This is a genomic window from Enterobacter sp. HG048 (assembly GCF_024702055.1).
GTDB classification, from domain to species: Bacteria; Pseudomonadota; Gammaproteobacteria; order Enterobacterales; family Enterobacteriaceae; genus Enterobacter; species Enterobacter dykesii.
In genome coordinates, this window is sequence record NZ_JANLIZ010000023.1 from 1 (window position 1) to 57671 (window position 57671).

Sequence of the window (57671 nt, forward strand, 5' to 3'; positions counted from 1 at the left end):
GTTCAGACGCTTCATATCCCCCAGCAGCGCCAGGTGCAACGTACTGGTTTCGATGCTCTGCACGTTCTGCTGATGCAGACGGTCAACGTGCGCATGCGAGTAGCGGCGGTTAAGAATGCGGAACCGGGGGTTGGTGGCCCGCGGGGGGGGGGGGGGACCCCTGCTGGGCGCCCTGGGGGGTGGGGGGGGGGGGGAAAAAACCCGCCGATGACCTCTGCGCCCGGCTGGAAAAACAGATTGCCGCGCTGCGCGTCGGGCCGGGCCTGGACCAGTCGCCGGAAAACGAAATGGGGCCGCTCATCTCCTCCGCGCACCGCAGCAAGGTGCTGGGCTACATCGACAGCGGGGAAGCGCAGGGAGCGAAACTTCGCGTGGACGGTCGCGGCTTCAGCGTGAAGGGCCACGAGCAGGGCTACTTCGTCGGCCCGACGCTGTTCGATAACGTCACTCCTGAAATGACCATCTATAAAGAAGAGATTTTTGGCCCCGTGCTTTCTGTGGTGCGCGTAGCAGATTACGCCAGCGCGGTGGATCTGATTAACCGCCATGAATATGGTAATGGCTCGGCGATCTTCACCCGCGACGGCGGCTGCGCGCGCCGATTCTGCGAAGAGGTGCAGGCGGGCATGGTGGGGGTCAACGTGCCGATCCCGGTGCCGATGGCGTTCCACAGCTTCGGCGGCTGGAAGCGTTCCATCTTTGGTGCGCTCAACGTGCACGGCAACGACGGCGTGCGCTTCTACACCCGAATGAAAACCATCACCGCGCGCTGGCCGGAAATGCAGCAGGAGACAGGCGCTGCGTTCTCTATGCCAACGCTGGGCTGACAGGAGGTTTTATGCAAACCGAACGTATGACCATGGCCCAGGCGCTGGTCCGGTTCCTTAATCAACAGTACGTCAGCGTGGATGGCAACGAAACGCCCTTCGTGGAGGGCGTCGCCACCATCTTTGGGCACGGCAACGTGCTGGGTATCGGCCAGGCGCTGGAGCAGGACCCGGGCCATTTGCAGATCATGCAGGGCTGCAACGAGCAGGGGATTGCCCATATGGCGACGGGATTCGCCAAACAGCACCGCCGCCAGCGTATTTTTGCCGTTACCTCCTCGGTCGGGCCGGGCGCCGCCAATATGGTCACGGCCGCGGCCACCGCTACGGCGAACCGCATTCCGCTGCTGCTGCTGCCGGGTGATATCTACGCCAGCCGCCAGCCGGACCCGGTGCTGCAGCAGATCGAGCAGTATCACGACCTCAGCATCAGCACCAACGACTGCTTCCGTCCGGTCTCCCGCTACTGGGACCGCATCAACCGCCCCGAGCAGCTGATGAGCGCGATGTTAAGCGCGATGCGAACGCTTACTGACCCCGCAGATACCGGAGCGGTGACCATCTGCCTGCCGCAGGACGTGCAGGGAGAGGCCTGGGACTACCCGCTGAGCTTCTTCGCGCGTCGCGTGCACCACATCGAACGCCGTCCGCCCGATCCGCAGCGTCTGGCGCAGGCGCGGGCGCTGATCGCCCGCAAGCGTCATCCGCTGGTGGTGTGCGGCGGCGGCGTGCGCTATTCCGGCGCGCATGAGGCGTTTCGCGAATTTGTCGAGACGCTGCGGCTGCCGTTTGCCGAAACCCAGGCCGGAAAGGGGGCGCTGGTAAGTGACCACCCACTTAACCTGGGTGGCCTGGGCGTGACGGGCGGAATGGCCGCCAACCAGCTCGCACCGCAGGCCGATTTAGTGATTGGCATCGGCACGCGCCTGACCGACTTTACCACCGGCTCCAAGGCGCTCTTTTCCCATCCGGACGTCGAATTCCTGCTGCTGAACGTGGCCGAGTTTGACGCCCTGAAGCTGGACGCCACCGCGCTGATTGCCGATGCCCAAACCGGGCTCCAGGCATTGACCCACGCGCTCGGGGATTACCGCAGCGGCTGGGGAGAGGCGATCGCCGATGCGAAATCCGCGTGGCGCGACGAGTGCCGCCGCCTGTGGGATCGCCAGTGGCGTCCGGACGACGCGCCCGAAGTGGCGGGGCACCTGGATGCGCAGCTGGCGGAATACGGCGAGGCGCTCAACACCCACCTGACCCAGACGCGGGTGCTGGGGCTGATCAACCAGCATGTTGAAGATAACGCCATCGTGGTGGGCGCGGCCGGTTCGCTGCCGGGCGATTTACAGCGTCTCTGGCAGGTCAAGACGCCGGACAGCTATCACCTGGAGTACGGCTACTCCTGCATGGGCTACGAGATTGCGGCGGCCCTCGGCGCGAAGCTCGCCAGACCCGAACTGCCGGTGTACGCCATGGTGGGGGATGGCTCCTACATGATGCTGCACTCCGAGCTGCAAACCGCCGTTCAGGAGGGCATTAAGGTCACCGTTCTGCTGTTTGATAACGCCAGCTTCGGCTGCATTAACAACCTGCAGATGGGGCACGGTATGGGCAGCTTTGGCACGGAAAACCGCCACCGCAACCCGAAAACCGGACGGCTTGACGGTCCGCTGGTGAAGGTCGACTTCGCGCAAAACGCGGAGAGCTACGGCTGCCGCGCGTGGCGGGTGAACGATGAGCAAAGCCTGCTGGCGGCGCTTGAGGCGTCGCGGGCGCATCCCGGCCCGACGCTGCTGGACATCAAGGTGCTGCCGAAGACCATGACCCACGATTACGCCTCGTGGTGGCGAACCGGTGATGCGCAGGTGGCGGCGTCGTCTGCCGTGCGTGAGGCCGCTGAGCAAACCCAGGCGCAGGTGAAAAAAGCCCGCCAGTATTGAGTTTTTCCGTTTTAACGAAATTTTCATTTCATTTTTCTTTTTCCCCTCCCCCTAACCCTCTCCCACCGGGAGAGGGGACGGATCGGTGTGGTTTTTTCTCCCTCGCCCCTTTGTAATGGCGGGGGCATCCCTACCGCCATGTTGTGAGATTGATAACAAAATTTATCTCATTCATCTCAAAAGTGTTAACCCGCACTCAAAAACATAATTTTCACTATTTATAAAAATGAAATAAATGTTTTATTTATAGGGTCGTTAGTTCACAGCATTCACCAACACCGGGAGCCGTTATGTTTAACATTGCTTTACTGGGCGCTGGCCGAATTGGCCAGGTACATGCAGCTAACATCGCCAGCCACGGCGCGACCACGCTCTGGTCCGTGGTTGACCCGAATCAGGAATTTGCCACCCGCCTCGCCACGCAGTATCAGGCCCGCCAGCAGAGCCTGGAAGAAGCGATGACCGACCCTAACGTTCACGCCGTGCTGATCGCCTCCGCCACCGATACCCACGCGGACCTGATTGAAATGGCCGCCCGCCACGGCAAGGCCATCTTCTGTGAAAAGCCGGTACATCTCGACCTCGCCCGCGTGCGCGACTGCCTGAAGGTGGTCAAAGAGTACGACGTGCCGCTGTTCATCGGCTTTAACCGCCGCTTTGACCCGCAGTTTCGCCGCGTGAAAACCGACGCGCAGGCCGGGCGCATCGGCAAACCGGAATCGCTGCTCATCATCTCCCGCGACCCGTCTCCCCCGCCTGCGGAGTACGTGCGCGTGTCCGGCGGCATGTTCCGCGATATGACCATTCACGACTTTGACATGGCGCGCTTCATCATGGGCGAAGAGCCGGTGTCGGTGTATGCCCAGGGCAGCAACCTGGTGGATCCGGCGATTGGCGAGGCGGGGGATATCGATACCGCGTTTATCGTTCTGAAATATGCCTCCGGCACGATGGCGACCATCGTCAACAGCCGCCGTTCATCTTACGGCTACGACCAGCGCCTGGAGCTGCACGGCTCCGAAGGGCTGCTGTGCGCGGGCAACATTCTGGAAAACCAGGTGCAGCACTACGGCAAACAGGGCTGCACCAGCGCGCTGCCGGAACATTTCTTCCTGCAGCGCTACAAATCCGCTTACGCCGCGGAATGGGAACACTTTGTCGCGGTCCTGCGCGGGGAAGCGGTGCCTGACTGCAGCGGCGATGATGGTGAACGTGCGCTGTACCTCGCGGATAAAGCGCTGGAGTCACTGCGCAGCCAGCGCGAGATCGTCCTCTAAACACAACAACCCTACACAGAGAGACATAATAATGAAAAAACTGATCGTAGCCGCCCTCATCGCCATGACGTCCGGGGCCGCCCTCGCCGAAAACGAGCAAATTGTCTTCAGTACGCCAAACCTGGCCATGCCGTTTGAAGTTCACATGCAGCGCACGGCGGTGAAAGCCGCAAAAGAGATGGGCGTGAAGCTTCAGGTGCTGGACGGGCAGGGCAGCTCGCCGAAGCAGGTGGCTGACCTGGAAAACGCCATCACCCGCGGGGCGCAGGGCTTTATCGTCTCCCCGAACGACGTCAACGCGGTCTCCAGCGCGGTGGATGAAATTCAGGACGCGAAGCTGCCGGTGGTTACCCTTGACCGATCCGTCGACAGCCAGAAGAAAGTGCCGCACTTTGGCGCCAACAACTACAAGGGCGGCCAGGCGATTGGCGATTTCGTCAAAACCAAATTCCCCAACGGCGCGGAGATCATTCTCCTCACCGGCCAGCCGGGCTCCTCTTCCAATATTGAACGCACCAAAGGGATCCGCGACAGCCTGAAGGCGGGCGGGGATAAGTACAAGATCGTCGCCGACCAGACCGGCAACTGGATGCGTTCTGAAGGGATGCGCATCGTTGAAAGCGTTCTGCCTTCGCTGCCGAAACGCCCGCAGGTGATCCTCTCCGCCAACGACGACATGGCGCTGGGGGCGATTGAAGCCCTGCAGAGCCAGGGCGTGAAGCCGGGCGAAATCCTCGTGACCGGGTTTGATGCGGTGCCGGAAGCGCTGGCCCGCGTGCGCGACGGCTGGCTGGCGGTAACGGCGGATCAGCGTCCGGGCTTTGCGGTGCAGACGGCGATGAGCCAGCTGGTGGCCAACGTGCGCGAGAAGAAAGCCATTACCGGGGCCGACTATCCGCCGACGCTGATCACCAAAGAGAACCTGCAGCAGGCTGAGCGTATCGGTGAGGCCGGTAACTGATATGTCCCGAGCCGCCTCCGGCGGCTCAACATGAGGAGGAGCAGACCGATGTCGCAACCCTTACTGAAAGTGACCGACCTGGCAAAAAGCTTTTCCGGCGTCTGGGCGCTGAGCAGCGCTCAGCTAACCGTCGGCAGCGGCGAAATTCACGCCCTGCTGGGGGAAAACGGGGCGGGAAAATCCACGCTGCTGAAGGCGCTCGCGGGCGCGCAGCCGCAAACGCGCGGGGATATCTGGTTCAACGGCGAAACGCTGCCGGTGGACGACTCCCCGGTGGAACGCCAGAACAAGGGCATTATCACCATCTATCAGGAGTTCAACCTGCTGCCCAACATGACCGTCGCGGAAAATATGTTTCTCGGGCGCGAGCCGCGTAAACGGAACCTGATCGTCGACGAAAGGGCGGTCAACCAGGAGGCGCAGGTCATTCTCGATTACCTGCAACTGAACGTTGCGCCGACCACGCCGGTCGCCCGCCTGAGCGTCGCCCAGCAGCAGATGGTGGAGATCGCCCGGGCGCTGACCCTCAACGCCCGCCTGATCATCATGGACGAACCCTCCGCCGCGCTGAGCGACAGCGAGGTGGAAAGCCTGCACCGCGTGGTGCGGGAGCTTAAAAACCGCGGCGTGAGCATTATTTACGTTACCCACCGCCTGCACGAAGTTTTCCAGCTCTGCGATCGCTTCACCGTTTTCCAGGACGGCCGCTTTACCGGCACCGGCGCGGTGGCGGAGACCAACGTCGAGCAGCTGATCCGCCTGATGGTCGGGCGCGACGTGGCCTTTAACCGTCGCCCCGCCAGCGAAACCCATCATGAGGACAAACCCGTCCGCCTGGCGGTGAAGGGGCTGAGCCGCGAAAAGCCGCCGCTGGATCCACACGGCATCGCCCTGCAAGACATTAGCTTCCACGTCCACGCCGGGGAAGTCTTAGGCATTGCCGGGCTGGTGGGCGCGGGACGTACCGAGGTGGCGCGCTGCCTGTTTGGCGCAGACGCCTTTACCGCCGGGAGCTTTGAGCTGGACGGCGTGCCGTACCAGCCGCGCGACCCGCTCTATGCCCTCGATCAGGGCGTGGCGCTGGTACCGGAAGACCGCAAAAAAGAGGGGGCGGTGCTGGGGCTGTCGATTCGCGACAACCTGTCTCTCTCCTGCCTCTCCTCGCTGCTGCAGTGGCGCTGGTTCGTAAACACCCGCAAGGAGGACGACCTGATTGAGTCCTACCGCAAGGCGCTGCAGATCAAAATGGTCGACAGCGCGCAGGAGGTGCGCAAGCTCTCCGGCGGCAACCAGCAAAAGGTGATCCTCGCGCGCTGCATGGCGCTCAACCCGCGGGTGCTGATCGTCGATGAGCCGACGCGCGGCATCGACGTGGGGACCAAATCGGAAGTGCACCAGGTGCTGTTTGACATGGCGAAAAAGGGCGTGGCGGTGATCGTGATCTCCTCCGATCTGCCTGAAGTGATGGCGGTGTCCGACCGAATCATCACCCTCAGCGAAGGCCGGGTGACCGGCGAGATCCACGGCGACGACGCTAACGAAGAACGGCTGATGACGATGATGGCCATCAACCACAACGCCCTGAACGCGGCATAACGGAGTTTCTCATGACGCAGATGATTTCTAAAACGCAGACCCCGGTCAAACGCGCCGGACGCATCGATCCCATCGCCTTCTTCGAGCGCTTCGGGGTTCTGATTTTCATGATCCTGCTGCTGATCTTCTTCCAGTCGCAGAACAGCAACTTTTTCTCTGAACGCAATATTTTCAACATCCTGACCGAAGTCTCCATCTACGGGATCATGGCCGTGGGGATGACCTTCGTTATTCTGACCGCCGGGATTGACCTCTCCGTGGGCTCCATTCTGGCGGTGTGCGCCATGACCGCGGCGTACGTCATTAAGGGCGACAACTTCACCACCGTCGATCCGAACGCCTGGGGCGGCATGAGCTGGCTGATTGGTCTGGGGATTTGTCTGGCAATGGGCACGGCGATTGGCTTCCTGCACGGTCTGGGCGTGACCCGCCTGCGCCTGCCGCCGTTCATCGTGACCCTCGGCGGGATGACCATCTGGCGCGGCCTGACGCTGGTGATCAACGACGGCGCGCCGATTGCCGGTTTCGACCCTGGCTACCGCTGGTGGGGGCGCGGGGAGCTGCTCGGCATCTCCATTCCGATCTGGATCTTCGCCATCGTCGCCCTCGGCGGCTATCTGGCGCTGCATAAAACCCGCTGGGGCCGCTTCGTCTACGCCATCGGCGGTAACCCGGAGGCGGCGCGCCTGGCGGGGGTGAACGTGAAGCGCGTGCTGGTCAGCGTCTACGTGCTGATCGGCTGTCTGGCGGGGCTGGCGGGCTTCATTCTGAGCGCGCGTCTGGGGAGCGCCGAGGCGGTGGCCGGGATCTCCTTTGAGCTGCGCGTCATCGCCTCGGTGGTGATCGGCGGTACCTCCCTGATGGGTGGCTACGGGCGCATCGGCGGCACCATTATCGGCTCCATCATCATGGGCATTCTGATTAACGGCCTGGTGCTGATGAACGTCTCGGCCTACTACCAGCAGATTATCACCGGATTAATTATCGTTCTGGCGGTGGCGTTTGATACCTATGCCAAAAGCCGTCGCGGCGCACTGTGAGGATCACGATGAAAGAGGTTCGTATTGGATTAATTGGCACCGGTTATATCGGCAAGGCGCACGCTATCGCCTATGCCCAGGCCCCGACGGTGTTCAACCTGCGCGGCAGGCTGGTGCGCGAGATGGTGGCGGAAGTCACGCCGGAGCTGGCGGCAGCGCGCGCGCGGGCGTTTGGCTTCAACCGCTCCACCGGAGACTGGCGGGCGCTGGTGGCCGACCCGGCCATTGACGTGGTGGATATTTGTTCACCCAACCATCTGCATAAGGAGATGGCGCTGGAGGCGATCCGCCACGGCAAGCACGTCTACTCGGAGAAGCCGCTGGCGCTGAACGCCCACGACGCGCGCGAGATGGTCGACGCCGCGAAGCGGGCCGGGGTGAAAACGCTGGTGGGGTTCAACTACATGAAAAACCCGACGGCGCAGCTGGCGAAGGAGATTATTGCGCGCGGCGAGATTGGCGAGGTGATCCACTTCTACGGCACCCACAACGAAGATTATATGGCCGACCCGCTCTCGCCCATTCACTGGCACTGCTTCAAAGAGACCGCCGGGCTGGGGGCGCTGGGCGACCTCGCGGCGCATATCGTCAATATGGCCCAGTACCTGGTCGGGGAGATCGAGCAGGTCTGCGGCGATCTGAAGATTGTGGTTCAGGAACGCCCGGCGAAGGCCGGATCGGCAGAGATGATCTGCGTCGAAAATGAGGATCAGGCCCACGCGATGGTGCGCTTCGCGGGCGGGGCGCAGGGCGTGATTGAAACCTCCCGCGTTGCCTGCGGCCGCAAGATGGGGCTGTCGTACGTCATCACCGGGACGAAAGGCACCATCAGCTTCACCCAGGAGCGCATGGCCGAGCTGAAGCTCTATCTGCATGACGATCCGGTGAACCGTCAGGGGTTCCGCACGCTGCTCGTCGGCCCGGCGCACCCGGACTACGCCGCGTTCTGCATGGGCGCAGGCCACGGGATAGGCTTTAACGATCAAAAAACGGTGGAGGTGCGCGACCTGGTGGACGGGATTGCCGCCGACGCGCCGATGTGGCCGGACTTCGAAGAGGGCTGGAAGGTGTCGCGCGTGCTGGACGCGATCGCGCTCTCGCACCGGGAAGGCCGCTGGCTGAACGTGAACGACATTGTCTGATGAGGTATCAACGTGGAAAAGCAGTTTGATGTGATATGCATGGGCCGCGTGGCGGTAGACCTCTACAGTCAGCAGATTGGTGCCCGTCTGGAGGATGTGTCGAGCTTCGCCAAATACCTCGGCGGGTCGTCCGGCAACGTGGCGTACGGCACCGCGCGCCAGGGTTTACGTTCGTCGATGCTGGCGCGCGTCGGCGATGAACATATGGGCCGCTTCCTGCGGGAAGAGCTCAACCAGGTGGGCTGCGATACCAGCCATCTGATTACCGATAAACAACGCCTTACGGCGCTGGTGCTCCTCGGCATTAAAGACCGGGACACCTTTCCTCTGATTTTTTATCGCGATAACTGCGCGGATATGGCGATTACCGCCAGCGATGTGGACGAACGCTACATTGCCTCCGCACGTTGTCTTGCCATCACCGGGACTCATCTTTCTCATCCGCAAACCCGCGAGGCGGTGCTGACGGCGCTGGGCTATGCCCGCCGTCACGGCGTGCGCACGGTGCTGGACATCGACTATCGTCCGGTGCTGTGGGGGTTGACCGCCTTAGGCGACGGCGAAACGCGTTTTATCGCCGCCGATAAGGTCACCCGCGAGCTGCAGGAGGTGCTGCACCTCTTCGACGTGATTGTCGGCACCGAGGAGGAGTTTCACATTGCGGGCGGCAGCACGGATACCCTGCAGGCGCTGGGGCAGGTGCGCGCCGTCAGTGAAGCAGCGCTGGTCTGCAAACGCGGCGCGCTCGGCTGCTCGGTCTACACCGACGCCATTCCGCCCCGGCTGGACGACGGCCTGACGGTGACCGGCGTGCGCGTGGAGGTGCTGAACGTCCTCGGGGCGGGGGACGCGTTTATGTCCGGCCTGCTGCGCGGCTACCTGAACGACGAAGGCTGGGAGCAGGCGTGCCGCTACGCCAACGCCTGCGGCGCGCTGGTGGTTTCGCGCCACGGCTGCGCCCCGGCGATGCCGAGCAAAATCGAGCTGGATGACTATCTCTCCCGCGCCGCGAACGTGCCGCGCCCGGACCTTGACCCGCGTCTTAACCACCTCCACCGGGTGACCACCCGCCGCCGCGAATGGCCGGAGCTGTGCGTGATGGCCTTCGACCACCGCAGCCAGCTTGAGGACATGGCATTGCAGTGCGGCGCGTCGCTTAAGCGCATTCCCGTGCTGAAGCAGCTGATCCTGCAGGCCAGCCGCGAGGCGGCGAGCCGCGCCGGGCTGGAGGGCAAAGCCGGCCTGCTGTGCGACGGCACCTTTGGTCAGGACGCGCTGAACGCCATCACCGGGGAAGGGTGGTGGATTGGTCGTCCCATTGAGCTGCCGGGCTCTAGGCCGCTGGAGATGGAGCACGGCAACATCGGTACCCAGCTTATCAGCTGGCCGCAGGAGCACGTGGTGAAGTGCCTGGTCTTCTTCCACCCGGAAGATGCCCACGGCCTGCGCCTGGAGCAGGAGCAGAAAATAGCCGAGGTGTACCACGCCTGCTGCCGGTCCGGGCACGAGCTGCTGCTTGAGGTGATCCTGCCCGCGACCATGCCGCGCAGCGACGAGCTCTACCTGCGCGCTATATCCCGCTTCTACAACCTGGGCATTTACCCGGACTGGTGGAAGCTGCCGCCGCTCTCCGCCGACGGCTGGACGGCGCTGAGCGAGATTATCGAACGCCGGGACCCGCACTGCCGAGGGGTGGTGATCCTCGGCCTGGACGCCCCGGCGGAACAGCTGCGCGCGGACTTCAAAGCCGCAGCGGGGCAGACGGTAGTAAAAGGCTTCGCCGTGGGGCGCACGCTGTTTGGCGATGCCTCCCGCGCGTGGCTGAAGCACGATATTGACGATGCGCAGCTGGTGGCGCGCATCCGGGACAACTACCTGCAGCTTATCGCCTGGTGGCGCGAGCGCGGACACGCATAATGGAGACGACAATGAGTGTGCAATTAGGCATTAACCCGCTGACGTGGACGAACGACGATCTGCCTTCCCTCGGCGCGGAGACGTCGCTGGAGACCTGTCTGAGCGAAGGTAAAGAGGCCGGTTTTGCCGGCTTCGAGCTGGGCAATAAATTCCCGCGCGAAGCGCGCCTGCTTGGCCCAATCCTGCAGCGTCACGACCTGCAGCTCGTCTCCGGCTGGTACTCCGGCCGCCTGCTGGAGCGCAGCGTGGAGGAGGAGATCGCCGCCGTGCAGTCCCACCTGACGCTGCTGCGCGAGCTGGGGGCGAAGGTGCTGGTGTTTGCGGAAGTGAGCGGCTGCATTCACGGCGAGCAGCAGACCCCGGTGCATCTGCGCCCGCGCTTCCCGCAGGAACGCTGGAAGGAGTACGGCGAGAAGCTCACCGAATTTGCCCGCTATACGCAGCAGCAGGGCGTGCAGATTGCCTACCATCACCATATGGGCACGGCGATTGAGTCTGCCGAGGACGTGGACAATCTGATGACCCACACCGGGGAGGCGGTCGGACTGCTGCTGGATACCGGCCATCTGACCTTTGCCGGGGCCGATCCGCTGGCGGTGGCGCAGCGCTGGGCGTCGCGCATCAATCACGTTCACTGCAAAGACGTGCGCGCCGACGTGCTGGCGGACGTCAAAAACCGCAAAACCAGCTTCCTCGATGCGGTGCTGAGCGGCGTGTTTACCGTGCCGGGCGACGGCTGCGTCGATTACCCGCCGATTATGCGGCTGCTGAAGGCGCAGGATTATCACGGCTGGCTGGTGGTCGAGGCCGAGCAGGATCCGGCGATTGCCCATCCGCTGACCTACGCCCGTCTGGGGTATAACAACCTGAGCCGCCTGGCGCGCGACGCCGGACTGATTTGAGGAGGAAACATGTCACGTCTGTTATCACGCTGGCAACAGCCGAACGCGGAGGGGCGCACCCAGTGTGTTACACCGGAAAGCGCAGGGTGGGGCTACGTCGGCTTTGAGGCGTATGAGCTGCAGGAGGGGCAGACGCTGACGCTGCCCGCCGTCAGTGAAGAGCGCTGCCTGGTGCTGGTCGCCGGGCGGGCCTCCATCCGCACGCCTTCCGCACAGTTTAACGACATCGGCGAGCGGATGAGTCCCTTCGAGCGCATCAAGCCGTGGGCGGTTTACGTCACCCCGCAGGAGTCGGTGCAGGTGAAGGCGCTGACGACGCTGGAGCTGGCGGTCTGCGCCGCGCCGGGCAAGGGCACCTATCCGACGCGGCTGATTGCCCCGCAGGATATCGACGGTGAAGCGCGCGGCAAAGGTCATAACCAGCGCTACGTACATAACATTTTGCCGGAAGACAGGCCCGCCGACAGCCTGCTGGTGGTGGAGGTGTGGACCAATGAAGGCTGCACCAGCTCATACCCGAGCCACAAGCACGACACGGATAACCCGCCTCAGGAGACCTATCTGGAGGAGACCTACTACCATCGCCTCAACCCGGAGCAGGGATTCTGCATGCAGCGCGTTTACACCGACGACAGAACGCTGGATGAGTGCATGGCGGTCTATAACCGCGATGTGGTCATGGTGCCGAAGGGCTACCATCCGGTGGCGACGATGGCCGGGTATGACAGCTATTACCTCAACGTGATGGCCGGTCCGGTGCGCAAATGGATGTTCACCTGGGAAGAGGACCACGCGTGGATTAATCGGGATTATCCCGCGAACAGGGAGCGCTGAAGCGGTCTTTTTTGCCGGGTGGCGCCGTGCTTACCCGGCATAAAGTCCGCAAAAATACTACTTTGCTTCAACCGCCTGCACAATCGTCCGGGCGATAGCCTCCGGCTGGTTGACCATAGACACGTGGCTTGCCGCCACCTCGGCGGTTTTCGCATGGATCGTCTTCGCCATCGCGCGTTCAAGATCGGGGTTGATCATTCGGTCATTCTTGCTGACCACATACCAGCTAGGTTTGTCATGCCACGCCGCGTGGGCAACCTTTTCACCAAACGCCTCGGCCTTAATTGGCCCCTGCGTGGCCGCAATGGTCTGTTGTTCTACCGGTTTCGCGTCAGGCGCGAAATCCTTCCTGACGGCGTCCGCTGGCAGGTATAAATAGCCGTCCGCCGATTTAGCAATGCCCGCGCTGCCCGGCGGGGCAGGGAAGCTTCCTGCCAGATCCGCCGTCGACTGGCCGGAGTTCGGCGCGAACGCCGCCACGTACACCAGCGATTTTACCCGCGCATCGTTGCCCGCCTCGCTAATCACGGTGCCGCCCCAGGAGTGGCCTACCAGCACCACGTCACCCTCGGCGCGGGCGATGGCCCGCCGCGTGGCCGCAACGTCATCCTTAAGCGACGTGAGCGGAAGCTGGACGGCAATGACTTCTGCGTGCTGCTTCTGCAAAAGGGTAATTACCTTATTCCAGCTGCTGCCGTCGGCAAACGCGCCGTGCACCAGCACGACGCTGGTATTACTCTGCGCAAAGGCGCTGGCGGAAAGCGCCAGCAGGCCTGCCGTGACTACAGACAGTGCTTTCATCTTCAGACTCCTTAAAAATGGTGGACCGCCGCATGGGGCGGGACGGTGAATTCAACGGTTTTGTGGTCGAGCGGCTTATGCGTCGGGTCGGCCAGAATTATCGTCACCTTGTGTTTACCGGCGGGCAGCCCTACCAGGATCACCGGTTCTCCGCTGGCGTCAGCCCAGTGCCATGGCGCGTCATCCACCACCACGTGAATGTGCCCGATGCGCGGGGTGACCTTGAGCGCTTCAGGTCCGAATACCGGCTCGATACGCAGGTTTTCGGCACGGTACTGGATAAACACCGCGCCTTTGCTAAGCGGCCCGGCAAGCGGGGGATCGACGATCAGCCTGGCAGGCGGCTGCGGGTGTTCCAGCGGCGCAACGGCTGCGGGGCCGTTAACGTCCATGGCGCTCAGGTTGTCCAGCGGTGTGGCCTGGGCATGGGCTACAGAGGCCAGGACAAGCAGGGGGATAAGTGCATAGCGATGAATCATGGGTTCTCTCCTCATCGGTTCTGAATGGCGACAGGGAAAGAAAACCATTTTTATGTATCGGAGATATTTGCCGGAGGCGGGGTTTTGTACCCGTTTGTCAGCGTGGCGCTCTGGATACAGTGCGATACAGTTTGCCTGCGTGGACGGCGCACAATCGCTATCGCCAGCCCGGCAATCACCAGCGTCAGGCCCGTTGATATCCACATTGCACCCGCTATCCCCAGCGTTTTATTCAGCCACGCATAGGCGAACGGTGAGGCTGCCGCCATCAGCTGGCCGGGGATAAGCAGCATGCCCGTGCGGCGGGCATAGCTTTCGGTACTAAACAGCTCCAGCGGCAGGGTGGCTTTTACGATGGTGACCAGCCCGTTGATGGCGCCATAGCCCAGCACAAACCCGGCCGCACACCATGCAAACAGGGCGCTGCTCATCCCCAGAAGAAAGCAGAGCGGCATGGCGAGGGCGGTGAAAAGGGTCAGCCTGAACGGCGTTAAGCGAGCGCCCGCCAGCACCTCCACAGAACGAGCGCCCGTCTGGCCGATCCCCCACAGCATCCCGATGGCGACCGGCAGGCCGAAGTGGGCAATAAACTCCGGCAGATGGGTGGACGTGCCGTTAGAGACAAAGGTGATGAGGGCAATGAAGGCGGCATAAAGCCAGCCGTTACGCCGCTCGTTGTCCCGCGGCGGCGCGGCGACCCTTGTCGTCACCGTCAGCCGCTGTCGGGGAAGCGTTCGAATCAGCATCGCGCTCAGCAGGCCGAAGAGAGCGTAGACGCGCAGCGCCTCCTGCCAGCTCATGACCTGAAGCAGAGCATCGCCCAGCGGCCAGAAAACCGCGGAGGCCAGCCCGCCCGCCAGCGTGACGCGTGAGATCGTTCTTCGCGCCTGCTGCCCGTAGAGGTTTACCAGCGCGGCGAACAGCGCATCGTACAGCGACAGGCGCATCCCTGTGCCGCCGATAAGCCAGGCGCAGTACCAGCCAAAAAGCGTCTGGCTGTACGCCATCCCCGCGCAGCTTGCGGCGATCAGCAACGTGCCGCTCATTACCACCTTCTGACCGCCAAAGCGTGCCAGCAGGCGGGCGACAAATGGAGAAATCGCCGCCATCACCAGCATCGCCAGCGTCAGACCGAGGTAAATCTGCGGTGATGACCATCCCCGGTCGGCTGAAATCGCCAGCGCAAAGGTGCCGGGCATATAAAACGAGATCCCCCAGTTGATGAGCTGATGACATCCCGCCGTGAGGGCGAGGCGGCGTGGCAGGGCGGGTGTTTCCATTAGTTTTCATTCCGTTATGCAGTTGTCCTGAGCATAACTCGCGCGCTATTGTGCTGGCAGGGCAGCAACCTTATGCGCGGTATAAGAGAAACTTTGAATGACAACGCTTAATCTGGGCTATCTCGCCACGTTCCGTCTGGTGATCCAGCGCGGCAGCTTTTCAGCGGCAGCGGATGCGCTGGGTATCTCCCAGCCCGCCGTCAGCCTGCAAATACGCCAGCTGGAGCAGTTTCTGCAAACGCGGCTGGTGGAGCGTACCGGGCGGGGGATTAAGGCGACGGCTGCCGGGCAGGCGTTGCTGGCGCACGGAGAGCGTATTCAACTGGCGGTGGATGACGCTATTCGGTCCGTGAGCGCATTCAGCCACGACGTGAGCGGCATCATTACGCTTGGCACGGGGGCAACGGCCTGCATCCATCTTCTGCCGCCGCTGCTGGAGAAGTTGCGGCGCGACTATCCGCTCCTGAGGGTGGGGGTGACGACGGGCAACACGCTCGATATCGTCAGGGCCATCGAAGAGAACCGGCTCGATATGGGACTGGTGACGCTGCCGGTAAGTGGCAGATCGCTGGACGTCATGCCGGTAATGGACGAAGAGTTTGTTTTTATCGCGTCGCAGGAGCAGCTGGAGGCTTTCAGGGACTTTACCCCGGAGGCGCTGCACGCTCAGCCGCTGATTGCCTTTGAATCAGGCAGCGGTACCCGGACGCTGATCGATGGCTGGTTTGCGGCTAATGGATTAGCGATCGCACCGGTGATGCAGCTTGGCAGCATCGAGGCGATCAAACGCATGGTTCGCGCGGGGCTGGGCTACAGTATTGTGCCGCGAATGGCGGTCGAACAGGATGTCGATCGCGAAGGGCTACGCGTGATGTCGCTTACGCCCATGCTGCAGCGGCAGCTGGCGGTGGTCATGCGGCAGGATAAAATCCTCAGCAAAGGGATCGCGGCCATTATTCGGCTCGTGCAACATCCTTCGGCTGTTTAGCGATCGGCGGTGTCGACGGTCAGGCTGGATTGCTGCGACTGGGTTTTGTCCTGATGGTGGTACCAGGCGCCAATTGAAGAGTAAACGAAGCGGCCAAAGAAAAACAGGAAGCTGATGAGCAGTATGATGCGGGTCATTCGGGTATTAAATTGATGTCGTTTTCGCATACGCGTGACCTGACTCACTCTGTTTTTCCTGGATAAGCCCTTTTGGGCGACAAGGATATTAAGGCACAGCGGGAAGACGGGGTCAATTCTGCTGTGTGTAAATAACCGTCAATGTTTACATTAATTAGTGTTATTGAAATTAGTTAAGGCATTTACCACATTGATAATATGAAGAAAATGATTACAAAAAAACGCCGCAAAAAGATATTTGCGTAAAATAGTTTGATTTAAGTCAACGGCTTCCCGGCCCTTATATTTAAAATCCTTCCTCCACACAGTTCGCCCCGCACGCCGCCGGGCGGCGCTTACGTCAGGTTGGATGCCTGTCTTTATTTTCCCTCTGGAGCGGAAGGGGTTTAACCGGGCATCTATGAACATTCTGGCTTTCCTGAAAAAAAATGAAAACCGCTGGTGGGCATTACCGCTTATTTTGCCTGTGGTTTTACTTCCCGTGCTGAGCATTGCGAATACCTTCACACAGCTGGGCGACGGCATTGCGGCACTCTATTATTTACCCCTCTCATTTTTGCTTTCGCTGATGATGTTTTTTGGCCTGGAAGCGCTGCCCGGGATCGTATTGTCGCTGTTTATCCGCTATTACCCGTCGGTCGGGATGTTTGAAACCTTCGCGGGGATCCTCCATTTTGTCGTCCCTTTAGTCCTCAGTTGGGGGGGCTACCGGGTATTTGCGCCCAGACGGAATATGACCGCGTACGGCGACGTGCGGCTGATGGCGCAGCGCATCTTCTGGCAGGTATTCTGCCCTGCGACGCTGTTTCTGGTGCTGTTTCAGTTTGCGGTCTATCTGGGCGTGTATGAGAGCCGTCAGAGCCTTGCGGGATTAAACCCCCTCAATATTCGCACGCTCATCAACTATCAGACGCTGCTGGTCAGCGGGCTGACGGGCGTGCCGCTGAGCTATCTGCTGATCCGCCTGCTTCGCCATCCGCGCTATCTCAAAAGCCTTCTCTCGCAGATCCGTTCCGGGATAGACAAAAAGGTGACGGTCATTGAGTTTCTGATGTGGGTTATCGCGCTTGGCGGACTGCTTTCGCTGCTGCTACTTCCGATGAATGAGAACAGCTCCATTTTCACCACCAACTACACCCTTTCCCTGCTGATGCCGGTGATGCTCTGGGGCGCGATGCGTTTTGGCTATAAGCTGATTTCGCTTATCTGGACGCCGGTACTGCTGGTATCTATTCACTATTTTTACCGCTATATCCCGGTGAACCCGGGGTATGACATTCAGCTGGCGATCACCTCTTCCAGTTACCTGGTCTTCTCGTTCGTGGTGATTTATATGTCGATGCTGGCGACCCGGCAGCGCGCGGCGAACAAACGCTCCCGCAGGCTGGCGCTGCTCGACCCGGTCGTCCATATGCCTAACCTGCGGGCGCTGTCGCGCGATCTGGCGAAAAACCCGTGGTCGGCGCTCTGCCTGCTGCGCATTCCGGAGCTGGAAATTCTCGGCCGAAATTACGGTGTGTTGCTGCGGATTCAGTACAAGCAGCAGCTGGCGCAGTGGGTGAATGGCATTCTCCAGCCCAATGAGCTGGTCTATCACCTGACCGGGTATGACCTGGCGGTACGGCTTAACGCGGAATCGCACCAGCAGCGTATTGAAGCCCTGGACGAGCATATCAAGCAGTTCCGCTTTGTCTGGGACGGCATGCCGCTGCAGCCGCAGGTGGGCGTGAGCTATTGCTATGTCCGGTCCCCGGTTAACCATCTTTATCTGGTGCTGGGCGAGCTGGGCGTGGTCGCCGATCTGTCGCTCTCCTCCAACCATCCGGAAAATCTTCAGCAGCGTGGGGCCGTCCATTTGCAGCGCAACCTTAAGAATAAAGTCGCAATGATGAGCCGCCTGCAAAAGGCGCTGGATAACGACGAATTCACCCTGCTGGTTCAACCCGTTCGCGGCATGCGTGGCGATTGCTATCACGAGGTCCTGCTCCGGATGCCGGATATCAACGGGCTATTGATTTCCCCCGACCAGTTCCTGCCCGTCGCGCAGGAGTTTGGCCTCTCCTCGCGGGTAGATTTGTGGGTGCTGGAGCACACCCTGCGCTTTCTCGCCGCGCATCGCGAAAGACTGCCCGGCCAGCGCTTTGCCATTAATCTTGCCCCGTCGACCGTGTGTCGGGTGCAGTTTCCGCTTGAGGTGAGTCGCCTGCTGGCGAAATACGCCATTGAGCCGTGGCAGCTGATCTTTGAAGTGACGGAGTGCAGCACTTTTTGCAATGCGGAGCAGGGGCTCTACATCCTCCGGCAGCTGCAGAAAATGGGGGTACGTATTGCGATTGATGATTTTGGCACCGGCTATGCGAGCTATGCGCGGCTGAAAAGCGTGGACGCGGATATTCTCAAGATTGACGGCAGCTTTATCCGAAATATCGTCAACAACAGCCTGGATTATCAGATTGTTGCGTCTATCTGCCATCTTGCGCGCATGAAGAAAATGCTGGTGGTGGCGGAGTATGTCGAAAGCGAAGAGATACGTAGCGCGGTTCAGGCGCTAGGCATCGATTATGTGCAGGGTTATCTGGTTGGCAGGCCGGCACCGCTTGAGTCACTGCTGGAAGCAGAGGCGTCCACCGCGGACGCCTGATCCGTTACGCGGCGACGTCGGCGCTCTCTTCTTCAATTTTAAGCAGCCAGCCGGTGACGGCTTCCCAGTACTGCTGCTCTTTTTCCAGATCCAGCAGGACCAGCGCGTTCTGGCTGAACCAGTCGTGCGGGAAGCTCAGCGTCCAGTGATGGTCGTCTGTTTTCAGTTTTAACGTTGGCGGCGTCGTTGTCGCCTGACGCTGGTTATTGAGCAGCACGCCCAGACGCAGCAACTGAATAAGCGGCAGGAACTGTTTTTTCTTGAACAGCGTAAAGCGCGGCAGGTCGTCGAGCTTGATGGCCTTGCGGTGATAACGCACCAGGGTCGCCATCATGGTTTGCTGCTCCTGGTTGAAGCCAGGCAGATCGCTGTTTTGCAGAATGTAGGCCGAATGGCGGTGCATCCCGCTGTGGTTGATGTTCAGCCCCACCTCGTGCAGCATCGCGGCCCATTTCAACAGCGCGGCAAGCTGCGGGTGCGCGAGCTTCGGATTCTGCTCCTGCCACTGTTCGTACATCTGCACCGTGGTGTCCAGCACGCGCTTCGCCTGTTCACGGTCGATGTTGTACTGGTTGGCGAGACTTTGCGCGGTGCGGCTGCGAATATCCTGATGGCGGAAGCGGCCTTCCATCTCATACAGCACGCCTTCACGCAGCGCGCCGTCCGACAGACGCAGCTCTTTTATGGCGAGGGCATCAAACACGCCGCAGAGAATAGCCAGCCCCGGCACGAATACCGCTTTACGCTCGTCGGAAAGACCCGGCAGGCTTAAGGCGTCAAAACTTTTATGCTTCAGCACCTCTTCGGTCAGCAACGTCAGGCGTTCGGGCGTGATAAACCCGTCTTTTTCACCCATCGCCAGCAGCACTTCATGCGCCGCCTTGATGGTGCCCGACGCGCCCAGCGCCACGTTCCAGCCCTGAATACGGTACTGCCAGGCCAGGTTTTCCAGCTTCTGGACGGCCGCCATACGCGCGCGCTGGAAGTTCTCGCGGGTGATGGTGCCGCCCGGGAAATACATCTGCGCGAAGCTGACGCAGCCCATACGGCGGCTTTCCACCAGGCGCGGCTCAAAGTCTTCGCCGATCACCAGCTCCGTTGAGCCACCGCCGATATCGATAACCAGCTTGCGCCCTTTTTCCGGCTGGGTGTGCTCAACGCCCATGAAAATCAGACGCGCTTCTTCGTTGCCGGAGATGATCTCAATCGGGTAGGGGATCACCTTTTCGGCCCGCTTGAGGAACTCCGGGGCATTCAGGGCCTGGCGCAGGGTGTGGGTGCCCACGATGCACACGCTTGAGGGAGAGAAGCCCTGCAGGCGTTCAGCAAACAGCGACAGGCAGTTTAACCCGCGCTCCATCGCCTCTTCGCTGAGCATGCTGCGTTCATCAAGACCATCCGCCAGGTGTACGCGCTGCTTCAGACGACCGATGATCTGCAGCGCGCCATCCACCTCACGGGCGATGACCATGTGGAAACTGTTAGAGCCAAGGTCGACCGCGGCGAATTCCTGCGGGCGTGGGGTCTTATCATTTATCGGCATAGGTTAATCGGGTTGCTCGAGTGATTTGATATAGTCGTAAATCGCCAGTTGCGACCGCACTTTGCGGCGGTTGCCGCGCGGTACGTAGCGGTTACTGAGTTCTTTGTCGATATAGCGTGCTTTCACGGTATCGCTGAACACAATCTCGATGATGTCGAGGATCTGCTGCTTCAGACGCGGATCCAGCAGCGGTGCCGCGACTTCAATACGGTAGTCAATATTGCGCGTCATCCAGTCTGCCGAAGAGAGATAGACCTGTTTATCACCCGCATTATCAAAAATATAGATCCGATCGTGTTCCAGGTAACGGTCAACGATGCTGATCACACGAATATTGTCGCTGATGCCTTCCAGTTCCGGGATCAGCGAGCACATGCCGCGGATCAGCAGGTTAACCGGCACGCCGGAGCTGGACGCTGCATATAGCCTGTCCACCAGCCCTTTGTCGACAAGGTTGTTAAGCTTCAGCGTGATGCCGGACGACAGCCCTTTCTGGGCATTGGCGATCTCTTTATCGATCATATCGTACAGCAGGCGGCGCGAGTTCTGCGGCGAGACCAGCAGATAGTCGAAGCTCACCGGACGGTACGGGTTTTCGATAAAGTTAAAGACCCGGCGCACTTCGTTAGTGATGCGGGCGTCGGCGGTCAAGAGCGAGTAGTCGGTATAAATTCGCGCCGTTTTCTCGTTAAAGTTCCCGGTACCGATGTGGGCATAACGCACCACATCGTCGCCCTCTTTACGGGAGATCAGGAACAGCTTGGCGTGAATTTTCAGCCCCGGCGCGGAGAAGATGACGTGCACACCGGCTTCCGTCAGACGGCGCGCCCAGTGAATGTTGGCCTCTTCGTCGAAGCGCGCCTGCAGCTCAACCACCACGGTGACCTTTTTGGCGTTGTGCGCCGCGTGGATCATTGCATCGATGATGCGGGAATCTTTTGCCACGCGGTAAATATTGATTTTAATCGCCAGCACGCTCGGGTCAAACGAGGCCTGACGAAGCAGTTCCAGCACGTGCTCAAACGTATGATACGGATAGTAGAGCAGCACGTCACGTTCGCGAATGGCGTCAAATCCATTGCGGAATTTATCGAACCACAGATGGCGCAGGCGCGGCAGCGGCTTGTTCACCAGATTGGCTTTGCCGACGTTCGGGAAGCCAATAAAGTCTTTAAAGTTGTGGTAGCGACCACCCGGCACGATGGAGTCATAGCGCGAAATGGTCAGTTTCTCGCGCAGCATCTCCACCATGGCGTCCGGCATATCGCGCTGATAGACAAAGCGAACCGGTTCGGCCGTCAGGCGCTGTTTCAGGCTGGAGGACATCAGCTCCATCAGGCTGGCTTCCATCTCGTGCACCAGGTCATATTCGGCGTCACGGGTCATTTTCATCGAGTAGGCGTTTAACGCATCGTAATCGAAGAAGCCTTTGAAGATGTCGTCCAGACAGTAGCGCAGGATGTTATCGAGCAGGATCATCGGCTTGCGTCTGCGCGGGGTTTCCGGCGGCAGGTTCACAAAGCGCGGCACCTTGTCGGACGGGATCTCCAGCAGCGCGTAACGGATAGACTCACCGCGAATAATTTCCACCGCCAGGTAGGTGTAGTCATCCTTCAGGAACTGGACCAGATCGGTTTCGCGGTTGATCAGAATCGGGGTAATGTGCTGGCGCAGATAGTGTTTGAAGTAGTGGCGCAGCCAGTTTTGTTGGTTAACGGAAAGCTGGCGTTCGTTAATGAGGAAGATTTGATTGCGCGCCATCTCCAGCAGCAGTTCGTTATACAGGCCGTCAAATTCCTGATCGGCTTTCAGCACGCGGGACTGGATTTTGCCCAGCAGATGCCGCGAGTGCGAGTTTAAGCCCTGTTCTTCGCTGATGATGATGCGTCTTTTCAGCTCGGCAAAGCGAACCTTGTAGAACTCATCCAGGTTGTTGGAATAAATGCCCAAAAAACGCATGCGCTCGATCAGCGGGTTACTTTTGTCTGCCGCTTCCTGGAGTACACGTTCGTTGAATGCTAACCAGCTTAGCTCTTTCTCGATATATAACTTTTCCTGACCCATTACAGCTCACACTCCAGTTCAATCACAGGACGTGGTAAATCCGTCTCGTCCTTATTATGGCGAGCATTTCCACGATATGTCCAACAGTGCCAGAAAAGTATGACAGTTATTTTTTTTGTTGGGGATTTTAGAAGGTTGGAGAAGGGAATATCGGGTAATGCAATGAACAGGTCGGGTAAGCGCAGCAGCGCCACCCGACATAGCAAACTACTCTTCGGCCGCATAACCCTGCGGGGGTAACTTCACGCCGTCCAGCCAGGCTGCGCCGTCGCGCATCTCGAGACGCCCGTCGACAAACCAGCTGACCACCAGCGGGTAAATGGCGTGTTCCTGGGTCTGCACGCGTTCGGTCACGTCTTCTTCGCTGTCGCCGTCAAAGACCGGAACTTTGGCCTGCAGGATCACCGGGCCGCCGTCCAGCTCGTCGGTAACGAAATGCACGGAGGTGCCGTGCTCCTCATCGCCGTTTTCCAGAACCTGACGATGGGTATGCAGGCCGGGATATTTTGGCAGCAGGGAAGGGTGGATATTCAGCAGACGTCCGGCGAAGTGTTCGACGAAGGCCGGGCTCAGAATACGCATGTAGCCCGCCAGCACGACCACGTCCGGCGCGTAGGCATCAATCTCCTGAACCAGCTCGCGGTCAAAGGCTTCACGCCCGGCGAACTGGCTGGCTTCCAGCGCGTGCGCGGGAATGTTCGCTTCCCGCGCGCGCTCAAGGCCGAACGCGTCGGCCTTGTTGCTGAAAACTGCCCGAATGGTGCCATTGATTTTCTTCTGCTTGCAGGCGTCTATGATGGCCTGCAAATTGCTTCCGTTGCCGGAAATGAGCACCACGATGTTTTTCATTCAATGACCACACGCTGTTCGGAATCGGAAGCTTTAATCGTACCGATTTTCCACGCGTTTTCACCTTTTTCAGTCAGCAGCTTAACCGCTTTATCCGCTTCGCTTGCCGGCAGGGCGATAACCATGCCCACGCCGCAGTTAAAGGTGCGGTACATTTCGTGAGAGCTCACGTTACCCGCGGTCTGCAGCCAGTTAAACACGGCTGGCCACTGCCATGAGGATTCGTCGATCACCGCCTGGGTGTTGTCCGGCAGGACGCGCGGGATGTTTTCCCAGAAGCCGCCGCCGGTCAGGTGAGCGATAGCGTGAACCTCGACGTTCTCGATAAGCTCAAGCACGTTTTTCACGTAGATGCGGGTCGGCGCCAGCAGATGGTCAGCCAGCGGTTTACCGTCAAGCTCGGTAGTCAGCGGATCACAACCGCTCACTTCGAGGATTTTACGCACCAGGGAGTAGCCGTTGGAGTGCGGGCCGCTGGAAGCCAGCGCGATCAGCACATCGCCATCGGCCACTTTGCTGCCGTCGATAATTTCTGATTTTTCTACTACGCCGACGCAGAAGCCCGCGACGTCATAATCTTCGCCGTGATACATGCCCGGCATTTCTGCGGTTTCACCACCGACCAGCGCACAGCCGGACTGCAGACAGCCTTCGGCGATACCGTTAATCACGCTGGCAGCGGTATCCACGTCCAGTTTGCCGGTTGCGTAGTAATCGAGGAAGAACAGCGGCTCTGCGCCCTGTACTACCAGGTCATTCACGCACATCGCGACCAGATCGATACCGATCGTGTCGTGACGTTTTAAATCCATCGCCAGGCGCAGTTTGGTGCCTACACCGTCAGTTCCCGAGACCAGAACAGGTTCACGATATTTTTGCGGCAGCGCGCACAGTGCGCCGAATCCACCCAGACCACCCATCACTTCCGGGCGGCGGGTTTTTTTCACCACACCTTTGATTCGGTCAACCAGCGCATTACCTGCGTCAATATCAACACCGGCATCTTTGTAGCTGAGAGAAGTTTTGTTGGTCACGGCTTAAATCCCCACGCGATTGCATAGCTAGTAAGAAAAATCGGCGCAATTCTAACAGTCCAGGCAAACGTTTGCGAGCCTATTCTGGACGTGGGGATCTTTTTTTCTGTGTACCTTGTGAATGCAGCCAAACTTGACTCTGTTCACGAAAATGAAACCGGTTTCTGAGAACTGCTTGCAACCGCTATGCCCTTTGCACATCATCGAAATGAAACCGGTTTCTGTAATTGTTTTTGCAGAAAATAACGCAGAATGAGGGAAAGCAAATGTCAGGATTTAAAGCAGATTTTCTGTGGGGCGGGGCCGTTGCGGCGCACCAGCTGGAAGGCGGCTGGAAAGAGGGCGGCAAGGGCGTGAGCGTCGCCGACGTCATGACCGCGGGGGCGCACGGCGTGCCGCGTGAAATCACCAACGGCGTGCTGGAGGGGAAAAATTACCCTAACCATGAAGCCATTGATTTCTACCACCGCTATAAAGAAGACATCAAACTCTTTACCGAGATGGGGTTCAAATGCTTCCGCACCTCTATTGCCTGGACGCGGATCTTCCCGAAAGGCGACGAGCTTGAGCCTAACGAGGCTGGCCTGAAATTCTATGACGATCTGTTCGACGAATGCCTGAAGTACGGCATCGAACCGGTTATCACCCTGTCTCACTTCGAGATGCCTTTCCATCTGGTCACCGAATACGGCGGCTGGCGCAACCGTAAGCTGATCGACTTCTTCGTTCGTTTTGCAAAAGTGGTGTTCCAGCGCTACCAGCATAAGGTGAAGTACTGGATGACCTTCAACGAGATCAACAACCAGGCTAACTTCCACGAAGACTTTGCGCCGTTTACGAACTCCGGGCTGAAGTACGCGCCGGGTGAAGACCGTGAACCGGTGATGTTCCAGGCGGCGCACTACGAGCTCGTGGCCAGCGCCCTGGCGGTGAAGGCGGGGCGCGAGATTAACCCATCGCTGCAGATTGGCTGCATGATTGCCATGTGTCCTATCTACCCGCTGACCTGCGCGCCGGACGATATGATGATGGCGATGAACGCCATGCACCGCCGCTACTGGTTCACCGACGTGCACGTGCGCGGCAAGTACCCGCAGCACCTGCTCAACTACTTCGAACGTCGCGGCTTCGCGCTGGATATAACCGAAGAGGATAAAGCGGCGCTGACGCAGGGCTGCGTCGATTACATCGGGTTCAGCTACTATATGTCCTTCGCCACCAAGGCGACGGCGGATAACCCGCAGCTGGATTACGACGAAAGCAAGAGCCTGGTCTCTAACCCGTACGTGCAGAAATCCGACTGGGGCTGGCAGATTGACCCGGTCGGGCTGCGCTACTCCCTGAACTGGTTCTGGGATCACTATCAGCTGCCGCTGTTTATCGTTGAGAACGGCTTTGGCGCGATCGACGTGCAGGAGAGAGACGGCACGGTGAACGACCAGTACCGTATTGATTATCTGGCCGCCCACATCCGCGAGATGAAAAAAGCGGTGGTGGAAGATGGCGTGGATCTGATGGGCTACACCCCGTGGGGCTGTATCGACCTGGTGTCTGCCGGCACGGGCGAAATGAAAAAACGCTACGGCTTTATCTTTGTCGATAAAGATAATGAAGGCAACGGCACGCTGAACCGCAGTAAGAAAAAATCGTTCGACTGGTATAAGCAGGTGATTGCCAGCAACGGAGCGCAGCTCTAAGCGCCACCCGGCAGAACCCCGCAAAAAAGCCGGAGCCCAGTCTCCGGCTTTTTTGTCTTTGCTTGATCCCTGTCAAGCAACATGGGTATGGCCTAATCTGAAAAAAGCGGTATAATCCCGCGATTTTTTTGCGGACGCCACCTCAGAGGAGAAAGAGAATGAAGATTGTGGAAGTGAAACACCCACTCGTTAAACACAAGTTGGGCCTGATGCGTGAGCATGACATCAGCACGAAGCGTTTTCGCGAACTGGCATCTGAAGTCGGCAGCCTGCTGACCTACGAAGCGACCTCTGATCTGGAAACCGAAAAAGTCACCATCGAAGGCTGGAACGGCCCGGTGCAGGTTGAGCAGATCAAAGGTAAGAAAATTACCGTGGTGCCAATCCTGCGTGCCGGTCTCGGCATGATGGAAGGCGTGCTGGAGCACGTGCCAAGCGCGCGTATCAGCGTGGTGGGTATCTACCGTAACGAAGAGACACTCGAGCCGGTTCCTTACTTCCAGAAGCTGGTGTCTAACATCGACGAGCGCATGGCGCTGGTGGTTGACCCAATGCTCGCGACCGGTGGCTCAATGATCGCCACCATCGACCTGCTGAAAAACGCGGGCTGTAACAGCATTAAGGTGCTGGTACTGGTTGCCGCTCCGGAAGGGATCGCGGCGCTGGAAAAAGCGCACCCGGACGTTGAGCTGTATACCGCCTCTATCGACCAGGGCCTGAACGAGCACGGGTACATCATCCCGGGGCTCGGCGATGCCGGCGATAAGATCTTTGGTACGAAATAATCGAATAACGATAAATAAGCCGACTTTGATAGTCGGCTTTTTTTTGAATAAAACACCAACAATACTACACAGAGGAAAACACTATGACGCGCCGTGCTATCGGGGTGAGTGAAAGACCGCCGCTTTTACAGACTATCCCGCTTAGTTTGCAGCACCTGTTCGCCATGTTTGGCGCAACCGTGCTGGTGCCAATCCTGTTCCACATTAACCCGGCCACCGTGCTGCTGTTCAACGGCATCGGTACGCTGCTGTACCTCTTTATCTGTAAAGGCAAAATCCCGGCGTATCTCGGGTCGAGCTTCGCCTTTATCTCGCCGGTGTTACTGCTGTTGCCGCTGGGTTATGAAGTCGCGCTGGGCGGCTTTATCATGTGTGGCGTCCTGTTCTGCGTGGTGTCCTTCATTGTGAAGAAAGCCGGTACCGGCTGGCTGGACGTGATGTTCCCGCCTGCGGCGATGGGCGCCATCGTTGCGGTCATCGGTCTGGAGCTGGCGGGCGTGGCGGCGAATATGGCCGGTCTGCTGCCTGCTGACGGTCAGTCACCGGATTCCAAAACCATTATCATCTCGCTGGTAACGCTGGGCGTGACGGTGTTTGGCTCCGTGCTGTTCCGCGGCTTTATGGCGATTATCCCGATCCTGATCGGCGTGCTGGCGGGCTATGCGCTCTCCTTCGCGATGGGCGTGGTGGACACCACCCCGATTGCTCAGGCGCACTGGTTCGCCCTGCCAACCTTCTACACGCCGCGCTTCGAATGGTTTGCTATTTTCACCATTCTGCCTGCGGCGCTGGTAGTGATTGCGGAGCACGTCGGCCACCTGGTGGTGACGGCGAACATCGTTAAGCGCGATTTAATCCGCGACCCGGGCCTGCACCGCTCCATGTTTGCGAACGGTTTCTCCACCATCATTTCCGGTTTCTTTGGCTCGACGCCAAACACCACCTACGGTGAGAACATCGGCGTGATGGCGATTACCCGCGTCTACAGTACCTGGGTTATCGGCGGCGCGGCGATTATCGCCATTCTGCTCTCCTGCGTAGGTAAACTGGCGGCAGCGATTCAGATCATTCCGGTGCCGGTAATGGGCGGCGTTTCTCTGCTGCTGTACGGCGTGATCGGCGCCTCCGGTATTCGCGTGCTGATTGAATCCAAAGTGGATTACAGCAAGGCGCAAAACCTGATCCTGACCTCCGTTATCCTGATCATCGGCGTGAGCGGTGCGAAGGTGCACATTGGTGCGGCGGAGCTGAAGGGCATGGCGCTGGCGACCATCGTCGGCGTGGGCCTGAGCCTGATCTTCAAGCTGATCTCGGTCATCCGCCCGGAAGAAGAAATTCTGGACGCGGACGAAAGCGAAAAAGCGCCACATTGATCGAAAAGTCGGGCGAGGGATCGCCCGGTTCTCTCCTTGCAGGTTCCGTGTTAAACTCCATTCCGATTTTACGTAGGATCTCTGGTTGAGGTATTTCTGAACGGACCGGCACAGCTCTCTCTGCCACTCTATCTCCCTGACGACGAAACTTTCGCGAGTTTCTGGCCGGGTGATAACCCCTCTTTACTGGCTGCACTGCAAAACGTGCTGCGCCAGGATCACAGCGGATACATCTATATCTGGTCACGCGAAGGCGCGGGGCGCAGCCATCTGCTGCATGCCGCCTGCGCGGAGCTTTCGGCGCGCGGTGATGCGGTAGGCTACGTGCCGCTGGATAAACGTACCTGGTTCGTACCTGAGGTGCTGGAGGGAATGGAACATCTCTCGCTGGTCTGCATCGATAATATCGAATGCGTGGCGGGGGACGAGCCGTGGGAAATGGCGATCTTTAACCTCTACAACCGCATTCTGGAATCGGGTAAAACCCGACTGCTGATCACCGGCGATCGTCCACCGCGTCAGCTCAATCTGGGGCTGCCGGACCTGGCGTCTCGTCTGGACTGGGGGCAAATCTACAAGCTCCAGCCGCTGTCGGATGAAGATAAGCTTCAGGCGTTACAGCTGCGCGCAAAGCAGCGCGGGTTTGAGCTGCCGGAGGACGTGGGGCGTTTCCTGCTCAAGCGTCTGGATCGCGAAATGCGCACGCTGTTTGACACGCTCGATCAGCTCGATCGCGCCTCCATTACCGCCCAGCGCAAGCTGACCATTCCGTTTGTGAAAGATATTCTCAAGCTGTAGTTGTGCCGGGTGGCGGCTAAATATCTCCCAGCAGGTGTTCAACCAAAAGTGGAATAGGTCTTCCCGACGCCACGCTCCGTCCGTTTTCACGCCAAAGAGCCGTACCGCTGATATCCAGATGCGCCCACGGAATGGTCGGCGGGCAAAAGTGGTGCAGCAGCCACGCCGCCGACGCACTGATTGCCGCATTGTTGGTCGGCGTGTTGCACAGATCGGCAATGGCGCTGTCGGTCTGTTTTTTCAGCCGCGCGTCCAGCGGCAGGGACCATACTTCATCGCCACTCTGCTTACCCGCCAGCGTCAGCGCCGCACGCAGCGGTTCATCCTGCGTCATCAGCCCGCTCAGCTCATACCCCAGCGCCTTCACGACCGCACCGGTTAATGTCGCCATATCAATAATATAGCGCGCCTGCGGATGGCGCTGGCTGGCCCAGGCGATGGCATCCGCCAGCACCAGTCGGCCTTCGGCATCGGTATTGTTGATTTCAACCGTGGTGCCATTGCAGGCCGTCGCCACCGTGCCGGGCTGCATGGCGTCCGGGCCGATGGCGTTTTCCGCCAGCGCCAGCACGCCCATGATGCGCACGGGCATCGCCAGCTCTGCGATAGTCAGCATTAGGCCCATTACGTTAGCCGCACCGCACATGTCGTATTTCATGGTGTACATGCCCGCGCCTTCCTTCAGCCACAGGCCGCCGGTATCGAAGGTAATGCCTTTACCCACATAGCAGCGCACCGGGCCGTCGTTGACGCCGTCATAATGAAGAGCCAGCAGGCGCGGCGGACAGGTCGCCCCTTTGCCAACGGCGTGCAGCAGCCCCAGACTCTGCTCAGCAATAGCCTTTTCGTTCAGCACTTCGCAGCGCAGGGCGGGGAAGGCGGCACAGAGCCTTTGCGCCTCTTCTACCACAAACTGCGGCGTGCAGCGGTCGGACGGGATATCAGCCAGACGTCGCGCCGCAACCATGCCGCGGGCGATGGCCTGCTGCTGGCGGAAGACACCCTCCAGTTTTGCCTGCTTTTCCGGCAGGCAGAGGGCGGTGATGTGCGTAAGGCGCACCGCCGATTCATCCGTTTTCTTCAGCTTCAGGTCGCTTAGCCTGTGCGCCTGATTAAAGAGAAAACGCAGCACCTGCGCCAGCACCACATCGTCGATATCGGTAACGTCCAGTATCAGCTCGGGACTGGCGGGCGAGGCCAGCAGCGGGCGCAGCGCCGTCAGTAATCCTTCGCTCAGGCTGTCCTGCCAGAGGGCATCCGGTAGCAGAGTGATCCGGGCAAACGGGGCGCAGCCAAAGCGGGTATCAGCGATGCTGGCAGACTCGCGCATTTCCGCGACAAGCGCCGTTTCGGGTAGGTACGTACAGGAGGCGGCCGCAATCAAATGGCTTTGCGGAGCCGCGTCGGAAAGCGCACTGATAAACTGATACGTAATCATCATGACTCCTCAATCGGCGCGCGGATCCGCGCGGCATAGGCCTGCATCCACGCATCGTCTACCGGGTGATAATGCGTTTTCTCCCGCAGGCGTTCGGTACGAAAAACGGTGAGGGGCTGGCGAGCTGTCGCCACCACAAACGAGAAGGTTTTGATGTTGGTGGCGGCCCCGAATTCGCCCCTGTTGTTCATGCACACCACGGAGAGATCGCCCGCGCGGCCAAAGCGCGACATCAGCTTATCTTCCAGCTCGAACACCACCGAATCCGCCGCCTGCTGCGGCGTCATACCCTGCGCCATGCGGCGGACAATTTCGTAGCTGGTGCACCCTTTCATCAGATCTTCACCGACGCCCGTTGCGGTGGCAGCGCCGGTTTCACTGTCGCAGTAAAAGCCGGAACCGATGATCGGCGAATCCCCGAGTCGACCGCGTTTTTTCATGAACAGGCCGCTGGTGGAGGTGGCGACGCTCATTGACCCCTGTTTATCGAGGCCGATAACGCCGACGGTGTCATGCCCGTCGTAAGGGCTTAAGCCCTTATCCAGCGTCTCGCGGCAGCGTTTGCGGTAGTGCTGCATGGCGCGCTCGGTGAGCATAGTTTTGTCGGCAAAGCCCTGGCTCAGCGCCCATTCCCGCGCGCCCTGGCCGACCAGCAGGCTGTTGTAGCGCTGGCGGCTAAGCGCCTGCGCCACGCGCACCGGGTTGGCGATATCCACCAGGTTGCCCACGGCGCCAAACGCCAGCGTATCGCCGTCCATGTAGGCGGCGTCCAGCTCCACTTCACCATTTTCGGTGGGCAGCCCGCCGTAGCCGACGGATTTATAAAACGGAAAGTCTTCGACGGCGGCGACGGCATCCACCACCGCTGCAGAGACCGGTTTACACGCAGCCAGCGCAGACGCAGACTCCGTAACGCCTTCAAGCGCCATTCTCCAGGTCGCGATAATTCCCCACATGCTTTACTCCTGTTTTGCAAGGGTGGTGTCGGTTTGCGTAACGGTGGCCATTTCCGCCGCGCGGTACTGTTTGTCCACGATACGCATAAAAGGCAGGTACAACATGGCGCCAATCAGCAGGTTGATAAGCTGCATGACGCTGCCGCTCAGGTGTCCGGTGACGATAAAACCGCTGATGACCGGCGGCAGCGTCCAGGGAATAAACACCCCGGTGGTGACGGCAACCGCGCCAATCTTCATCGCCGCATACTGCACGGTGACCAACACCAGCGGCACCAGGTTGAACGGGATAAGCATGATCGGGTTCATGATCACCGGCAGGCCAAACAGGATCGGTTCGTTGATGTTAAACACCGACGCCCCGGCGCCGAGGCGTGCCACTTCACGCATGTTTTTGCTACGGGCGAAAATCAGCATCGCAATCACCAGCGACAGCGTGGCTCCCGCGCCGCCCATCCAGATCATGTCAAAAAACTGTTCGGTGATAATGTGCGGCGGCGTCGTGCCTGCCTGAATCGCGGCGATGTTGTCGGTCTGGTTCTCCATCCACAGCGGGCGAATGATGCCGTTGATCATCGAGCCGGAGTTAATGCCCACTGACCACAGAATGGTGATACTGAATACCGTCATCAGCGCGCCAAAGTAAGAGGTGCCGTAGTGGCGCACCGGCGTGGCAACCACTTCGTAAATAAACTGGTGGATGGTGTTGTAGTGGGTGTTTTCAAACACGATGCGGATACCCAGCACCAGAATCATCACCAGCAGGGCCGGGATCAGCGCGGCGAACGACTCCTGCACCGCCGGAGGCACGCCGTCCGGCATTTTGATCACCAGTTTTTTGCGCTTGAGCCAGCAGAACAGCTCCGTCCACAGCAGGGAACCAATCATCGCTACGAACAGCCCTTTGCTGCCAATCCACTCCACCGGAATGACGGTAATACCGCCGTTTTCCGCCACTTTGATAAAAGGCGTCAGGATGAGAAAGGCGACCAGCGCCAGGATACCGCAGGAGATGCGGTCTTCACCGTAGTGTTCCGCCAGGCGGAAGGCGACCAGGAAGCTGATGAACAGCGACATGGTGGAGAACACCGCGTTGAAGGGGATTTCAATAATGGCGCTCCAGCTCTCACCAAAGGCCTGAGACATAAACTGCTGGTAGGCTTGATTCGGGAACGACGAAATCACCAGCAGAATAGAGCCGACGATGATAAACGGCATGAAGGACACGTAAGCGCCGCGAATGGCCCCGAGATGACGCTGCTGGGCCGTTTTGGCCGCCAGCGGCATCAGTTTTGCTTCAAGAAATCCCAGAACATTGTTCATTGTGAACTCCGTACAAGATTGAGGGGTGTTGTTTGTGTTATGTCTTAGGATTATCAGTGAAGCGCGGCGAGCGAAAGGTGAAATCGGTCACAAAGCAATCGCTGGTGTAGTATAAATCTCATAAGATTGGTTCTGAGGATCCTGCGATGGAAATTAAACTGCATGCTAATGCCACCACGACGCCGCGCATCCGTCGCTATCTTCAGCAGTCAGATAAAAGCGACAGGGAGCTGGCTACCGAGCTGGGCATTTCGGTCACTACCGTCAGGCGCTGGCGCAACCGCGACCAGGTTTCGGATAATCACACGACGCCAAAAGTGATACACAAAGCATTGAGACAGGAACAAGTTGCGCTGGTCAATGCCCTGCGGGATATCACGGGCGCCCCGCTGGACGAACTGCTGCAGATGGTCAATAGCGGATTCGGGATCGCCGTGTCCCGCGCGACCCTGAACCGCTACCTCAAACCGGCTTCGATAAAGCAGAAGGGCGCGACGTTGCAGGGAAAAAAGGCGCTGAAGGCAGGTATCGTGCCGCAAAAACTCCTTTTACATCATCAGCCTCTGTCGCTGCATATGGACGATGGCGGAGAACAGTATCTGCTGTGGGCGCGTGAACCCGTGAGTGGCTGGTGCTACGCCCGGCTGTACGCGGGCATTTCTCCGCAGCTGCTGGCCCGCTGGGCGAACGACGCGCTGGAAGCCTGTCCGGCTGATATTCAATCTGTTGAGACTTTTGGTTTTGAGGTGAAGCTTGAGGAGCGTAATACCACCGTGACAGTGCATCCGCAGCAGTACCGCGCCGTTCAGGTTGATCTGCCGCTATGTGAAATTATCCCACGTCTGAACAGCGAACCGGCAGGCGAGCTGTTGATCCAGCTGTGCGAAATTTACAACCGCGGAAAAGCGCAGAAAAAGCTGGGAGAGAGTACGCCGCAGGCCTTTCTGGAAGCGCTGCGGCATAAGGACTAGAGGATCTCGAGCACGTCTTCCGGCGGGCGTCCAATGCGCGCCTGGCCGTTCGCCACCACAATCGGGCGCTCAATCAGCTTTGGATTTTCAACCATCGCCTGGATCAGCTCAGCCTCGGTGAGACGGCTGTCATCCAGGTTAAGCGACTTATACAGATCTTCTTTCTGGCGCATCAGCTCTCTTGCACTGCCCATTCCCAGCATATGCAGCAGCTGGCGGAGGGTTTGCGCGTCAGGTGGGGTGTCGAGGTACAGCACCACTTCCGGCTCAACGCCGTTAGACTTCAGCAGGCTCAGGGTGTCGCGGCTCTTGGAGCAGCGAGGGTTGTGATACATTTTTACGGCGTCTGTCATGACGTGAATTCTCCTTTATTACATCTTCTCATACGGCTTAAAGCGCTGCTGCAGGCCGCGCAGCTGATCGATACGCGCGTCGTAACGGGCCTGCTGTAGGCTGCCGAGCTTGACCTGCGAGCTGGCGCTGCTGAGCGCGGAAATCGCCTGATCGAGACGGCCCACCAGGGCAAAACCTTCGGCACGCGCCGCCAGCTCCTGATCGCGATTGCCAAGCTGCGCTTGCGCCTGAGCGAGCAGATCCCAGCCGTTTTGATCGTCTTTATTATTAAAGGTGTAGCGGTTCAGAATGGTCGCCGCTTCGCCAGGCTGGCCGCCCTGTAAGTAAGCGTTCGCCAGGTTAAGCTGCAGCACCGGGTTGGTACGGACGTCTTTCGCCCCTTTCAGACGGTTAATCGCATCGGCCGTTTTCTTCTGCCCCAGATCGATATCCGTCGAGAGATCGAGATACCACGGGTTGTTCGGGTCGGCGGCCAGGAGCGGTTGCAGCGCTTTACGCGCCTCGTCGTATTTGCTGGCTTCCATCGCCTGGAGCGCCTGACCATACTGCGCGGCGTTTTTCTCACGCACGTTGCCTTTCGCCAGGGTATCCAGCAGGTCGCTGGTGAGCTGGTTACGCCCGGAATTGTACATTCCAAGCGTTCTCACTTTCGCCATGTAGAAATCCTGCGAAGACTGGACCACCACCGGACGCATCTGGTTGGCACGGTTACGCGCGTCCGACAGTCGGCTTTCCGGCAGCGGGTGCGTCAGCAGAATTTCCGGCGGACGGGAAGAGTAACGCGCCTGATCGAGCAGTTTTTCCAGGAAACTCGGCATGGCCTGCGGGTCAAAGCCCGAACGCTGCAGCACCTGAATCCCGATGCGGTCCGCTTCCTGTTCGTTTTGCTGGGTAAAGCTGATCATCCCCTGGCGCGTTCCCGCCAGCGTACCGGTCAGAGCCGCCATCCCGGCCTGCGGGCTGGCCATCGCCAGCAGAATAGAGCCCAGCGCGCCCACCCAGGTGAGGGGGGCGTTACGTTTCTGGTCTTCCATGGCGCGCGCCAGGTGGCGCTGGGTAACGTGCGAAATTTCGTGCGCCATCACCGAGGCCAGCTGGCTTTCGTTGTCAGAGTAACGGAATAATGCCGAATGCAGCACCACGTTCCCGCCAAAGAAGGCGAAGGCGTTGATTTCGTCATTATTGATTAAATAGAAATGGAAGGGCGTTTTTACCGAGTCGGCGTGCGAAACCAGGCGCATCCCCAGCCCGTTGATGTACTGTACCAGCAAAGGGTCGTTAATCAGCGGGGCGCTGCCGCGCAGCTGGCGAACATAGTAATCCCCCATTTGCATCTCTTGCCCAATAGAGAGCGTGCTTCCTGCTGTGGTGCCCATGTCCGGCAATGAATCGGACGAGTCAGCAAAAGCGGGCAACACCTGACCGACCGTCACCGCGGCAATCAGCATTGCAACCAGTGTTTTTCTCAACTGCCTGAACATAACCACTGTCCTGTATGTTGGATGTGCTAATTTGACCGATGAACCGGCATATCGTTCATCTCTGCTGCTCTGCGAGTGTAGCCGTGTTACAGCATGAAGAAAATCCCATTCATCAGGCTTTTGCGGATTGAGATCGGGATACAAAAAGCGAAAGTCTTTTTTGTGACAGTTAGATACAATTCATCGTCTCACTCCCGCCATTCGATTCAGGGAAGGGTTGTATGCTCGAAATGTTAATGCAGTGGTACCGGCGTCGGTTCAGCGACCCGGAAGCCATTGCTTTGTTGGTTATTCTGGTTGCCGGGTTCGGTATTCTGTTCTTCTTCAGCGGCCTGCTCGCTCCCCTGCTGGTGGCGATCGTGCTGGCGTACCTGCTGGAGTGGCCGACGGCGCGCCTGGAGCATATCGGCTGTTCCCGCCGCTGGGCGACCAGCATTGTGCTGGTGCTGTTTGTCGGCATCCTGCTGTTGATGGCCTTTGTGGTGATGCCGGTCGCCTGGCAGCAGGGAATTAACCTGATCCGCGATATGCCCGGCATGTTGAATAAACTCTCTGATTTTGCCGCCACGCTGCCGCGCCGTTACCCGGCCCTGATGGATGCCGGGATTATCGACGCGATGGCCGAAAATATGCGCGCCCGCATCATGACGATGGGCGATTCGGTGGTGAAGTACTCTCTGGCCTCGCTGGTCGGGCTGCTCACGCTGGCGGTTTACCTTGTGCTCGTGCCGCTGATGGTTTTCTTCCTGGTGAAAGATAAAGATCAGATGCTCAACGCCGTGCGCCGTATTCTACCGCGCAACCGCGGGCTGGCAGGGCAGGTCTGGGAAGAGATGAACCAGCAGATTACCAACTACATTCGCGGCAAGGTGCTGGAGATGATTGTCGTGGGGGTAGCTACCTGGATTGGCTTCCTGATTTTCGGCCTGAACTACTCGCTGCTGCTGGCGGTGCTGGTCGGATTTTCGGTTTTGATCCCCTACATCGGCGCGTTTGTGGTGACCATTCCTGTTGTTGGCGTCGCGCTGTTCCAGTTTGGGCTGGGGACAGAGTTCTGGAGCTGCTTTGCTGTGTACCTGATTATTCAGGGCCTGGACGGTAACCTGCTGGTACCGGTGCTGTTCTCTGAAGCGGTGAACCTGCATCCGCTGGTGATTATCTTATCGGTTGTGATTTTCGGCGGGCTGTGGGGATTCTGGGGCGTGTTCTTTGCGATTCCGCTGGCGACGCTGATCAAAGCCGTGGTCCACGCATGGCCGGATGTGCCGGCGGTGGAAGAGAAGTAGGTTTTGTGAGGCCTGATGCCCTCACTCCGACCCTCTGGGGAAAACACGAAAAACGGCAACCTGGGTTGCCGTTTTGCTCTTTATCAGGCGCTTGCTTTCAGCCAGTTCAATACCACGTCGTGGTGGTTACTGGTTTTGAAGTCGTCAAACACATGTTCAACTTTACCGTCAGCGTCAATCAGGAAGCTGATGCGGTGAATACCGTCGTAGGTTTTACCCATAAACGTCTTTTCGCCCCAGACGCCGAACTGCTCGCACACCTGATGATCTTCATCAGAAAGCAGCGTGAAGTTCAGTAGCTCTTTTTCAGCAAATCGTGACAGCTTTTCTGGTTTATCCGTGCTGATACCCAGCACTTCCACGCCGACTTTTTTCAACTCGTCCATGTTGTCGCGTAAGCCGCAGGCCTGTACGGTGCAGCCGGGGGTCATGGCTTTCGGGTAGAAATAGACCAGAACACGCTGTCCCTGGAAGTCGGTCAAATTTACTTGCTCGCCGTCTTGATCCGGTAAGCTAAATTTCGGTGCGATGTCACCGGCTTTCAGTGGGTTCATTACTCAACTCCATCCTGTTCGTGCTGCGAATAATTGACGACGCTTATACTGCCCTGCGCGTTTAATTCTGTACAGAGGGCTTTGAACGCTTGCTCGATATTTGACGCATCCTGTGAGGCAGGGCTGTGCGCGGTAATTTGAATAAACAGCACCGGAAGACCATGGTCATCGCTTGTCTGCGTACGGGAAACCAGTTCGGCAATATTCATCTGATGATTGTCAAAAAGCGCGGTGAAACGCTCAATCAGATGCGGTGAATCAGGCACTTCAACCTGCACCCAGACGGTAGAAGGCAGTGCCGGACGCGGACGCGCAGTGGTGCGCTTCATGACAATCAGCAAATCCAGTTCGGCCCCCTTCAGCGGCAGGGTCGATTCAATCAACGTAATGGCGTTCCATGTCCCGGAAAGCAACATAATAAATGTGAACTCTTCGCCAAGCATCGCCAGACGGCTGTCTTCGATATTACAGCCGCAGCTGCTTACGTGACGGGTGATGGTGTTCACGATACCCGGCCTGTCGGCACCCAGCGCAGTGATAACCAGGTAATGTTGTGATGAGGTTGTCAAACCTGTTCTTCCTTTGCATGGTTAAGTCTTCCTAAGGAAAGCATAAAAAAAACATGCATACAACCGCCTGAGAGCCTCAGGTCGCTTGCTTTTATTACAGTTCCAAACGTAACATTGAGGCTCTTGTTCGCACAGAGGATGGCTCATGTTCACGGGAAGTATTGTCGCGCTTGTAACACCGATGGATGAAAAAGGTAACGTCTGCCGGTCAAGCATGAAGAAGCTCATTGATTACCATGTCGCCAACGGAACCTCGGCGATCGTTTCGGTAGGGACTACCGGTGAATCCGCAACGCTGAGCCACGACGAGCACGGCGATGTGGTTATGCTGACCCTGGAACTGGCTGACGGACGTATTCCGGTTATCGCGGGCACAGGCGCGAATGCAACCGCAGAAGCGATCAGCCTGACCAAGCGTTTTAACGACAGCGGCATCGTGGGCTGTCTGACGGTGACCCCTTATTACAACCGTCCTACTCAGGAAGGTTTGTTCCAGCACTTCAAAGCCATCGCTGAACATACTGACTTGCCACAAATTCTGTATAATGTGCCGTCCCGTACCGGTTGCGATATGCTGCCGGAAACCGTTGGTCGTCTCTCGGAAGTAAAAAATATTATCGGTATTAAAGAGGCGACAGGGAACTTAAGCCGCGTTCATCAGATCAAAGAGCTGGTTTCAGACGACTTTATCCTGTTGAGTGGTGATGATGCGACCGCGCTGGACTTTATGCAGCTCGGTGGCCATGGCGTGATCTCCGTAACGTCAAACGTTGCGGCGCGCGATATGGCTGAAATGTGCAAACTGGCCGCAGCCGGTCACTTTGATGAAGCGCGCGTCATTAATCAGCGTCTGATGCCGCTGCACAATAAATTATTTGTCGAACCCAATCCGATCCCAGTGAAATGGGCATGTAAGGAGTTGGGGCTTGTAGCAACCGATACGTTGCGTCTGCCAATGACACCGATTACCGACCACGGTCGTGACATCGTCAGGGCGGCGCTGAAGCATGCCGGTTTGCTGTAGAGTTTAGGGAGATTTGATGGCTTATTCAGTACAGAAGTCGCGCCTGGCGAAGGTTGCGAGTGTTTCGCTTGTTATGCTGCTCGCTGCCTGTAGTTCAGACTCGCGCTACAAGCGCCAGGTGAGCGGTGATGAATCCTATCTGGAGGCGACCCCGCTTGCTGAACTTCACGCACCGGCTGGTATGATCCTGCCGATTCAGAACGGCGATTACAATATTCCCGTGACCAACGGCAGCGGCCCGGTCGGTAAAGCGCTTGATATTCGTCCGCCAGCACAGCCTCTGGCGCTGGTCAACGGGGCGCGTACCCAGTTCACCGGTGATACGGCGTCTCTGATGGTTGAGAGCGCGCGCGGTAGCACGCTGTGGCCGCAGGTTGTCAGCGTCATTCAGTCGAAGAACTACACCATCGATAAACGCGATGACGCCAGCCAGACGTTAACTACCGACTGGATCGAATGGAACCGTCTGGATGAAGACCAGCAGTACCGCGGTCGTTATCAAGTCTCCGTTAAACCACAGGGTTACCAGCAGGCGGTTAACGTTAAGCTGTTGAACCTGGAGCAGGCGGGTAAACCGGTTGCGGATGCCGCGTCCCTGCAGCGTTACAGCACCGAAATGCTGAACGTCATTGCCGCAGGTCTGGATAAGACCGCTACCGATGCCGCCAACGCAGCACAGAGCCGCAACGGCGCGACCTTCGATGTACAAAGCGGTGCGGATGATACCGGCCTGCCAATGCTGGTGGTGCGTGCACCGTTTAACCAGACCTGGCAGCGTCTGCCAGCGACGCTGGAAAAAGTGGGCATGAAAGTGACCGACAGCACGCGTTCAACTGGCAGCATGACGGCAACGTATAAGCCGCTCTCCGACAGCGCATGGCAGGAACTGGGCGCGAAAGATCCTCAGCTTGCCTCCGGTGACTACAAGATTCAGGTAGGCGACCTTGATAACCGCAGCAGTCTGCAGTTTATCGATCCAAAAGGTCATACGCTGACCCAGTCGCAGAACGATGCGCTTGTCGCTGTCTTCCAGGCAGCATTCAGCAAATAAATACGAGGGCTGGTGAATCCAGCCCTTTTTATTTTAGTGCCACGCAAACGTGTGCGTGGCATAATATCCCCAGTTTTGAACACAAATCATCACACCAGGAGTAATGAAGATGCAGAAGCAAGCTGAGTTGTATCGTGGCAAAGCGAAGACCGTATACAGCACGGAAAACCCGGATCTGTTGGTGCTCGAGTTCCGCAATGATACGTCAGCAGGGGATGGCGCACGCATTGAGCAGTTCGATCGTAAAGGCATGGTGAACAACAAGTTCAACCACTTTATTATGACCAAACTGGCCGAAGCGGGCATCCCGACCCAGATGGAAGCGTTGCTGTCCGATACGGAATGTCTGGTGAAAAAACTGGATATGGTTCCGGTTGAGTGCGTTATTCGTAACCGTGCGGCGGGCTCCCTGGTGAAGCGTCTGGGCATTGAAGAAGGTATCGAACTGAACCCACCGCTGTTCGACCTGTTCCTGAAAAACGATGCGATGCACGACCCTATGGTCAACGAATCCTACTGCGAAACCTTCGGCTGGGTGAACCAGGAGAACCTGGCGCGCATGAAAGAGCTGACCTACAAAGCCAACGACGTGCTGAAAAAACTGTTTGATGACGCGGGCCTGATCCTCGTCGACTTCAAGCTGGAGTTTGGTCTGTTCAAAGGCGAAGTGGTGCTGGGCGATGAGTTCTCACCGGACGGTAGCCGCCTGTGGGATAAAGAAACCCTGGATAAAATGGACAAAGACCGTTTCCGTCAGAGCCTGGGTGGCCTGATTGAAGCGTACGAAGCGGTTGCTCACCGTTTAGGCGTTAAGCTCGACTAACTCCCTCACTTGCCAAAGGATGTTCCCATCCTTTGGCGTCTTACCCTTGTTTCCTATGGTAATCTTGCCGTTAACCGCCTACGATCATAGCTATTATAAATGGAATAGTTCGAGGTGGTTATGCGCTGGCAAGGGCGTCGTGAAAGTGACAATGTAGAAGACAGACGCGGTGATGGCGGCGGCGGTCCTTCAATGGGAGGACCTGGCTTCCGGTTACCCAGCGGCAAGGGCGGGATAATCCTGCTGATTGTCGTGCTGGTTGCGGGGTATTACGGCGTCGATCTCACTGGTTTAATGACCGGTCAGCCGCTGCAACAGCAGCAGCATTCTCAGCGCTCCATCAGCCCGAATGAAGATGAAGCGGCCAAATTTACCTCCGTTATTCTCGCCACAACCGAAGACACCTGGAGTCAGCTGTTCGAAAAGATGGGACGTACTTACCAGCAGCCGAAGCTGGTGATGTACCGGGGGGCAACCCGCACCGGATGCGGTACCGGGCAATCTGTGATGGGGCCGTTCTACTGCCCGGCAGACGGCACCGTCTATATCGATCTCTCTTTTTACGATGACATGAAACGCAAGCTTGGCGCTGACGGTGATTTTGCCCAGGGCTATGTGATCGCGCATGAAGTCGGCCATCACGTGCAAAAGCTGCTGGGGATTGAGCCTAAGGTGCGCCAGCTCCAGCAAAATGCGTCTCAGGCTGACGTGAACCGCCTTTCCGTTAAAATGGAGCTGCAGGCCGACTGCTTCGCGGGCGTCTGGGGCCACAGCATGCAGCAGCAGGGCGTGCTGGAATCGGGCGATCTTGAGGAGGCGTTAAATGCCGCTCAGGCTATCGGTGACGACCGTCTTCAGCAGCAAAGCCAGGGGCGCGTCGTGCCGGACAGCTTCACTCACGGTACCTCACAGCAGCGGTACACCTGGTTTAAACGCGGCTTCGACAGCGGCGATCCGGCGCAGTGTAATACCTTCGGCAAAGCGATGTAATGCTGGCGTTTGAACAGCTGATAAGCGAGCTTGAGCGCACCGGCCATCGTCGGCTGGTGGTGCTCAGCGGTGAGGCGCAGTGGACGTTAACCCAGGCGCTTGCCCTGCGTGACGCCTTGCCCGGAGACTGGGTTTGGCTTGACGAACATCCTTCAAAAGCCATCAGCGGCCTGCTGGGACGCGAGTTCCGGCATGCCGTTTTTGACGCCAGCGCCGGGTTTGATGTTGCCGCATTTGCCGCCCTGAGCGGAACGCTGAGTGCCGGAAGCCTTCTGGTGCTGCGGGTTCCGCCGCTCGACGCGTGGCCCGGGTTGCCTGACAGCGATTCACTGCGCTGGAGCGACAGCGCCGAAGCGATAGCCACGCCGCATTTTGTCCACCATTTCTGCCGGACGATTGACGCCGATCCCGACGCGATTGTCTGGCTTCAGGGCCGCGCGTTTTCCCTTCCGCCTTTACCCGACTCGCCAGACTGGCAGCCAGCCAGCGGCGCTCCGCAGCGCGAGCAGGCTAAGATCCTGGATGTGCTGCTGGGGATGCCGGAGGGCATCGTGGCCGTCACCGCCGCGCGCGGGCGCGGAAAATCAGCCCTGGCGGGCATGTTGCTGAACCGTATTGCGGGCAGCGCCGTGGTTACCGCGCCGTCGAAGGGGGCGACGGATATCATCGCCCGCTTTGCCGGAGATCGTTTTCATTTTATGGCCCCGGACGCGCTGCTTGCCTCTTCACGCCAGGCTGACTGGCTGATTGTCGATGAAGCTGCTGCTATCCCCGGACCTCTGCTGGAAAAGCTGGTTGCCCGTTTCCCTCGCGTGCTGTTGACCACCACGGTGCAGGGCTATGAAGGGACGGGCCGGGGATTCCTGCTTAAATTCTGCGGTCGGTTTACCGGGCTGCAGCGCTACAGCTTATCTACACCGGTACGCTGGGCGGCGGGCTGCCCGCTTGAGCGGGTCGTCGCCAGCGCGCTGCTGTTTGACGACACGCTGATCGACCGACGTCCGGAAGGGGAGGTGCGTTTAACGTCTTTGACGCCGACTGCATGGGAAAGCCGCCCGGCGCTTGCGGCGAGCGTATACGAGCTCCTCTGCGCGGCGCATTATCGCACCTCGCCGCTCGATTTACGCCGCATGATGGACGCGCCCGGGCAGCAGTTTTCCGTTGCCGAGACGAATCCCGTTATCGCCGGGGCGCTCTGGCTGGTGGAGGAGGGCGGGCTCTCACCTGAGCTTAGCCGCGCCGTTTGGGCAGGGTACCGGCGTCCGCGCGGTAACCTGGTGGCGCAGTCTCTGGCGGCGCACGGCGGCTCTCCGCTGGCGGCGACGCTCAGAGGACGACGGGTGACCCGCATTGCCGTCCATCCTCACCGTCAGCGGGAAGGGATTGGCCAGGCGCTTGTTCGCGGCGCCAGCGGTGAAGATTATCTGTCGGTGAGCTTTGGTTATACCGATGAGCTGTGGCGTTTCTGGCAGCTATGTGGGTTTGTGCTGGTGCGGATGGGGAGCCATCGTGAAGCCAGCAGCGGCTGCTACACGGCGATGGCGCTGCTGCCTCTGAGCGAGGCAGGGCGTCGGCTGTGCGCTCAGGAACATCAGCGCTTGTGCCGGGATATGCGCATCCTGTCTGCCTGGAAAGGTGAAAAGATCCCCGTGGAAGACGGCTGGGAAGCTACCCTTAATAATGACGACTGGCTGGAGCTGGCGGGGTTTGCGTTTGCACACCGGGCGTTTTCAACCTCGGTTGCCGCGCTGACGCGGCTGTTGTTAGCCGTGGACATGCCGCTTCCGGCCCTGCGTGGGAAAATGGACGGAAAAACGGAAGACGTCGGGCGAAAAGCGTTGCTGGCAACGTTGCGGAGTGAAACCGCGCAAGCGCTTGAAAGTCTTGATTATCTCCGTAGCCAGCAGTTGAAAGAAGACATTTTGCAATGGCAATTTTTTCAATGACTTCTTCAGTAAAGTGGCATGGTCATTCACGTCGGGAGGCGTAGAATCCAGGTCATCTATTAAGGAGACCACCATGAAACACGACCATTTTGTTGTTCAAAGCCCTGACAAACCGGCTAAACAGTTACTGCTTCTGTTTCATGGCGTAGGTGATAATGCCGTCAATATGGGTCAGATTGGCAGCTGGTTTGCGCCCGTTTTTCCGGAGGCATTGATTGTCAGCATCGGTGGCGTAGAGCCATGTGGTCCGAACGGACGCCAGTGGTTCTCTGTTCAGGGCGTGACGGAAGAGAATCGTCAGGCTCGCATCGACGCCATCATGCCTACCTTTATCGACATCGTCCGCTACTGGCAGCAGCAGAGCGGCGTGGGTGCCGACGCGACCGCGCTGATTGGCTTCTCGCAGGGGTCAATCATGTCGCTGGAAAGCGTAAAGGCGCAGCCGGGTCTGGCTTCACGGGTGATAGCGTTTAACGGCCGTTTTGCGACGTTACCGACAAGCGCAACCACGCAGACCACGATCCACCTGATCCACGGTGGCGAAGACCGGGTGATTGAGCTCTCGCATGCGGTTGCCGCTCAGGAAGCGCTGATTCGCGAAGGGGGAGACGTGACGCTGGATATCGTGGACGATCTGGGCCACGCGATTGACGACCGTAGCATGCAGTTCGCGCTCGATCGTTTGCGCTATACCGTACCAAAGCACTACTTTGATGAAGCGCTCAGCGGCGGCAAGCCGGATAACGATGATATTGTAGAGTTTATGTGAGGTTTCCCCCTCTCCCTGGGAGAGGGGAAACTTAACGATTACTTCTTCTGGTCCTTGTTCGGCCAGTCGTCGTCATCGTCCCACTTGTCGTTAAAATCACGGTGCGGGGGAAGATCCGGTTTGTTGGCGAGAAATTTTTTATGGTCAACGCGCTTAAGATCTTTAATCACGTTAAGCAAAACGCCAACCAGAAAAACTAACACCAGAATCCACCAGTACTTTGAAAGCCAATCCATTCGCTATTCCTCTCAGAGCGTTCGTCAGGCGACGAGTTGCTCCATAATACGTTGATACATACGGGCCAGCAGTTGCAAATCTGCCGCATTGACACACTCATTGATTTTATGAATGGTTGCGTTCACTGGACCCAGTTCGACAACCTGGGCACCCATACGGGCAATAAAGCGTCCGTCTGAGGTGCCACCCGTTGTCAGCAGCTGTGGCTTAATTTCATTATAGTGCTCGATGGCGTTCACCACCGCATCCACCAGTTTGCCACGTTGCGTCAGGAACGGCTGGCCTGAAAGCCACCACTCCACGGTGTAGCGCAGGTGGTATTTTTCCAGCAGGGCGACGACGCGCGCCTTGATCATCTCATCGGTCAGTTCGGTGCTGAAGCGGAAGTTAAACTGGACGAAGTAATCACCCGGGATCACGTTATTGCTGCCGGTCCCGGCCTTGACGTTCGCAATTTGCATGCTGGTCGGCGGGAAGAATTCGTTGCCTTTGTCCCACTCGATGCCCACCAGCTCGCTCAACATTGGCGCAGCGCGATGAACCGGGTTATCGGCCAGATGCGGATAAGCAACGTGCCCCTGAACGCCGTGAATGGTCAGGTTACAGGTCAGCGAGCCGCGACGTCCGTTTTTGACGACGTCACCCACCACTTCGGTACTGGACGGCTCACCGACCAGGCAGTAGTCGAGACGCTCGTTGCGGGCCATCAGCGCCTCAACGACCTTTACGGTGCCGTTATGGGCGCTGGCTTCTTCGTCGGAGGTGATTAAAAACGCGAGACGGTTTTTGTGGTTCGGATGCTGCGCCACAAAGCGCTCTGCCGCCACGACCATCGCCGCCAGAGAGCCTTTCATGTCTGCCGCGCCGCGACCAAACAGCATACCGTCGCGGATAGTCGGCTCAAACGGTGGGTTAATCCAGCGATCTGCGTCACCGGCGGGAACGACGTCAGTATGCCCGGCAAAGGCCAGCGTTTCGCCCTGTCCGCGCCACGCCCAGAAGTTCTGGGTATCGCCAAAATCCATGCGTTCAACGGTAAAACCGATGGCACGCAGGCGTTCAATCATAAGAGCCTGACAACCTGCGTCGTCCGGGCTAAGGGAAGGACGGCGAATAAGCTGCTGAGTCAGCTCAATGACCGGGCATGACATAAACTACACCTCAACGAAAAAAGTCGGAATAAAGGGTTTCACTTAAACCCAGCAGCATAGGCTGCCCTGGCGCGCAGAGCAATGGGCGTTTGATAATTGCCGGCATCTCGAGCATCAGTTTTGCCGCGCTGTCAGCGTCGTTGATGCTGGCGCGCAGAGATTCGTCCAGCTTACGCCAGGTGGTACCGCGGGTGTTCAGCAGTGCTTCCCACCCCAGTTCGCCGATCGCGCTATGCAGAAATTCTGCATCAAGCCCGTCGGCTCGGTAATCGTGGAAGCGGTACTCTACGTTGTTTTCTTCCAGCCAGCGGCGGGCTTTTTTGATGGTGTCGCAATTTTTAATGCCGTACATCACAACCATGGTGAATCCTTTTGACCTAATGATGATTAAATGTTCAGTAAATTCGAAGATATATCCTTAAGTAGAATATAACACATTGAGGAATCGTCTGGATTTACGCTTCATCTTAATTCAACTCACATCTGTACGCTGAATATTCTTTCACCCTTTAAGCATAGATGTCCATAAAGTTTAAATTTCGAATAAACTCAGCGGGTAAAATAAAACTCACCCGTCCGTGGGGTTATTTCAAAATATTGCTAGCCGTCACAAAAAATTGAGGCCTCTCCGTTCATATTTATCATAAATCCCCGCAGGACGTGGGGTACAATCACAGCAATTGGTTAAATAGTCTTCACAATGATGGTCCGTTTTTGTAGAATGCGCATAATAATAAGAGAGGTTGTTATGATTGAACGTGAACTGGGGAACTGGAAAGATTTTATCGAAGGCATGCTTCGTAAATGACATTCAGTAAGAATTGCAAGAGCACTAAAATAAGTAAAATAACCATAGTGTGAATTAATCACACAATAAAAAGGCGGCCGATAAAGCCGCCTTTTTTTATTTCAATCACTTACTCAGCACGTTCCTTTAGCGGGAAGCGGCGACGCACTAGCACAAAGAACAGCGGAACGAAGTAAATGGCCAGAATGGTGGCCGAAATCATGCCGCCCATGACCCCTGTGCCGACGGCATGCTGGCTGCTGGAGCCTGCGCCCGTACTGGTTGCCATCGGCAGCACACCAAAAATAAACGCCAGCGACGTCATCAGGATCGGACGCAGGCGCTGACGGCAGGCGTGCAGCGTGGCGGCCATCAGTTCATGGCCTTTAGCATTCATCTCGTTGGCAAACTCAACGATCAGAATGGCGTTTTTCGCCGATAGCCCAATGACGGTGAGCAGGCCCACCTGGAAGTAAACATCGTTCTCGAGGCCGCGCATCCAGGTCGCGAGCAGCGCACCGATAACCCCAAGGGGCACGACCAGCATGACCGAGAACGGGACCGACCAGCTCTCATACAGTGCGGCAAGGCAGAGGAAGACCACCAGCAGCGAGAGCGCGTAAAGGGCCGGGGCCTGCGCCCCTGAGAGACGCTCCTGGTAAGACATGGCCGTCCACTCGAGACCAAAACCGGCGGGCAGCTGCTGGACCAGTTTTTCCATGGTGTCCATGGCGGTACCGGTGCTGACGCCCGGCGCGGCTTCCCCGACGATTTCAACCGCAGAATAGCCGTTATAGCGCTCCAGGCGTGGCGATCCGCTCTCCCAGTGCGATGTCGCAAAGGCAGAAAACGGCACCATGCCGCCAGCGTTATTCCTGACAAACCAGCGGTTTATATCATCCGGCAGCATGCGGAACGGCGCGGCGGACTGGACATACACTTTTTTCACGCGGCCGCGATCCATAAAGTCATTCACATAGCTCGAGCCCCACGCCGTTTGCAGGGTGTCGTTGATATCGTTGATCGACACGCCCAGCGCCTGCGCCTTACGCTGGTCGATATCCACCTGGAGCTGCGGGCTGTCATCCAGACCGTTATGGCGAACGCGGGTCAGGCCAGGATCGTTGCCCGCCAGCGCTAACAGCTTATCGCGTGCCGCCATCAGCGCCGTGTGGCCCGCGCCGGCGTGATCCTGGAGCTCCATATCAAACCCGGCGGAACTGCCCAGCCCGCTTATCGCCGGCGGGCTGCTGGCAAAGACGCGCGCCTCTTTGATGTGCGCAAAGGCTTTTGTCGCACGTTCAATAATGGCAAACGAGGTGCCCGTCCGGGTATCGCGCTCGTCCCAGTCCTTCAGGCGGACAAACATGCGGGCGACGTTCTGCCCGTTCCCGCCCGGCCCGGAGCCGACGGTAGAGAAGACGGATACGACGTTATCTTTCTCTTTAGTAAAGAAATACTGCTCCACTTTCTGGACCACTTTCAGCGTCTGCTGCTGCGTTGCGCCGCTCGGGAGCTGCACCGAGGTGGTGAACATCCCCCTGTCTTCCATAGGCAGGAACGAGGTGGGGAGATGCATAAACAGCCAGACCATGCCGCCCAGCAGCACAGCGTAAATCATCATCCAGCGCAGGCTGCGATGGAGCACGCCACCGACGGCAGATTCATAGCGCGCGGCATTGCGGTTGAACATCCGGTTAAACCAGCCGAAGAACCCTTTTTGCCCGTGCTGCTCCCCTTTGTGCAGCGGTTTCAGAATGGTGGCGCACAGCGCAGGGGTGAGGATCAGCGCCACCAGCACGGAGAGCACCATCGCCGAGACGATGGTTATTGAGAACTGACGGTAAATCGCCCCGGTGGTGCCGCCAAAGAAGGCCATCGGGATAAAGACCGCCGACAGCACCATCGCAATACCGACCAGCGCCCCCTGAATTTGCCCCATGGACTTGCGCGTCGCCTGGCGCGGCGAGAGTCCTTCTTCGCTCATGATGCGCTCGACGTTTTCAACCACCACGATGGCATCATCCACCAGAAGGCCGATTGCCAGCACCATCGCAAACATCGTCAGGGTATTAATGCTGTACCCGAACGCGTAAAGCACCGCAAAGGTCCCCAGCAGCACCACGGGAACGGCAATGGTTGGGATCAGGGTCGCGCGGAAGTTTTGCAGGAACAGGTACATCACCAGGAACACCAGCGCGATGGCTTCCAGCAGGGTCTTCACCACGTCCTCGATCGACGCTTTTACGAAGGAGGTGGTTTCATAGGCGACTTTGTACTCCAGCCCGTGCGGGAAATACTGTGAAAGCTCGTCCAGACGGTCTAACACCAGTTTCGCCGTGGCCATTTCGTTTGCGCCGGAGGCCAGTTTAATCCCCAGACCGGAAGCCTGATTGCCGTTAAAGCGGCTCAGGTAGTCGTATTTTTCGGCCCCCATTTCCACCGTGGCAACATCGCCCAGACGCACTTCCGACCCGTCCTGATTCACGCGCAGTGTGATGTTGCGGAACTGGTCCGGCGTCTGCAGCAGGGATTGCGAATTAATGGTGGCGTTCAGGGCCTGCTTATCGACGGAAGGCGTTCCCCCCAGTTGCCCCACGGCAATCTGGGCGTTCTGGGCCTTGATGGCATCCGTCACGTCGGTTGCCGTCATCTGGTAGCTGTTGAGCTTGTTGGGATCGAGCCAGATGCGCATGGAGTATTGTGAGCCGTAGGCGTCGATATCCCCGACGCCGTTAATCCGGCTGATGGGATCCTGAATATTACTGGCGACGTAGTCCGCGATGTCCTGTTTATCCATCGAGCCATCCGTCGAGACAAACGCGATGGTCAAAATGTTGGTATCGCCGGTTTTACGCACGGTCACGCCCTGATTCTGCACCGCCTGGGGTAGCTTGCGCATGGCCGACTGCAGCTGGTTTTGCACCTGCTGTACCGCTTCGTCCGGGTCGGTGCCCGCCTTAAAGCTCAGGGTAACCGTCGCCTGACCCGTGGCGCTACTTTGCGAGGACATGTACATCAGGTTATCCAGACCCGTCATGTTCTGCTCGATAACCTGCGTCACGGTGTTTTCCAGCGTTTGTGCGGAAGCGCCGGGGTAGTTTGCTGTTACGCGCACGTTAGGCGGTGCCAGATCGGGGTATTGCTCAACAGGAAGTGAAGTAATCGCCAGGACACCTGTAAGACACAACAGGATGGCAAGCACCCAGGCAAAAATGGGGCGATCGATGAAAAAATTCGCCATGAAAGAGTGACCTCGTTTTGCTGCACGTCATTATTGTTTATTGCCCGCATAACTTTAGCGGTAAGGCCCAGGTCAAACGTGGAGAAATAAAGGAGATAATGTAAATTATCATGCGCTTTTTCCTGCGCGTCCTCCTTTACCGTTATTTACCCGTTAACGGCGCGGGCGCCGGGAACGTCACGCTGACCAGCGTGCCGCCGTTTTGCGGCTGCGAGAAGTGCAGCATCCCGCCGAGCCGTTGCGCGCGTTCGCGCATAATGTTCAGCCCATAGTGTCCCGGCGGCTCGCTGGCTTCGCCAATCCCGATGCCGTTATCGCGTATGCTGACGCTGTGCGTACCGTCCACTGCGGTCACGCAGCTTACGGTGATCTCGCTGGCCTGCGCGTGCTTAATGGCGTTCAGCACGGCCTCACGCACGATCTGCAACAGATGCACCTGCTTTTGCGCGTCCAGCGCAAGCGAGGAGAGACGGCAGTCAAGGTGCAGCTTCGCCTGCGTCTGGCTCTGCAGGACGTCGAGAGACTCCTGCAGCGCCGCGGGTAGGTTCGCGTGGTTCAGCGTCAGGCGGAAGGTGGTGAGCAGCTCGCGCAGCTGCTGCCAGGCATTGTTCAGCTCGCGGGAAAAGTCGGTGATGATGGTCTGCGCCGGGGTATTTTCCTCGGGCACGGCGCGTTTGAGCAGCGCAAGCTGAATGCGCAGATACGACAGGACCTGCGCAAGCGAATCGTGCAGCTCGCGTGCAATGGTGGCGCGCTCTTCCATCAGCAGCAGCTGCTGGTAATGTTTTTGCGCCTGGTTAAAGTACAGCCCGCGCCCGAGCATGGTCGCCACGCTTCTCATCAGCGGAAGGGGAACGCTGTCCGTCTCGCTTTGCCAGCGCAGCTCGCCATAAAGGGTGTCCTGCATCAGTACCGGCAGGTGCTGCAGAGGAGTGCCATGTGACTCCGTCCCTTCAGACAGCCGCCAGTCGTCGCTGGTGCGCAGTTCGAGATAATTCATCTGCGTATAGTCATGGACAATCTGCAGGATATGCCGGAAGCAGTGGCTGTCTATCTGGCCGGTGTTCAGCGCCTGCGAGCATTTGAACAGCATGTCGAGCTGCTGGTGGGCTTCATGCAAATGCCGCGTCTTTTCCGCGACCGAGGCTTCGAGCGAACGGTAGAGCGTAGCCAGCTCGGCGGACATGTGGTTGAAGGCGCGCGAGAGCTGGCCCAGCTCGTTCGGCAGGGCGGTGTCCGGCGCCGGGGTTGCAAATTCGCCACGCTCAACCCGTTCGCTGGCCGCCACCAGATTGTTAAGCGGCAATACCACCTGGCGACGGATGCGTCGCAGCGTAAACAGCGTCAGCAGCAGGATCCCGAGGGCGCCCGCCAGCGAGAGCAGGGTCACCGTCTGAATTTTATGTTCGGTGTAGTGCTGAAGGGCGAGCACAAAGGCATCAATGCGGCCGACAAAATCCTCAATGTGGGTTTGATACCACGCGCTGTCGCCGCGGGCGATGCGCGCATCCATTTCCAGCCACGCCACGTGCAGCTGCTGGTAGCGCGCTTTTACATCGTCCGGGACGTACCAGCGGTTCAGCTTCTGCAGTGCAGGCGCGTTCAGCGTCTGTTGCCAGCTGTCGCGGTGCGCGGCAAGGGCAGGGCTGTTGCGCTGCATCTCGTAGCCCAGACGATAGCTCTGCATGCGCAGCGAACCCGCGATATTAATAGCTTCGGCGTCACGCTGGCTGCTGGCAAGCGTCAGCAGCGCGACGGTGCTGGTCAGCACCGATAAGGCAATTATCGAAAAGAAAGCCCAGGCAAGGCTTTCGGAAACGGGTCGTTTGACGGTCACAGAACGGCTCTCTGAATAAAATTGATCTGCTACAGGTTCACTGTAAATAATTCGGCATTCCGGGCAGTTGAACATTGCCCGATCGCGCCGTGATGCGTAAATACCATATTCATACAAAGAATAAGGTTATTGAACCAAAAACAGGTGTGGTTATGAATCGTTTTATTATGGCTAACAGCCAGCAGTGCATCGGGTGTCGCGCCTGCGAAGTGGCCTGCGTGATGGCGCACAACGATGAGCAGCACGTCCTGAGCGAGCGCCATTTTCATCCCCGTATTACGGTCCTGAGATCCGGCGAGAAGAGTAGCCCCGTCACCTGCCATCACTGTGAAAACGCGCCTTGCGCGCAAAGCTGCCCGAACGGCGCCATCAGCAAATGCGATGACAGCGTACAGGTGAATCAACAAAAATGCATCGGCTGTAAGGCCTGCGTGGTGGCCTGCCCGTTTGGCACGATGGAGATTATCGTCACCCCGTTCGACAGCGGCGGCGTGAAGGCCTCGGCGAATAAATGCGATCTCTGCCTGACGCGGCCACACGGCCCGGCCTGTATCGAAAATTGCCCGGCAGATGTCCTCTCACTGGCGACGCCTGCTGTCCTTGATACTCTGGCGAAATCGCGCCGCCAGCGCACTGCCTGCCTGGAAGCGCAGCCCTGGCATGCGGAGGTCGTCAGAGAAGACGCTTCGCGCACCAAACTGCATCAGATGCAAACAACCCCGCCACGCGGCGAGCCCGACAAGCTGGCTGCCGCCACACGCGTGGGCCATTTTAACGAAATTTACCTGCCGTTCCGGGCCGAACAGGCCGCCCGCGAGGCGTCGCGCTGCCTGAAGTGCGGAGAGCACAGCATTTGCGAATGGACCTGCCCGCTGCATAACCACATTCCGCAGTGGATCGAGCGCCTCAACGCGGGGGATATCGCCGGCGCGGTCGAGCTTTCTCATCAGACCAACTGTTTACCTGAAATTACCGGCCGCGTCTGTCCGCAGGATCGATTATGCGAAGGCGCCTGCACAATACGTGACGAGGCGGGCTCCGTGACCATCGGTAACATCGAGCGCTATATCTCCGATCGGGCGCTGGCGATGGGCTGGCGGCCGGATATGTCCGCCGTCACGCCGTCAGGTAAACGAGTCGCGATCGTCGGCGCGGGGCCCGCCGGGCTGGCGTGCGCCGACGTGCTGGCGCGCCACGGCGTGAGCGTGGCGGTCTATGACCGGCATCCGGAAATTGGCGGATTGCTGACCTTTGGCATCCCGGCATTTAAGCTGGACAAATCGCTGCTCGCGCGGCGCAGAGAGATATTTACCGCGATGGGGATCCGCTTCGAGCTGAACTGCGAGGTGGGCCAGGACGTGTCGATGTCTCAGTTAAAGAACGATTACGACGCCCTGTTTATTGGCGTGGGAACCTATCGCTCGATGAAGGCGGGTATCCCGCATGAGGACGCGCCAGGGGTCTACGACGCGCTGCCTTTCCTGGTGGGCAATACGCGGCACGTTATGGGGCTGGGGTCGACGGCCAGCGAACCGTTCATCGACACCCGTGGCTTAAACGTGGTGGTGCTTGGCGGGGGCGATACCGCGATGGACTGCGTCCGCACCGCGTTACGCCACGGCGCGGCGAAGGTGACCTGCGCCTATCGTCGGGATGAGGCCAATATGCCGGGCTCGAAGAAAGAGGTGAAGAACGCCCGAGAAGAGGGCGCGGCGTTTGAATTTAACGTTCAGCCGGTCGAGCTGACGCTGGATCCCGACGGAAAGGTCAACGGTATCCGGATGCTGCGTACCGAGCTCGGTGAACCGGACGCGCAGGGACGGCGTCGACCGGTTCCCGTGGCGGGCAGCGAGTTCGTGATGGCGGCTGATGCGGTCATCATGGCGTTTGGTTTTAACCCGCACGCGATGCCGTGGCTTCAGGCGCAGGGTGTCGAAACGGATGATCGGGGGCGGATCGTTGCTTCGGTCGAGAGCCGCTACCGTTACCAGACGACCAACCCACAGATCTTCGCCGGGGGCGATGCGGTACGCGGCGCGGATCTGGTGGTGACCGCAATGGCGGAAGGGCGTCATGCGGCGCAGGGGATACTCGACTGGCTTGGGGTTAACGCGCCAAAACATCATTAATCCGGCGGGCGACAAAGCGGGATTCACGGCGTAGTATAGGACGACTCATTGTGTTGTGGAGCCCGTATGACCTTGAAAATTGACGTTATCAAAGACAAAATTCTCTCTGAAAACTACTTTGTCCTGCGTAACATCACCTATGACCTTACGCGTAACAACGGTGAGGTGATCCGCCACAAACGCGAGGTCTACGACCGCGGCAACGGGGCAACCATTCTGCTCTATAACCGTGAAAAGCAGAGCGTGGTGCTGATCCGTCAGTTCAGGGTGGCGACATGGGTTAATGGCAACCCTGACGGACGTCTGATTGAAACCTGCGCGGGCCTGCTCGATGATGATGAGCCGGAAGTTTGTATCCGCAAAGAGGCCGTGGAAGAGACCGGCTTCGAAGTGGGCGAGGTCAAAAAGGTCTTCGAGCTGTTTATGTCGCCGGGCGGCGTAACGGAAATTGTGCATTTCTTCATCGCGGAATACAGCGACGCGCAGCGCACTCACCGCGGCGGTGGCGTGGAGGATGAAGATATCGAAGTGCTGGAGCTTCCTTTTACCCGGGCGCTGGAGATGATGCGTTCAGGCGAAATCAGGGATGGTAAAGCGGTGATATTGCTGCAGTATTTACAGACTACCGGGCTGATGAACACCACTTTCGAACGGATATAGCCTGTTTTTCGGGTATATCTGATAAATCCGATTGAGCAACCCCGGCGGGAACACGAAGATACTGCCCAGTTAAGCGTTTTCGTTCCGGGATTGGGTCATTCATGCGCTACAGCGTCTTTTTATTTTCCCTGTTTTGTGTGCTCCTCGCGCCGCAGGTGCGGGCTGCACCTGCCCAGCAAGCCTTCTCCGACTGGCAGGTAACCTGCAATAACCAGAATTTTTGCCTCGCACGCAATACCGGTGAACACCGTGGTCTGGTCATGACGCTCACCCGTAGTGCCGGGGCGAAAACGGACGCCACGCTGCGTATCGATCTTGGCGGTCTTGATGCGCCCCCGGTCAAAGAGCCAGAGATTGCTCCCCGGCTGCTGCTGGATAACGTTCCCCTGAAGCTGGACAAACAGCGCTGGCAGCTCACGCCCTGGCATCTGAAAACGGACGATGCGGCCACCATCACCGCCTTTCTGAAAAACATCCAGGAAGGGAAGGCCCTGACCCTGCGCGGCGGTAAGCAGGTCATTTCACTGAGCGGTCTGAAAGCCGCGCTGCTGTTCATTGATGCGCAGCAAAAGCGCGTTGGTAGCGAAACCGCGTGGATCAAGAAAGGTGACGATCCGCCGTTAAGCGTTCCGCCTGCTCCCGCCCTAAAAAAGGTGGCGGTCGTTAACCCGACCCCGACGCCGCTCTCCCACGCCGAACTGAACGACCTGCTGGACTATGGTACCGGACGGATGAACACCAGCCAGTGCTCTCTGGATCCTAACCGTCGCGAAGTGCGCGTCACCGCGTTAACCGATGATAAAGCGCTGCTGATCGTCAGCTGCGAGGCGGGGGCCTATAACACCGTCGATCTGGCGTGGCTGGTATCACGTAAAAAACCGTTCACCGCACGCAGCGTCAGGCTGCGCCTGCCGTTTACGCCGTCAGACGACGGCAGCGAAATGGAGTTGATGAATGCCAGCTTCGATGAAAAGACGCGCGAGCTGACAACGCTCGCGCTGGGGCGCGGTTTGGGCGATTGCGGGATCCAGACGCGCTGGCGTTTTGACGGCCAGCGTTTCCGCCTGGTGCGTTACGCCGAGGAGCCCAGCTGCGACAACTGGAACGGGCCAGATGCCTGGCCCACGCTGTGGATCACGCGGTAAAGCACTACAGCACGCTCAGCGCCTTCTCCACCACGTTCTCAACGGTAAAGCCGAAGTACGGGAACAGCTTGTCGGCAGGGGCGGATTCACCGTAACCCCGCATGCCGACAATCGCTCCTTTGAGCCCGACATATTTGTACCAGTAGTCGGCAATACCGGCCTCCACCGCCACGCGAGCCGCGACGCTGGACGGCAGGACCGATTCCCGGTACGCCTCGTCCTGGGCGTCAAAAATATCCGTGGAGGGCAGGGATACGACCCGAACCGCGTGTCCTTCGGCAGTCAGTTTCTCCGCCGCTTTCACCGTGATTTCCACCTCGGAACCGGTCGCAATCAGGATCATGTCCGGCTTGCCGCCGCTGTCCTTCAGGATGTAGCCGCCGCGGGCGATGTTTTTCACCTGCTCCGGGGTTCGCTCAATCTGCGCCAGGTTCTGGCGTGACAGAATCAGTGCCGTTGGGCCATTGTGGCGTTCTACCGCCAGCTTCCAGCCCACCGCCGCTTCAACCTGATCGCACGGACGCCACGTGCTGAAGTTCGGCGTTAAGCGCAGGCTCGCCAGCTGTTCCACCGCCTGGTGAGTAGGCCCGTCTTCCCCCAGACCGATGGAGTCGTGGGTATATACCATAATCTGCCGCGCCTTCATTAAGGCCGCCATGCGCGCCGCGTTACGGGCGTACTCGACGAACATCAGGAAGGTGGCGGTGTACGGCACAAACCCGCCGTGATGGGCGATGCCGTTGGCAATGGCGGTCATCCCGAACTCGCGCACGCCGTAGTGGATGTAGTTCCCGGCAATGTCCTCTTTCAGCGATTTTGAGCCCGACCAGATGGTCAGGTTGCTGGGCGCCAGATCCGCCGAGCCGCCGAGCAGTTCAGGCAGGAGAGGGCCGATTGCGTTCAGGGTATTTTGCGACGCCTTGCGGGTGGCGATTTTCGCCGGGTTGGACTGCAGGTTTTCAATCAGCGCCTGGGTTTTATCGTCCCAGTCTTCCGGCAGGCCGCCGCTCATGCGGCGGGAAAACTCGGCGGCGAGATCCGGGTGCGCTTTTTTGTAGGCGGCAAACTTCTCGTTCCAGGACTGCTGGGCCTTTTCGCCCGCCTCACGGGCATCCCAGGCTCTGTAGATCTCTTTCGGGATCTCAAACGGTGGATGTTTCCAGCCCAGCTTCTGCCGGGTCAGCGCCACTTCCTCCTCGCCCAGCGCCGCGCCGTGCGCCTCTTCTTTGCCCGCCTTGTTCGGCGAGCCGAAGCCGATAACCGTGCGGCAGATAATCAGGGACGGTTTATCCTTCACGCTCTGCGCTTCCTGAATCGCTTTTTTCACCGCTTCAGGGTCGTGGCCGTCGATCTCGTGCACCACGTGCCAGTGGTAGGCTTCAAAGCGTTTTGCCGTGTCGTCGGTAAACCAGCCTTCGGTCTCCCCGTCGATGGAGATGCCGTTGTGATCGTAAAACCCGATCAGCTTGCCGAGCCCCAGCGTGCCCGCCAGGGAGCAGACCTCATGGGAGATCCCCTCCATCAGGCAGCCGTCACCCATAAACACGTAGGTGTAGTGGTCGACAATCTCGTGGTCCGGCTGGTTAAACTGCGCCGCCAGCGTACGCTCGGCAATCGCCAGTCCAACCGCATTGGCCAGCCCCTGACCGAGCGGCCCGGTAGTGGTCTCCACGCCTGGCGTATAGCCAATCTCCGGGTGACCCGGCGTTTTGGAGTGCAGCTGGCGGAAGTTTTTCAGCTCCTCAAGCGGCAGATCGTAGCCGGAAAGGTGCAGCAGGCTGTAAAGCAGCATTGAGGCGTGACCGTTGGAGAGAATAAAGCGGTCGCGATCGTACCAGGTAGGGTCAGTGGGGTTGTGCTTCAGAAAGTCGTTCCACAGCACTTCGGCAATATCAGCCATGCCCATCGGCGCGCCGGGGTGGCCGGAATTGGCTTTTTGCACGGCATCCATGCTGAGGGCGCGAATGGCATTGGCTAGCTCTTTACGGGACATAGTTCACTCCGTGGCAAGGTTAAAGTTTGGCGGCGAGAAGATCTTCAAGTT

Annotated in this window: 48 protein-coding genes and 3 pseudogenes (1 of these 51 running past the window's edge); 28 read left to right on the forward strand and 23 right to left on the reverse strand. The window is 58.6% G+C overall.

Annotation, left to right across the window (positions count from 1 at the left end; all coding sequences use genetic code 11):
- Positions 1 to 141, reverse strand: a pseudogene (locus tag NUX24_RS20110) (hypothetical protein); the annotation flags it as partial.
- 50 nt (positions 142 to 191) lie between these two features.
- Here NUX24_RS20110 and NUX24_RS20115 point away from each other — a divergent pair.
- From NUX24_RS20115 to iolB, 10 genes and pseudogenes are all read left to right on the forward strand, one after another.
- Positions 192 to 827 (forward strand): annotated as a pseudogene (locus NUX24_RS20115) (aldehyde dehydrogenase family protein); the annotation flags it as partial.
- An 11-nt stretch (positions 828 to 838) separates the two neighbouring features.
- Complete coding sequence (gene iolD, locus NUX24_RS20120; protein ID WP_257833719.1) at positions 839 to 2764, forward strand: 3D-(3,5/4)-trihydroxycyclohexane-1,2-dione acylhydrolase (decyclizing); 1926 nt, start codon at positions 839 to 841, stop codon at positions 2762 to 2764.
- 290 nt (positions 2765 to 3054) lie between these two features.
- Positions 3055 to 4041, forward strand: coding sequence for an inositol 2-dehydrogenase (iolG, locus tag NUX24_RS20125; protein WP_257833721.1), 987 nt, complete (start codon positions 3055 to 3057; stop codon positions 4039 to 4041).
- 31 nt (positions 4042 to 4072) lie between these two features.
- Positions 4073 to 5002, forward strand: coding sequence for a sugar ABC transporter substrate-binding protein (locus NUX24_RS20130; RefSeq protein WP_021241824.1), 930 nt, complete (start codon positions 4073 to 4075; stop codon positions 5000 to 5002).
- Positions 5003 to 5050: 48 nt separating this feature from the next.
- Complete coding sequence (locus NUX24_RS20135; RefSeq protein WP_257833723.1) at positions 5051 to 6598, forward strand: sugar ABC transporter ATP-binding protein; 1548 nt, start codon at positions 5051 to 5053, stop codon at positions 6596 to 6598.
- An 11-nt stretch (positions 6599 to 6609) separates the two neighbouring features.
- The gene (locus NUX24_RS20140) at positions 6610 to 7638 is read left to right on the forward strand and encodes an ABC transporter permease (protein WP_257833725.1); all 1029 of its coding nucleotides are present in this window, start codon (positions 6610 to 6612) and stop codon (positions 7636 to 7638) included.
- A gap of 8 nt (positions 7639 to 7646) precedes the next feature.
- Positions 7647 to 8780, forward strand: a complete 1134-nt coding sequence (locus NUX24_RS20145) for a Gfo/Idh/MocA family protein (protein WP_257833727.1) — start codon at positions 7647 to 7649, stop codon at positions 8778 to 8780.
- A gap of 12 nt (positions 8781 to 8792) precedes the next feature.
- Positions 8793 to 10697 (forward strand): 5-dehydro-2-deoxygluconokinase, encoded by a 1905-nt coding sequence (gene iolC, locus NUX24_RS20150; RefSeq protein ID WP_257833728.1) that lies wholly within the window; start codon positions 8793 to 8795, stop codon positions 10695 to 10697.
- An 11-nt stretch (positions 10698 to 10708) separates the two neighbouring features.
- A complete protein-coding gene (gene iolE / locus NUX24_RS20155; RefSeq protein WP_257833730.1) occupies positions 10709 to 11599 on the forward strand; it encodes a myo-inosose-2 dehydratase in 891 nt (296 codons plus the stop codon).
- Positions 11600 to 11608: 9 nt separating this feature from the next.
- Positions 11609 to 12433, forward strand: a complete 825-nt coding sequence (gene iolB, locus NUX24_RS20160) for a 5-deoxy-glucuronate isomerase (RefSeq protein WP_257833732.1) — start codon at positions 11609 to 11611, stop codon at positions 12431 to 12433.
- 57 nt (positions 12434 to 12490) lie between these two features.
- Here iolB and NUX24_RS20165 read toward each other — a convergent pair whose 3' ends face one another.
- The 3 genes from NUX24_RS20165 to NUX24_RS20175 are packed head-to-tail and all read right to left on the reverse strand — an operon-like array spanning position 12491 to position 14993.
- Entirely contained in the window at positions 12491 to 13234 is a 744-nt protein-coding gene (locus NUX24_RS20165) for an alpha/beta fold hydrolase (protein WP_257833734.1), read from the reverse strand.
- Positions 13235 to 13245: 11 nt separating this feature from the next.
- Positions 13246 to 13713, reverse strand: coding sequence for a DUF6130 family protein (locus NUX24_RS20170; protein ID WP_214576828.1), 468 nt, complete (start codon positions 13711 to 13713; stop codon positions 13246 to 13248).
- A 50-nt stretch (positions 13714 to 13763) separates the two neighbouring features.
- Entirely contained in the window at positions 13764 to 14993 is a 1230-nt protein-coding gene (locus NUX24_RS20175; protein WP_047652657.1) for an MFS transporter, read from the reverse strand.
- A gap of 72 nt (positions 14994 to 15065) precedes the next feature.
- On the opposite strand from NUX24_RS20175, the pseudogene NUX24_RS20180 reads away from it, so the two are divergent.
- A pseudogene (locus NUX24_RS20180) lies at positions 15066 to 15981 on the forward strand (LysR family transcriptional regulator).
- Here NUX24_RS20180 and NUX24_RS20185 read toward each other — a convergent pair.
- The gene (locus NUX24_RS20185; protein WP_023333002.1) at positions 15978 to 16148 is read right to left on the reverse strand and encodes a YfgG family protein; all 171 of its coding nucleotides are present in this window, start codon (positions 16146 to 16148) and stop codon (positions 15978 to 15980) included. The pseudogene NUX24_RS20180 and the gene NUX24_RS20185 overlap by 4 nt on opposite strands.
- Positions 16149 to 16518: 370 nt before the next feature.
- Between NUX24_RS20185 and NUX24_RS20190 the strand changes: the two genes are divergently transcribed.
- Positions 16519 to 18759, forward strand: a complete 2241-nt coding sequence (locus tag NUX24_RS20190) for a sensor domain-containing phosphodiesterase (protein ID WP_257833739.1) — start codon at positions 16519 to 16521, stop codon at positions 18757 to 18759.
- Positions 18760 to 18763: 4 nt separating this feature from the next.
- On the opposite strand, the gene ppx is transcribed toward NUX24_RS20190, so the two are convergent.
- From ppx to purM, 4 genes are all read right to left on the reverse strand, one after another.
- Entirely contained in the window at positions 18764 to 20302 is a 1539-nt protein-coding gene (gene ppx / locus NUX24_RS20195; protein WP_023308773.1) for an exopolyphosphatase, read from the reverse strand.
- Between the two features lie 3 nt (positions 20303 to 20305).
- Positions 20306 to 22366 (reverse strand): polyphosphate kinase 1, encoded by a 2061-nt coding sequence (gene ppk1 / locus NUX24_RS20200; RefSeq protein ID WP_257833741.1) that lies wholly within the window; start codon positions 22364 to 22366, stop codon positions 20306 to 20308.
- Positions 22367 to 22573: 207 nt separating this feature from the next.
- Entirely contained in the window at positions 22574 to 23215 is a 642-nt protein-coding gene (gene purN / locus NUX24_RS20205) for a phosphoribosylglycinamide formyltransferase (RefSeq protein ID WP_032643559.1), read from the reverse strand.
- On the reverse strand, positions 23212 to 24249 hold the full coding sequence (gene purM, locus NUX24_RS20210; protein ID WP_257833745.1) for a phosphoribosylformylglycinamidine cyclo-ligase: 1038 nt from the start codon (positions 24247 to 24249) through the stop codon (positions 23212 to 23214). The genes purN and purM overlap by 4 nt, the downstream gene beginning before the upstream one ends.
- Before the next feature lie 266 nt (positions 24250 to 24515).
- Here purM and NUX24_RS20215 point away from each other — a divergent pair, with 266 nt between their 5' ends.
- The 4 genes from NUX24_RS20215 (at position 24516) to NUX24_RS20230 (ending at position 28902) form a co-directional block, all read left to right on the forward strand.
- A complete protein-coding gene (locus tag NUX24_RS20215; protein ID WP_257833747.1) occupies positions 24516 to 25946 on the forward strand; it encodes a 6-phospho-beta-glucosidase in 1431 nt (476 codons plus the stop codon).
- Between the two features lie 158 nt (positions 25947 to 26104).
- Positions 26105 to 26731 carry a uracil phosphoribosyltransferase gene (upp, locus tag NUX24_RS20220; protein WP_023308769.1) on the forward strand — a complete coding sequence of 209 codons (627 nt, stop codon included), beginning with the start codon at positions 26105 to 26107 and terminating at the stop codon, positions 26729 to 26731.
- Between the two features lie 83 nt (positions 26732 to 26814).
- Positions 26815 to 28104, forward strand: coding sequence for a uracil permease (uraA, locus tag NUX24_RS20225; RefSeq protein ID WP_257833749.1), 1290 nt, complete (start codon positions 26815 to 26817; stop codon positions 28102 to 28104).
- Between the two features lie 96 nt (positions 28105 to 28200).
- Positions 28201 to 28902 (forward strand): DnaA inactivator Hda, encoded by a 702-nt coding sequence (locus tag NUX24_RS20230; RefSeq protein ID WP_211438414.1) that lies wholly within the window; start codon positions 28201 to 28203, stop codon positions 28900 to 28902.
- Between the two features lie 16 nt (positions 28903 to 28918).
- Here NUX24_RS20230 and NUX24_RS20235 read toward each other — a convergent pair whose 3' ends face one another.
- Genes NUX24_RS20235 through celB form a run of 3 tightly spaced genes read right to left on the reverse strand, consistent with a single transcriptional unit; the run spans position 28919 to position 32619 of the window.
- Positions 28919 to 30340 (reverse strand): M17 family metallopeptidase, encoded by a 1422-nt coding sequence (locus NUX24_RS20235; protein ID WP_257833789.1) that lies wholly within the window; start codon positions 30338 to 30340, stop codon positions 28919 to 28921.
- Positions 30340 to 31296: a N(4)-(beta-N-acetylglucosaminyl)-L-asparaginase gene (locus NUX24_RS20240; RefSeq protein ID WP_257833751.1), complete on the reverse strand. Its 957-nt coding sequence runs from the start codon at positions 31294 to 31296 to the stop codon at positions 30340 to 30342. Before NUX24_RS20240 ends, NUX24_RS20235 begins: the two co-directional genes overlap by 1 nt.
- Positions 31297 to 31299: 3 nt before the next feature.
- Positions 31300 to 32619, reverse strand: a complete 1320-nt coding sequence (gene celB / locus NUX24_RS20245) for a PTS cellobiose transporter subunit IIC (RefSeq protein ID WP_024907562.1) — start codon at positions 32617 to 32619, stop codon at positions 31300 to 31302.
- Positions 32620 to 32765: 146 nt separating this feature from the next.
- On the opposite strand from celB, the gene NUX24_RS20250 reads away from it, so the two are divergent.
- A complete protein-coding gene (locus tag NUX24_RS20250; protein ID WP_257833755.1) occupies positions 32766 to 33590 on the forward strand; it encodes an XRE family transcriptional regulator in 825 nt (274 codons plus the stop codon).
- On the opposite strand, the gene arsC is transcribed toward NUX24_RS20250, so the two are convergent.
- Both arsC and bepA read right to left on the reverse strand, forming a co-directional pair.
- The gene (gene arsC / locus NUX24_RS20255) at positions 33587 to 33943 is read right to left on the reverse strand and encodes an arsenate reductase (glutaredoxin) (RefSeq protein ID WP_257833757.1); all 357 of its coding nucleotides are present in this window, start codon (positions 33941 to 33943) and stop codon (positions 33587 to 33589) included. The genes NUX24_RS20250 and arsC overlap by 4 nt on opposite strands.
- 18 nt (positions 33944 to 33961) lie before the next feature.
- The gene (gene bepA, locus NUX24_RS20260) at positions 33962 to 35425 is read right to left on the reverse strand and encodes a beta-barrel assembly-enhancing protease (RefSeq protein ID WP_257833759.1); all 1464 of its coding nucleotides are present in this window, start codon (positions 35423 to 35425) and stop codon (positions 33962 to 33964) included.
- A 221-nt stretch (positions 35426 to 35646) separates the two neighbouring features.
- Between bepA and NUX24_RS20265 the strand changes: the two genes are divergently transcribed.
- On the forward strand, positions 35647 to 36711 hold the full coding sequence (locus NUX24_RS20265; RefSeq protein WP_047652648.1) for an AI-2E family transporter: 1065 nt from the start codon (positions 35647 to 35649) through the stop codon (positions 36709 to 36711).
- A gap of 83 nt (positions 36712 to 36794) precedes the next feature.
- Here NUX24_RS20265 and bcp read toward each other — a convergent pair whose 3' ends face one another.
- Together bcp and NUX24_RS20275 are read right to left on the reverse strand one after the other, a co-directional pair.
- On the reverse strand, positions 36795 to 37265 hold the full coding sequence (bcp, locus tag NUX24_RS20270; protein WP_032659360.1) for a thioredoxin-dependent thiol peroxidase: 471 nt from the start codon (positions 37263 to 37265) through the stop codon (positions 36795 to 36797).
- A complete protein-coding gene (locus tag NUX24_RS20275; RefSeq protein ID WP_033146171.1) occupies positions 37265 to 37834 on the reverse strand; it encodes a glycine cleavage system transcriptional repressor in 570 nt (189 codons plus the stop codon). The genes bcp and NUX24_RS20275 overlap by 1 nt, the downstream gene beginning before the upstream one ends.
- 145 nt (positions 37835 to 37979) lie before the next feature.
- Between NUX24_RS20275 and dapA the strand changes: the two genes are divergently transcribed.
- The 6 genes from dapA (at position 37980) to ypfH (ending at position 44437) form a co-directional block, all read left to right on the forward strand.
- Entirely contained in the window at positions 37980 to 38858 is an 879-nt protein-coding gene (dapA, locus tag NUX24_RS20280) for a 4-hydroxy-tetrahydrodipicolinate synthase (RefSeq protein ID WP_033146170.1), read from the forward strand.
- 16 nt (positions 38859 to 38874) lie between these two features.
- A complete protein-coding gene (gene bamC, locus NUX24_RS20285; protein ID WP_257833763.1) occupies positions 38875 to 39909 on the forward strand; it encodes an outer membrane protein assembly factor BamC in 1035 nt (344 codons plus the stop codon).
- A gap of 109 nt (positions 39910 to 40018) precedes the next feature.
- Positions 40019 to 40732: a phosphoribosylaminoimidazolesuccinocarboxamide synthase gene (gene purC, locus NUX24_RS20290; RefSeq protein WP_032659350.1), complete on the forward strand. Its 714-nt coding sequence runs from the start codon at positions 40019 to 40021 to the stop codon at positions 40730 to 40732.
- Positions 40733 to 40852: 120 nt separating this feature from the next.
- The gene (locus NUX24_RS20295) at positions 40853 to 41722 is read left to right on the forward strand and encodes a neutral zinc metallopeptidase (RefSeq protein WP_257833766.1); all 870 of its coding nucleotides are present in this window, start codon (positions 40853 to 40855) and stop codon (positions 41720 to 41722) included.
- On the forward strand, positions 41722 to 43668 hold the full coding sequence (locus NUX24_RS20300) for a tRNA(Met) cytidine acetyltransferase TmcA (RefSeq protein ID WP_257833768.1): 1947 nt from the start codon (positions 41722 to 41724) through the stop codon (positions 43666 to 43668). The genes NUX24_RS20295 and NUX24_RS20300 overlap by 1 nt, the downstream gene beginning before the upstream one ends.
- Positions 43669 to 43741: 73 nt before the next feature.
- A complete protein-coding gene (gene ypfH / locus NUX24_RS20305) occupies positions 43742 to 44437 on the forward strand; it encodes an esterase (protein ID WP_047652645.1) in 696 nt (231 codons plus the stop codon).
- A 38-nt stretch (positions 44438 to 44475) separates the two neighbouring features.
- Here the strand turns inward: ypfH and NUX24_RS20310 are convergent, their stop codons facing one another.
- The 3 genes from NUX24_RS20310 to NUX24_RS20320 are packed head-to-tail and all read right to left on the reverse strand — an operon-like array spanning position 44476 to position 46186.
- The gene (locus NUX24_RS20310) at positions 44476 to 44673 is read right to left on the reverse strand and encodes a hypothetical protein (RefSeq protein WP_023308751.1); all 198 of its coding nucleotides are present in this window, start codon (positions 44671 to 44673) and stop codon (positions 44476 to 44478) included.
- Positions 44674 to 44697: 24 nt separating this feature from the next.
- Positions 44698 to 45825, reverse strand: coding sequence for a succinyl-diaminopimelate desuccinylase (gene dapE / locus NUX24_RS20315; RefSeq protein WP_047060712.1), 1128 nt, complete (start codon positions 45823 to 45825; stop codon positions 44698 to 44700).
- A 10-nt stretch (positions 45826 to 45835) separates the two neighbouring features.
- A complete protein-coding gene (locus tag NUX24_RS20320) occupies positions 45836 to 46186 on the reverse strand; it encodes an ArsC family reductase (protein WP_257833771.1) in 351 nt (116 codons plus the stop codon).
- A gap of 387 nt (positions 46187 to 46573) precedes the next feature.
- On the opposite strand from NUX24_RS20320, the gene ypfM reads away from it, so the two are divergent.
- Positions 46574 to 46633 (forward strand): protein YpfM, encoded by a 60-nt coding sequence (gene ypfM / locus NUX24_RS20325; protein WP_015572204.1) that lies wholly within the window; start codon positions 46574 to 46576, stop codon positions 46631 to 46633.
- A 109-nt stretch (positions 46634 to 46742) separates the two neighbouring features.
- On the opposite strand, the gene acrD is transcribed toward ypfM, so the two are convergent.
- Positions 46743 to 49856: a multidrug efflux RND transporter permease AcrD gene (gene acrD, locus NUX24_RS20330; RefSeq protein ID WP_257833773.1), complete on the reverse strand. Its 3114-nt coding sequence runs from the start codon at positions 49854 to 49856 to the stop codon at positions 46743 to 46745.
- Positions 49857 to 49998: 142 nt separating this feature from the next.
- Entirely contained in the window at positions 49999 to 51693 is a 1695-nt protein-coding gene (gene narQ, locus NUX24_RS20335; RefSeq protein ID WP_257833775.1) for a nitrate/nitrite two-component system sensor histidine kinase NarQ, read from the reverse strand.
- A 152-nt stretch (positions 51694 to 51845) separates the two neighbouring features.
- On the opposite strand from narQ, the gene aegA reads away from it, so the two are divergent.
- The 3 genes from aegA to NUX24_RS20350 all read left to right on the forward strand — a co-directional run bounded on the left by aegA (position 51846) and on the right by NUX24_RS20350 (position 55627).
- Positions 51846 to 53822: a formate-dependent uric acid utilization protein AegA gene (gene aegA / locus NUX24_RS20340; protein WP_308280952.1), complete on the forward strand. Its 1977-nt coding sequence runs from the start codon at positions 51846 to 51848 to the stop codon at positions 53820 to 53822.
- 66 nt (positions 53823 to 53888) lie between these two features.
- Entirely contained in the window at positions 53889 to 54482 is a 594-nt protein-coding gene (gene nudK / locus NUX24_RS20345) for a GDP-mannose pyrophosphatase NudK (protein ID WP_182071346.1), read from the forward strand.
- 101 nt (positions 54483 to 54583) lie between these two features.
- Positions 54584 to 55627: a DUF1176 domain-containing protein gene (locus tag NUX24_RS20350; protein ID WP_257833778.1), complete on the forward strand. Its 1044-nt coding sequence runs from the start codon at positions 54584 to 54586 to the stop codon at positions 55625 to 55627.
- Positions 55628 to 55631: 4 nt separating this feature from the next.
- Here NUX24_RS20350 and tkt read toward each other — a convergent pair whose 3' ends face one another.
- Positions 55632 to 57620: a transketolase gene (gene tkt / locus NUX24_RS20355; protein ID WP_257833780.1), complete on the reverse strand. Its 1989-nt coding sequence runs from the start codon at positions 57618 to 57620 to the stop codon at positions 55632 to 55634.
- A gap of 19 nt (positions 57621 to 57639) precedes the next feature.
- Positions 57640 to 57671: the 3' end of a transaldolase gene (gene tal / locus NUX24_RS20360; RefSeq protein ID WP_047652638.1), read on the reverse strand. The gene runs 919 nt beyond the window's last position; only the last 32 of its 951 coding nucleotides appear in the window; the start codon falls outside the window, past its right edge; the stop codon is at positions 57640 to 57642.

Bases quoted from the DNA above. Each gene is read 5' to 3' on its own strand.
- iolD (WP_257833719.1), top strand. From the start codon at position 839: ATGCAAACCGAACGTATGACCATGGCCCAGGCGCTGGTCCGGTTCCTT.
- iolG (WP_257833721.1), top strand. From the start codon at position 3,055: ATGTTTAACATTGCTTTACTGGGCGCTGGCCGAATTGGCCAGGTACAT.
- NUX24_RS20130 (WP_021241824.1), top strand. From the start codon at position 4,073: ATGAAAAAACTGATCGTAGCCGCCCTCATCGCCATGACGTCCGGGGCC.
- NUX24_RS20135 (WP_257833723.1), top strand. From the start codon at position 5,051: ATGTCGCAACCCTTACTGAAAGTGACCGACCTGGCAAAAAGCTTTTCC.
- NUX24_RS20140 (WP_257833725.1), top strand. From the start codon at position 6,610: ATGACGCAGATGATTTCTAAAACGCAGACCCCGGTCAAACGCGCCGGA.
- NUX24_RS20145 (WP_257833727.1), top strand. From the start codon at position 7,647: ATGAAAGAGGTTCGTATTGGATTAATTGGCACCGGTTATATCGGCAAG.
- iolE (WP_257833730.1), top strand. From the start codon at position 10,709: ATGAGTGTGCAATTAGGCATTAACCCGCTGACGTGGACGAACGACGAT.
- iolB (WP_257833732.1), top strand. From the start codon at position 11,609: ATGTCACGTCTGTTATCACGCTGGCAACAGCCGAACGCGGAGGGGCGC.
- NUX24_RS20165 (WP_257833734.1), bottom strand. From the start codon at position 13,234: ATGAAAGCACTGTCTGTAGTCACGGCAGGCCTGCTGGCGCTTTCCGCC.
- NUX24_RS20170 (WP_214576828.1), bottom strand. From the start codon at position 13,713: ATGATTCATCGCTATGCACTTATCCCCCTGCTTGTCCTGGCCTCTGTA.
- NUX24_RS20175 (WP_047652657.1), bottom strand. From the start codon at position 14,993: ATGGAAACACCCGCCCTGCCACGCCGCCTCGCCCTCACGGCGGGATGT.
- NUX24_RS20185 (WP_023333002.1), bottom strand. From the start codon at position 16,148: ATGCGAAAACGACATCAATTTAATACCCGAATGACCCGCATCATACTG.
- NUX24_RS20190 (WP_257833739.1), top strand. From the start codon at position 16,519: ATGAACATTCTGGCTTTCCTGAAAAAAAATGAAAACCGCTGGTGGGCA.
- ppx (WP_023308773.1), bottom strand. From the start codon at position 20,302: ATGCCGATAAATGATAAGACCCCACGCCCGCAGGAATTCGCCGCGGTC.
- ppk1 (WP_257833741.1), bottom strand. From the start codon at position 22,366: ATGGGTCAGGAAAAGTTATATATCGAGAAAGAGCTAAGCTGGTTAGCA.
- purN (WP_032643559.1), bottom strand. From the start codon at position 23,215: ATGAAAAACATCGTGGTGCTCATTTCCGGCAACGGAAGCAATTTGCAG.
- NUX24_RS20215 (WP_257833747.1), top strand. From the start codon at position 24,516: ATGTCAGGATTTAAAGCAGATTTTCTGTGGGGCGGGGCCGTTGCGGCG.
- upp (WP_023308769.1), top strand. From the start codon at position 26,105: ATGAAGATTGTGGAAGTGAAACACCCACTCGTTAAACACAAGTTGGGC.
- uraA (WP_257833749.1), top strand. From the start codon at position 26,815: ATGACGCGCCGTGCTATCGGGGTGAGTGAAAGACCGCCGCTTTTACAG.
- NUX24_RS20235 (WP_257833789.1), bottom strand. From the start codon at position 30,340: ATGATTACGTATCAGTTTATCAGTGCGCTTTCCGACGCGGCTCCGCAA.
- NUX24_RS20240 (WP_257833751.1), bottom strand. From the start codon at position 31,296: ATGTGGGGAATTATCGCGACCTGGAGAATGGCGCTTGAAGGCGTTACG.
- celB (WP_024907562.1), bottom strand. From the start codon at position 32,619: ATGAACAATGTTCTGGGATTTCTTGAAGCAAAACTGATGCCGCTGGCG.
- NUX24_RS20250 (WP_257833755.1), top strand. From the start codon at position 32,766: ATGGAAATTAAACTGCATGCTAATGCCACCACGACGCCGCGCATCCGT.
- arsC (WP_257833757.1), bottom strand. From the start codon at position 33,943: ATGACAGACGCCGTAAAAATGTATCACAACCCTCGCTGCTCCAAGAGC.
- bepA (WP_257833759.1), bottom strand. From the start codon at position 35,425: ATGTTCAGGCAGTTGAGAAAAACACTGGTTGCAATGCTGATTGCCGCG.
- NUX24_RS20265 (WP_047652648.1), top strand. From the start codon at position 35,647: ATGCTCGAAATGTTAATGCAGTGGTACCGGCGTCGGTTCAGCGACCCG.
- bcp (WP_032659360.1), bottom strand. From the start codon at position 37,265: ATGAACCCACTGAAAGCCGGTGACATCGCACCGAAATTTAGCTTACCG.
- dapA (WP_033146170.1), top strand. From the start codon at position 37,980: ATGTTCACGGGAAGTATTGTCGCGCTTGTAACACCGATGGATGAAAAA.
- bamC (WP_257833763.1), top strand. From the start codon at position 38,875: ATGGCTTATTCAGTACAGAAGTCGCGCCTGGCGAAGGTTGCGAGTGTT.
- purC (WP_032659350.1), top strand. From the start codon at position 40,019: ATGCAGAAGCAAGCTGAGTTGTATCGTGGCAAAGCGAAGACCGTATAC.
- NUX24_RS20295 (WP_257833766.1), top strand. From the start codon at position 40,853: ATGCGCTGGCAAGGGCGTCGTGAAAGTGACAATGTAGAAGACAGACGC.
- NUX24_RS20300 (WP_257833768.1), top strand. From the start codon at position 41,722: ATGCTGGCGTTTGAACAGCTGATAAGCGAGCTTGAGCGCACCGGCCAT.
- ypfH (WP_047652645.1), top strand. From the start codon at position 43,742: ATGAAACACGACCATTTTGTTGTTCAAAGCCCTGACAAACCGGCTAAA.
- NUX24_RS20310 (WP_023308751.1), bottom strand. From the start codon at position 44,673: ATGGATTGGCTTTCAAAGTACTGGTGGATTCTGGTGTTAGTTTTTCTG.
- dapE (WP_047060712.1), bottom strand. From the start codon at position 45,825: ATGTCATGCCCGGTCATTGAGCTGACTCAGCAGCTTATTCGCCGTCCT.
- NUX24_RS20320 (WP_257833771.1), bottom strand. From the start codon at position 46,186: ATGGTTGTGATGTACGGCATTAAAAATTGCGACACCATCAAAAAAGCC.
- acrD (WP_257833773.1), bottom strand. From the start codon at position 49,856: ATGGCGAATTTTTTCATCGATCGCCCCATTTTTGCCTGGGTGCTTGCC.
- aegA (WP_308280952.1), top strand. From the start codon at position 51,846: ATGAATCGTTTTATTATGGCTAACAGCCAGCAGTGCATCGGGTGTCGC.
- nudK (WP_182071346.1), top strand. From the start codon at position 53,889: ATGACCTTGAAAATTGACGTTATCAAAGACAAAATTCTCTCTGAAAAC.
- NUX24_RS20350 (WP_257833778.1), top strand. From the start codon at position 54,584: ATGCGCTACAGCGTCTTTTTATTTTCCCTGTTTTGTGTGCTCCTCGCG.
- tkt (WP_257833780.1), bottom strand. From the start codon at position 57,620: ATGTCCCGTAAAGAGCTAGCCAATGCCATTCGCGCCCTCAGCATGGAT.